44 protein-coding genes, 1 tRNA gene and 3 pseudogenes (1 of these 48 running past the window's edge) are annotated in these 57671 nt (G+C 70.1%); 27 read left to right on the forward strand and 21 right to left on the reverse strand.

The annotated features are described in order from the left end of the window. Positions 1-540: 540 nt before the first annotated feature. The gene (locus tag ACI2LY_RS00005; protein ID WP_404705063.1) at positions 541-708 is read right to left on the reverse strand and encodes a hypothetical protein; all 168 of its coding nucleotides are present in this window, start codon (positions 706-708) and stop codon (positions 541-543) included. A 116-nt stretch (positions 709-824) separates the two neighbouring features. Between ACI2LY_RS00005 and ACI2LY_RS00010 the strand changes: the two genes are divergently transcribed. Beyond that, on the forward strand, positions 825-2015 hold the full coding sequence (locus ACI2LY_RS00010) for a hypothetical protein (protein WP_404705064.1): 1191 nt from the start codon (positions 825-827) through the stop codon (positions 2013-2015). Between the two features lie 1119 nt (positions 2016-3134). Here ACI2LY_RS00010 and ACI2LY_RS00015 read toward each other — a convergent pair. Next, positions 3135-3281, reverse strand: a complete 147-nt coding sequence (locus ACI2LY_RS00015; protein ID WP_182560441.1) for a hypothetical protein — start codon at positions 3279-3281, stop codon at positions 3135-3137. Positions 3282-3755: 474 nt separating this feature from the next. Between ACI2LY_RS00015 and ACI2LY_RS00020 the strand changes: the two genes are divergently transcribed. The 3 genes from ACI2LY_RS00020 (at position 3756) to ACI2LY_RS00030 (ending at position 7145) form a co-directional block, all read left to right on the forward strand. Beyond that, positions 3756-4583 (forward strand): SDR family oxidoreductase, encoded by an 828-nt coding sequence (locus ACI2LY_RS00020; RefSeq protein WP_404705065.1) that lies wholly within the window; start codon positions 3756-3758, stop codon positions 4581-4583. Positions 4584-4953: 370 nt separating this feature from the next. Then, a complete protein-coding gene (locus ACI2LY_RS00025; protein ID WP_404705066.1) occupies positions 4954-6090 on the forward strand; it encodes a hypothetical protein in 1137 nt (378 codons plus the stop codon). A 404-nt stretch (positions 6091-6494) separates the two neighbouring features. Next, complete coding sequence (locus ACI2LY_RS00030) at positions 6495-7145, forward strand: DUF3223 domain-containing protein (RefSeq protein ID WP_404705067.1); 651 nt, start codon at positions 6495-6497, stop codon at positions 7143-7145. Between the two features lie 53 nt (positions 7146-7198). On the opposite strand, the gene ACI2LY_RS00035 is transcribed toward ACI2LY_RS00030, so the two are convergent. Together ACI2LY_RS00035 and ACI2LY_RS00040 are read right to left on the reverse strand one after the other, a co-directional pair. Continuing rightward, entirely contained in the window at positions 7199-8431 is a 1233-nt protein-coding gene (locus ACI2LY_RS00035; protein WP_404705068.1) for a competence CoiA family protein, read from the reverse strand. A gap of 516 nt (positions 8432-8947) precedes the next feature. Beyond that, complete coding sequence (locus ACI2LY_RS00040; protein WP_404705069.1) at positions 8948-11389, reverse strand: Helicase associated domain protein; 2442 nt, start codon at positions 11387-11389, stop codon at positions 8948-8950. A 184-nt stretch (positions 11390-11573) separates the two neighbouring features. On the opposite strand from ACI2LY_RS00040, the gene tap reads away from it, so the two are divergent. Both tap and tpg read left to right on the forward strand, forming a co-directional pair. Then, on the forward strand, positions 11574-13865 hold the full coding sequence (tap, locus tag ACI2LY_RS00045) for a telomere-associated protein Tap (RefSeq protein ID WP_404705070.1): 2292 nt from the start codon (positions 11574-11576) through the stop codon (positions 13863-13865). 13 nt (positions 13866-13878) lie between these two features. Then, complete coding sequence (gene tpg, locus ACI2LY_RS00050; RefSeq protein WP_404705071.1) at positions 13879-14436, forward strand: telomere-protecting terminal protein Tpg; 558 nt, start codon at positions 13879-13881, stop codon at positions 14434-14436. A gap of 299 nt (positions 14437-14735) precedes the next feature. Here the strand turns inward: tpg and ACI2LY_RS00055 are convergent. The 3 genes and pseudogenes from ACI2LY_RS00055 to ACI2LY_RS00065 form a co-directional block, all read right to left on the reverse strand. Further along, positions 14736-15668 (reverse strand): annotated as a pseudogene (locus tag ACI2LY_RS00055) (IS481 family transposase); the annotation flags it as partial. Positions 15669-15788: 120 nt separating this feature from the next. Then, positions 15789-17045, reverse strand: coding sequence for a hypothetical protein (locus ACI2LY_RS00060; RefSeq protein WP_404705072.1), 1257 nt, complete (start codon positions 17043-17045; stop codon positions 15789-15791). A 90-nt stretch (positions 17046-17135) separates the two neighbouring features. Next, positions 17136-19559: a Helicase associated domain protein gene (locus ACI2LY_RS00065; protein WP_404705073.1), complete on the reverse strand. Its 2424-nt coding sequence runs from the start codon at positions 19557-19559 to the stop codon at positions 17136-17138. A gap of 197 nt (positions 19560-19756) precedes the next feature. On the opposite strand from ACI2LY_RS00065, the gene ACI2LY_RS00070 reads away from it, so the two are divergent. From ACI2LY_RS00070 to ACI2LY_RS00095, 6 genes are all read left to right on the forward strand, one after another. After that, on the forward strand, positions 19757-20719 hold the full coding sequence (locus ACI2LY_RS00070) for a TniQ family protein (RefSeq protein WP_404705074.1): 963 nt from the start codon (positions 19757-19759) through the stop codon (positions 20717-20719). Between the two features lie 73 nt (positions 20720-20792). Continuing rightward, positions 20793-21500, forward strand: a complete 708-nt coding sequence (locus ACI2LY_RS00075; protein WP_404705075.1) for a hypothetical protein — start codon at positions 20793-20795, stop codon at positions 21498-21500. After that, complete coding sequence (locus tag ACI2LY_RS00080) at positions 21497-22933, forward strand: hypothetical protein (RefSeq protein ID WP_404705076.1); 1437 nt, start codon at positions 21497-21499, stop codon at positions 22931-22933. The genes ACI2LY_RS00075 and ACI2LY_RS00080 overlap by 4 nt, the downstream gene beginning before the upstream one ends. A 110-nt stretch (positions 22934-23043) precedes the next feature. Beyond that, positions 23044-23913, forward strand: a complete 870-nt coding sequence (locus ACI2LY_RS00085) for a Mu transposase C-terminal domain-containing protein (protein ID WP_404706434.1) — start codon at positions 23044-23046, stop codon at positions 23911-23913. Beyond that, a complete protein-coding gene (locus ACI2LY_RS00090) occupies positions 23910-24986 on the forward strand; it encodes an ATP-binding protein (RefSeq protein WP_404705077.1) in 1077 nt (358 codons plus the stop codon). The genes ACI2LY_RS00085 and ACI2LY_RS00090 overlap by 4 nt, the downstream gene beginning before the upstream one ends. 207 nt (positions 24987-25193) lie before the next feature. Then, positions 25194-26198, forward strand: a complete 1005-nt coding sequence (locus tag ACI2LY_RS00095; RefSeq protein ID WP_404705078.1) for a DUF4238 domain-containing protein — start codon at positions 25194-25196, stop codon at positions 26196-26198. Between the two features lie 178 nt (positions 26199-26376). Here the strand turns inward: ACI2LY_RS00095 and ACI2LY_RS00100 are convergent, their stop codons facing one another. From ACI2LY_RS00100 to ACI2LY_RS00125, 6 genes are all read right to left on the reverse strand, one after another. After that, entirely contained in the window at positions 26377-28326 is a 1950-nt protein-coding gene (locus ACI2LY_RS00100) for a DUF3732 domain-containing protein (RefSeq protein WP_404705079.1), read from the reverse strand. 30 nt (positions 28327-28356) lie between these two features. Then, on the reverse strand, positions 28357-28842 hold the full coding sequence (locus ACI2LY_RS00105) for a three component ABC system middle component (RefSeq protein WP_404705080.1): 486 nt from the start codon (positions 28840-28842) through the stop codon (positions 28357-28359). After that, complete coding sequence (locus ACI2LY_RS00110; protein ID WP_404705081.1) at positions 28839-30086, reverse strand: ABC-three component system protein; 1248 nt, start codon at positions 30084-30086, stop codon at positions 28839-28841. The genes ACI2LY_RS00105 and ACI2LY_RS00110 overlap by 4 nt, the downstream gene beginning before the upstream one ends. Before the next feature lie 372 nt (positions 30087-30458). After that, positions 30459-31055, reverse strand: coding sequence for a hypothetical protein (locus ACI2LY_RS00115; protein WP_404705082.1), 597 nt, complete (start codon positions 31053-31055; stop codon positions 30459-30461). A 403-nt stretch (positions 31056-31458) separates the two neighbouring features. Beyond that, positions 31459-31983 (reverse strand): helix-turn-helix domain-containing protein, encoded by a 525-nt coding sequence (locus ACI2LY_RS00120; protein WP_404706435.1) that lies wholly within the window; start codon positions 31981-31983, stop codon positions 31459-31461. An 81-nt stretch (positions 31984-32064) separates the two neighbouring features. Next, a complete protein-coding gene (locus ACI2LY_RS00125) occupies positions 32065-32361 on the reverse strand; it encodes a helix-turn-helix transcriptional regulator (protein ID WP_404705083.1) in 297 nt (98 codons plus the stop codon). A gap of 650 nt (positions 32362-33011) precedes the next feature. Between ACI2LY_RS00125 and ACI2LY_RS00130 the strand changes: the two genes are divergently transcribed. Beyond that, on the forward strand, positions 33012-34265 hold the full coding sequence (locus tag ACI2LY_RS00130) for an acyl-CoA dehydrogenase family protein (protein WP_404705084.1): 1254 nt from the start codon (positions 33012-33014) through the stop codon (positions 34263-34265). A gap of 376 nt (positions 34266-34641) precedes the next feature. Here the strand turns inward: ACI2LY_RS00130 and ACI2LY_RS00135 are convergent, their stop codons facing one another. Continuing rightward, on the reverse strand, positions 34642-35277 hold the full coding sequence (locus ACI2LY_RS00135; RefSeq protein ID WP_404705085.1) for a TetR/AcrR family transcriptional regulator: 636 nt from the start codon (positions 35275-35277) through the stop codon (positions 34642-34644). Positions 35278-35380: 103 nt separating this feature from the next. Here ACI2LY_RS00135 and ACI2LY_RS00140 point away from each other — a divergent pair. Further along, positions 35381-36876 (forward strand): annotated as a pseudogene (locus tag ACI2LY_RS00140) (amidase family protein). Between the two features lie 34 nt (positions 36877-36910). Here ACI2LY_RS00140 and ACI2LY_RS00145 read toward each other — a convergent pair. Then, positions 36911-37795 carry an NAD(P)H-binding protein gene (locus tag ACI2LY_RS00145; RefSeq protein WP_404705086.1) on the reverse strand — a complete coding sequence of 295 codons (885 nt, stop codon included), beginning with the start codon at positions 37793-37795 and terminating at the stop codon, positions 36911-36913. Positions 37796-37913: 118 nt separating this feature from the next. Between ACI2LY_RS00145 and ACI2LY_RS00150 the strand changes: the two genes are divergently transcribed. The 7 genes and pseudogenes from ACI2LY_RS00150 to ACI2LY_RS00180 all read left to right on the forward strand — a co-directional run. Continuing rightward, complete coding sequence (locus ACI2LY_RS00150) at positions 37914-38900, forward strand: Lrp/AsnC family transcriptional regulator (RefSeq protein WP_404706436.1); 987 nt, start codon at positions 37914-37916, stop codon at positions 38898-38900. A gap of 110 nt (positions 38901-39010) precedes the next feature. Next, the gene (locus ACI2LY_RS00155) at positions 39011-39991 is read left to right on the forward strand and encodes a DUF4129 domain-containing protein (RefSeq protein ID WP_404705087.1); all 981 of its coding nucleotides are present in this window, start codon (positions 39011-39013) and stop codon (positions 39989-39991) included. Further along, positions 39988-40527, forward strand: coding sequence for a hypothetical protein (locus ACI2LY_RS00160; RefSeq protein WP_404705088.1), 540 nt, complete (start codon positions 39988-39990; stop codon positions 40525-40527). Before ACI2LY_RS00155 ends, ACI2LY_RS00160 begins: the two co-directional genes overlap by 4 nt. 64 nt (positions 40528-40591) lie before the next feature. Beyond that, a complete protein-coding gene (locus tag ACI2LY_RS00165; protein ID WP_404705089.1) occupies positions 40592-41599 on the forward strand; it encodes an AAA family ATPase in 1008 nt (335 codons plus the stop codon). Continuing rightward, positions 41596-42942: a DUF58 domain-containing protein gene (locus ACI2LY_RS00170; protein ID WP_404705090.1), complete on the forward strand. Its 1347-nt coding sequence runs from the start codon at positions 41596-41598 to the stop codon at positions 42940-42942. The genes ACI2LY_RS00165 and ACI2LY_RS00170 overlap by 4 nt, the downstream gene beginning before the upstream one ends. Then, positions 42939-43520 (forward strand): hypothetical protein, encoded by a 582-nt coding sequence (locus tag ACI2LY_RS00175; RefSeq protein ID WP_404705091.1) that lies wholly within the window; start codon positions 42939-42941, stop codon positions 43518-43520. Before ACI2LY_RS00170 ends, ACI2LY_RS00175 begins: the two co-directional genes overlap by 4 nt. Positions 43521-43730: 210 nt before the next feature. Continuing rightward, positions 43731-44537: pseudogene (locus ACI2LY_RS00180) on the forward strand (DUF1152 domain-containing protein); the annotation flags it as partial. An 18-nt stretch (positions 44538-44555) separates the two neighbouring features. Here the strand turns inward: ACI2LY_RS00180 and ACI2LY_RS00185 are convergent. The 3 genes from ACI2LY_RS00185 to ACI2LY_RS00195 all read right to left on the reverse strand — a co-directional run bounded on the left by ACI2LY_RS00185 (position 44556) and on the right by ACI2LY_RS00195 (position 47623). Then, positions 44556-46856 (reverse strand): hypothetical protein, encoded by a 2301-nt coding sequence (locus ACI2LY_RS00185; protein WP_404705092.1) that lies wholly within the window; start codon positions 46854-46856, stop codon positions 44556-44558. Between the two features lie 3 nt (positions 46857-46859). Further along, a tRNA-Gln gene (locus ACI2LY_RS00190) sits at positions 46860-46931 on the reverse strand. Positions 46932-47137: 206 nt separating this feature from the next. Further along, the gene (locus tag ACI2LY_RS00195) at positions 47138-47623 is read right to left on the reverse strand and encodes a transglycosylase SLT domain-containing protein (RefSeq protein ID WP_404706437.1); all 486 of its coding nucleotides are present in this window, start codon (positions 47621-47623) and stop codon (positions 47138-47140) included. Between the two features lie 573 nt (positions 47624-48196). Between ACI2LY_RS00195 and ACI2LY_RS00200 the strand changes: the two genes are divergently transcribed. After that, complete coding sequence (locus ACI2LY_RS00200) at positions 48197-49714, forward strand: catalase (RefSeq protein WP_404705093.1); 1518 nt, start codon at positions 48197-48199, stop codon at positions 49712-49714. 88 nt (positions 49715-49802) lie between these two features. After that, on the forward strand, positions 49803-50777 hold the full coding sequence (locus ACI2LY_RS00205) for an SDR family NAD(P)-dependent oxidoreductase (RefSeq protein ID WP_404705094.1): 975 nt from the start codon (positions 49803-49805) through the stop codon (positions 50775-50777). A 96-nt stretch (positions 50778-50873) separates the two neighbouring features. On the opposite strand, the gene ACI2LY_RS00210 is transcribed toward ACI2LY_RS00205, so the two are convergent. Further along, positions 50874-51356: a hypothetical protein gene (locus tag ACI2LY_RS00210; RefSeq protein WP_404705095.1), complete on the reverse strand. Its 483-nt coding sequence runs from the start codon at positions 51354-51356 to the stop codon at positions 50874-50876. Between the two features lie 105 nt (positions 51357-51461). Continuing rightward, a complete protein-coding gene (locus ACI2LY_RS00215; RefSeq protein WP_404705096.1) occupies positions 51462-52388 on the reverse strand; it encodes an oxygenase MpaB family protein in 927 nt (308 codons plus the stop codon). A gap of 218 nt (positions 52389-52606) precedes the next feature. Here ACI2LY_RS00215 and ACI2LY_RS00220 point away from each other — a divergent pair, with 218 nt between their 5' ends. The 4 genes from ACI2LY_RS00220 (at position 52607) to ACI2LY_RS00235 (ending at position 55565) form a co-directional block, all read left to right on the forward strand. Next, complete coding sequence (locus ACI2LY_RS00220; RefSeq protein ID WP_404705097.1) at positions 52607-53167, forward strand: DinB family protein; 561 nt, start codon at positions 52607-52609, stop codon at positions 53165-53167. A gap of 79 nt (positions 53168-53246) precedes the next feature. Beyond that, positions 53247-54020 carry a class I SAM-dependent methyltransferase gene (locus ACI2LY_RS00225; protein ID WP_404705098.1) on the forward strand — a complete coding sequence of 258 codons (774 nt, stop codon included), beginning with the start codon at positions 53247-53249 and terminating at the stop codon, positions 54018-54020. A 203-nt stretch (positions 54021-54223) separates the two neighbouring features. Next, the gene (locus ACI2LY_RS00230) at positions 54224-54598 is read left to right on the forward strand and encodes a VOC family protein (protein WP_404705099.1); all 375 of its coding nucleotides are present in this window, start codon (positions 54224-54226) and stop codon (positions 54596-54598) included. A gap of 133 nt (positions 54599-54731) precedes the next feature. Beyond that, positions 54732-55565: an alpha/beta fold hydrolase gene (locus ACI2LY_RS00235; RefSeq protein ID WP_404705100.1), complete on the forward strand. Its 834-nt coding sequence runs from the start codon at positions 54732-54734 to the stop codon at positions 55563-55565. Positions 55566-55616: 51 nt separating this feature from the next. Here ACI2LY_RS00235 and ACI2LY_RS00240 read toward each other — a convergent pair whose 3' ends face one another. Continuing rightward, positions 55617-57671: the 3' portion of a GH32 C-terminal domain-containing protein gene (locus ACI2LY_RS00240; protein WP_404705101.1), read on the reverse strand. Its footprint extends 495 nt past the window's final position; 2055 of the gene's 2550 nt are visible here — the last part of the coding sequence; the start codon falls outside the window, past its right edge; the stop codon is at positions 55617-55619.

Raw genomic sequence — 57671 nt, forward strand, 5'->3', positions numbered from 1 at the left:
CCCGCGAAGCGGGTAAGAGCCTGCTGCGCAGGCTCCAAGGGAACTCCCGCGCTGCGCTTGGGAGTTCGGAGTGGTGCCCCGCGCTGCGCGCGGGTGATGGAATGGAGTGGGACTCCGCGCGTTGCGCGGAGTTGGCTCTGTGCTGCGCTCCGAGCCATGTTTCCTTCCCCGCGGATTTTTGTTGGATCCGCAGGTTGGGGTGATGGTCTCCCGGCTCTCCGCTTACGCTTTGAGCCGGCGGCTCCTTCGTCGCTGCGCTCCTGGAAGGAGCCTTGAGGGTCCGTCCGCTGCGCTCCCGGACCTGGCCCGCATGCGCGGGCGGCTGGCTACAAGGGTGTGCCTGGGGCGGTCGACTGCTTGTTGCCTTCGCCTCGGAACTTTGGGTGAATCCGTGGTTTGGGTGTGTGCCCCCTTGAGGGGGCGATTGGGGCGGCCGAGTCTGTGGTGTGTCGGAGTGTGAGCACGGTGAGTAACTCAACCTCTGTGCGGCCGCACCCGCCTGACATCACCTCAGGGGGGTGCCAGGCGGGTTGGGGGGTGTCAATCGTGCTGCCACCAGGTCACTGCGTGGCCGACCAGAAGGGCCCCGAGGTGACGGACGGCTCCGGCGAGGAGCGCTGCGGAGACGAGGCGCCGCCACGAGGCGGGGGCGGGCGCACCGTGGTCGTGGGGCGGGGTGGTGGAGGGCCTGCGGTTCTTCTTCGGCATCGCGGGGTGTCCTTCGTTCGGGCCGGCTTCAGCGGCGTCGGCTGTGGTGCTGGGACCAGTGAGCCAGAGTCGCGAGAGGGCAGAAAATTACGCTTCTCGGGGTTGTAATGGTGGGCATGGCACGAGGGGCGCCGAGTCCGGCTGATCTGCAGGTGGTGCGTGAACTTGCCGCGCGGGAGGTGGTGGTGACGCCGAGCCAGCTGGAGAGCTGGCGGCGGGTGGGCTTGTTGCCGCGTCATCGGCGGCGGGGGCTGGGGCGCGGCCGGGGGTCGGTGGTGGACGCGGTCGATCCGCTGGTGGTGGAGAGCGCGGCGGCGCTGGCCCGGCATCTTCGGCAGGGGCGTGACCGGCGGCTGGCCGTGCTGGAGTGGTTCGCCGAGGCCGGCACGCCGCCGGCGACGCCGGGGGCGTGCCGGGTGCCGGAGCCGCCGGTGGCCGCCGTACGCGAGGCCCTGGTGTGGGCGCTGCAACGCTCGGCGTCGCAGCGGCTGGTGGAGTTCGCGCGCAGCGCGGCCGGGGCCGGCGAGGAAGGACAGGACGCGCTGTACGAGGCCGCCGGCCGGCTCATGGGGCCGTACCGCGGGCGGGCAAACCCCGCGCTGGTGCGTGCGGCGCTCGAAGCCGGCGGAGACGTGCCGGTCGAGGCCGGGGGGCCGGATGGCAGGAGCATGGTGCACGTGGCCGCCGCGATCGGCCTGGGCGCGCAGGAGGTCGGGGCGGACGCGCTGGCCGAGGCGTTCGCCGCCTTCGGCATGTTCGGGCTGACGGCCGAGGACTGGGCGCAGATGCTGGGTGCCGCAGAGCGCGGCGAGGGGCCCGAGGTGGACTGGGGACTGCTCCAGCAGAACGCGGACATCGTGGCCCAGGTGCAGCGGGCGAGTGACGAGGAGCTGCTGCGCGCACGAGAGATGCTGGTCGGGATGCGTATGTTCTACGCGCTGTACGTGCTGCACGGGCTGCTCCTGCCGGATACCCCCGCGCAGGCCGCGCTGCGGGAGCGGATCGACGAGTGGGGCATGTTCCCGTTCCTGGACCACGTCATTGCCATCGACCCCTCCCCCATGCGGTTCGCCGAGTCCCTGGCGGTCTTCCTTGAGCGGCTCTTCGACGGGCTGTACCAGATCCTCATGGACCAGTTCGCCGAGAACCCGGACATCTTCAGCATCCCCGGCGACGAGAGGGGAGCCGTCGGCTTCGGGGAGAGGTGGATGCGCTCCATGGAGGAGCTGCCCAACGGTCGCCGGCAGGCGGCGAACGGCGGCGCAGACCACGACCCTGGTGAAGGGGCGTGGGTGCAGGCTGGATGACCTGACCTTGCCGCAGCCTCGGTGATGGCGGCTGCGTGCCTTCTCGTGGATGGGTGCAGCAAGACTGGTGATGCGGGCGGGTGGTTCCTCCCGCTGGGGAGGGTCCGCAGCGCGGCGGCCAGCTTCGGGTGCAGGGCGCCGCGCCGGGCGCCGGGGAGGAGACCACGAGGTGCTGCCGTGATCACCTGCGTGGCCACCGCCGCTTGTACGTGAAGTCAGCTGGCGTCGGCTTCAGAGTGGTGGCGCTGTGCTCGGGTACCGGCGACTGGACGGCCGTTCGAGCGCTGGGCGTTGCCCGGGCGGGCTGCCTCCCCCATCCCTGCCGGTGCGTTCGTCCTCCGTCTGTCACCGTGCCGGTGACGCGCTGCGACTTGTGTACCGCCGCTCCACTCTAGGGCAACAGGTGTTGCGCGTCTGTGCAGGTCAGAGGGGGTGTGACACATTTTCGGGCAGCACGAGATTGTGGGAACCAGTGGCCGTTGCTGCCGCGGAAAACGACTCGGGAGGCGTTTTCGGGTCCGCCGACACATGGTACCGATGGGCGCTCAGGAGCGTGGTTCGTACGACGGGGGGCGCTTCCCCACCAGTCAGACAAGGGCAGTTGACGGTCATCTCATGGAGGTGCTTAGCGCGCCTGCGACAGGCATCCCGTCGAGGCGGGTGTCCCCATGGCTTGCGGTACCCGTCCCGCGACCCGCCTGCGTCTGAGCAGGCGATACGTCGAACACCACCGGCTGCAGCGAAGTGGCCGGCAGCGCGCGCAATGGTTGCGGGACGACGGCTGTCGTAAAGCTGTCTGCCTAATGATGATTGCCCGGCAATGATTTCGCGGCGGCAGGCGCGCGGCAAATCGCCGACTCATGCTGATTTGGATTGCCGAGTCAACATGCAGCCGGATCGGTTTTGCATCATCGGGTAAATCAATGACTGCGGGCCGCAAAGTCAAAGAGTCAGCTTTGGTCGCCAATTCGTTTTGGAGACGTGCTAACGTATCGGTTAGCAGTCCACACATGGGTGTGGGCCTCGCACCCTGGAATCCGTCGAGGCCCACGATGGCACGACGTGGACTGAGGGCCCCTCCCGTTGCCGCGGGATGGGCCCTCCCCACTTCTCCGCAGCTCAGTCCGTCAGTTCGTCCACCACGCGCAGCGCGTAGTAGACGACCCGCAGGACAGTGGCCACGGGCCGCATGCGGGCGATGGCCCGCCGGATGCGGCGAAGCAGCTTGGTCCTCGCCGGCCTGCCCTGGGGAGCAGGCTCGGACATGCGTCATACCTCCCTTCTGGTATCCGGACCGCCAATCGGCGGTGATCCGTCAGGGAAGGATCACATTACCGCAGTCCCGCAGTCGAGTTGTTCACTCGGCGACCTCGCGGGCGGTCTCGCTCCAACAATCCTTGGTAATTTTCCAGGGACCCCGGGCCGTGGGGCGCCTATTAGAGGTCCTCATTTTCTAGAGAGTTATCTATAGAGTTGCTGGTCAGCGGGTCGGGGCAATCGACGGTCCCGGGGTGACCCGGGAGCCGTCCGCGATGGCGGGTGACGTGGGTCACAGTCTTTCCGGTGCTGCTGCGGAGCGGTCCGGTCCGCGCGGACGCGGTGCTCCGAAGGGCGCCAGCGCTCCGACGCGGGTTGCTCCTGATCGCAGGTCCACAGTCGGCATTCTCGCGTCTCGTCTCCCGCTCGCCCCTGTGTGGTGCCGTGTCCGACACCGGCCGGGGCGGTCTACCGTGTCGTGCCATGACGGTCTTGGTCATCGGCGGAAGCGGCTTCCTGGGCGCCGAGTTGATCCGGCAGGCCGTCATGGCCGGGCACGCAACGGCCGCGACCTACGCGACCAGGCCCGGCACCGCTCCCCACGCCGCCTGGTACCCACTCGACCTGCGGGATCCCGGACGCGTGGACGCCGTCATGGCCGAAGTCGGCGCGGGTCTCGTCATCAACGCATCGAGCGGCAACGCCGACTGGGCGGTGACCGCGCAGGGGCCCGTCCGGCTGGCGATGGCGGCGGCGAAGTACGGAAGCCGCCTGGTCCACGTGTCCAGCGACGCGGTGTTCTCCGGCGCCCGAGTCCACTACGACGAGTCGTGCCTGCCTGACCCCGTCACTCCGTACGGGGCGGCGAAGGCGGCAGCGGAGACTGGGGTCCTCCTCGTGCATCCGCAGGCCGTCGTCGCCCGCACGTCGCTGATCATCGGCGACGGCGGTTCCGTCCATGAGCGCCTCGTGCACGAACTGGCCGCCGGCACCCGCGACGGCGTCCTGTTCACCGACGACATCCGCTGCCCCGTCCACGTCGCCGACCTGGCCGCCACCCTTCTGGAACTGGCGTACGGCGACGCGGCTGGCGTCCACCATCTCGCTGGGCCCGACCCCGTGAGCCGTCATGAACTCGGCGTCCTCATCGCCGGGCGTGACGGCCTGGACGCCTCCCGGCTGCCCGCGGGCTTGCGGGCCCACAGCACACTCCCCGGCGCCCTCGACGTACGCCTCGACAGCCGCGCCACTCAGCGGAAACTCCGCACCACACTGCGCGGCGCCCAGCAGTTCTGCACCACAACAACCTGACCGCCCAGCCTGACACCGTTGTGGGCCGTCCGGGGCGCAGGTGGAGGTAGCCGGGCAAGGTGGCCGCGTGGACAGGGGATCCGCCAGGCCTCGGCCTGCGCGCCGGTGAGCTGCGGCCCGAGTTGGGCGTAGGAGGAGCGGTCCGCGGCTGACTCTGCCGGCCGTGGCTGAGATGCCCGTCGAGGGGCGCGACGAGACACCCGCCACGTGCCAGATGTTTTCTCCCGACGCCCGGCGTAGCCGGGTTGAGCACGGCGCAGCGCTGAGCCTGTATCCGCGCTACGCCTGGAGGGACGGCACGTACGCCCTCTGGTGGCCGTGCGGGCTGCGGTCGACGATGTCTGGAAGGAATCACAGACGGGGGTGGAGCGTGGAGCTCGGGGCGTTCTTCAGCAGCGGTGACGGTTGGGCCGAGTCGTGGGTGCTCGACGTCGGGCTGATGGAGTCGCTGCGGTTCGGGCCTCCGGACGGTCACACCGACCTCGACGTGGCGATCGCGCTGACCCGGCTGCTGTACAACGACTTCGTCTCCTACGGGACCGACGGCCGGGACAGGCGCCTGAACAACGACACCGTGCCTGTCGTCATCAAGGCCCACCGCGCCGTGATCGAGCGTCTCGCTCTCAAGCCGCCGGTGTGGCCGTTCCGGGCGTTCGACGGCCCGCGCGGTTTCGGTTCGTACTGGCGCGACCACGATATGAGCGGCAGCTGGAAAGCCCGCCGGGACTGCGTGGAGGAGATCCTCGGCCCAACCAGGGACGCGCTGGAGGAACTGCAGGAGCTGGAGTACGAGAGCCGGTTCCGTAACGGTCCGGCGGGCAGCTTCAAGAACCTGATCTTCGCCGCCGACGGTGAGAAGCCCGAGATGGTGCTGCGGGACGCGGTGAACAACGACGTGGAGATCGTCCGCAACGCGCACACGTGCCTGGTGTTCACCGATCCGCTGCCGCCGCAGGGCCTTACCTGGCGGCAGATGGTCGCCTGGTGGAAGAAGAACCACCAGCCGGACACCGATGAGAAGACCGCCGCGAGCGGTCTGTATCGGCGTCTGTACCGGTCGCTGGACTCCGTGCCCGAGCAGCTGGTGATGCGCACGTACTGCGCCCGCTACGCCGAGGACGGCGGCTTCGACCTGCCCGCGCTGATCCCGCAGGTCTACCTCCACTACGACCCCTACACCCGCCGCAGCGGCAAGCAGTCCGGCGCGCTGCCCCGCCAGCGCATGGACTTCCTGCTCCTGGCCCCGGACCGCGCCCGCATCGTCATCGAGGTCGACGGCGTCCAGCACTACGGCCGCCCCAACCCGCCCGACGACAAGGGGCGGATCACGCACACCGCCGTGCCGCGACTGTACGCGGAGATGGTCGCCGATGACCGCCGACTGCGGCTGGCCGGATACGAGATCTACCGCTTCGGCGGCTGGGAACTCACCCAGCCCCACGCCGAACAGCTGGTGCAGGACTTCTTCTCCGAACTCCTCGCCCGGCACCAGAAACCGGCCCTGTAGATCGGTGTCGTCTCGCTGTGGGTGTCAGGGCACCAGGCGCGGCAGACAATCGAGGGCGTGGCGGACTGCGGTGCGGGCGGCGGCGGTGGGAAGCGAGTGTGCGCGCCCGGTACAACCGACGGACGACACCTGCCGCGCACTGGCACAGGCGGGAGGCGCGCGGCGCTGCTCAGCGGCGCGCCGCGCACATCCCGTGGGGACCGTTTGCGAGGTGTCCGCACCTGTCCCCGGCGGAGGGCAGATCTGCAGGCCGGTACACGGGGGTAGCGGCGCCGCAGCCCGACTTCCAGGGATGTATCCGGCAACTCGGCAGAAACGCTGGATTATCTTAGGGATACTCGTGCACGAGCCCCCGCTCTCAGCGGGCGCCTCGCAACGGCTATCGGTGGCACAGGAGTTGAGACATGCCGGAATTCCGGATCGGTCATCGCCGGTACCCCACGAAGCAGGCGGCCGGGGACGCCGTCCGTTCGGTGCTCTACGGGTACGACGTGGGAAGCACGGTGGACCGGCCGGCAGATCACCTGCTCCTGCTGGACCTTCTCGACCTGCACGAAGAAGCCCCGGACAAGATCGGTTCGGGTGTGGACTCCTTCGTCATCGCCCCGCCCTTGCGTGGCCCCCATCCCGGCTTCGCGGTCGTCCGCACGGACGGCACCCGCATCGACTTCTCCTACCTGGCGTGCCTGAAGCCGCCCACCTACCGCCAACAGGTCTCCAGCGCGATGCGTGCCGAGGTCGAGGACCAGGTGAACGCCTACTTCACCTCCCGAGTGGTGGCGGGCTCTCTCGTGTCGGACCAGTCCGGCGCACCGCTCGACTACGGCGACACCCACGTCAGCTACTTCCGCGGACCGACCTTCGCCGAGATCGCCGCCACCTTCGCCGCGACGGTCGGCGGCTGGGGCGCGATCGAGCTGAACTCCTCCGCAGACCAGGGCATCGGCACGTTCACCGACCGCGCCCTCGCCGAGCGGTGGCGCAGCCACCACGCTGAACACGCCGTGCTCGGCCTGCTGTCGTCGCAGGAGAACTTGCGCCGGCCGCGCGCATGACGGCCGCACCCGTCCCGGCCGTCCGGCTGCGCCGGACCGGGCATCGCACCTGTCTACGCGTCCCTGGAGAGGCAGAGGTTCGTGATCCGGGCTCGTGGCGACATCACTCCGGCCAGCTGACGGGCTTCCTGCTCATCACGCACCACCATGTGCTGGAACTCCAGCTGCGGGGAGAGGCAGACGAGTTCGGGGCAGGGACGCACGATCCCGTACAGGGCGCGCAGCCGCCCCGTCGTGAAGAGGGGGATGCCGTATGCGAAGCTCTCGGACACCTGCGGCCTCTCGGGGATCTCCACCCGTACCTCTTCGTCGTGCCAGGCCCGTTCGGCGACCGCAGCGAACAGCTCGGCAAGCTGCCGTGGTTGCACGTCCTGCCACCACGCCCGCGCCACCTCCACCGCCCGACCGGCCAGTTCCTGTAGCTTCGCGGCCTCCTGCTCGCGCTGCCGGCGCCATGCCTGCTCCACGCGCCGCTGCTCCTGTGCCTGGGCGCGGCGGGTCTCTTCGTCTTCGGGAGCCGGCATGAGCTGACTCTGGCGGCGCCGCTGGAGTTGCTGCCTGCGCTGGTGCTCTTGCTGCTGGCGTGCGGCGCGGCGGTCCGCGGCCTCCTGGCGGGCTCTGCCGGCCCGTTCGGCCTGCACCTGGCGTCTGCGGTCGTGCCCGTGCTGCGCGCGCTCGGACTGGGCGGAGGTCCACCACAGGCGGCGCTGCACGTAGTGGCCGAGGCCGCAGCCGCGTGGTACGGACGTGTAGTGCGGCAGGCTAGCGACGGGGGTGACGCTGCCGGACAGCACCCATCTCACGAACCGCCCCAGCTCCTGCGGCTTGAACTCCCACATCCCGGCGGCGGCGTCGAATCCTCCCAGCCCGTCGACCACTCTCCAACGCTGCCCGTGCTGGTCGGGGGCGCTGACCTGTACGGCCGGGACCACGTCGATCCACGGGGGTGCCTGGGGGCCCGGGGACACCCAGCACACGCCGATGTCCTCGGCTGTGTAGCGGGCGGTGCGGGCCAGGATGTCCCGGTCGGTGATCGGTGAGAGCTGCGCTTCCCAGGCGATGCGCCTGCTGCCGTCGGGGGAGGACGCCATCACGTCCGCGCGCCATGCACCGTCACCTCCAGCCACCTCAAGGGCGGCGTGCCATCCGGCGCTGCGGACCGCCGAGGCCAGCTCGAGCTTGAGCATGTGGTGTCCCCACGATTCGCCGCCCAGTTCGCAGGTGCCGTCGCGGCCGGGGTCGTGGCAGAAGAACCGCACCCCTTGCGGGGAGTGCTTGGCATGCACGGCCCACCCGCACCCGGGGCAGGCCAGGGGAACGCGGGGCCGCACTTTGTAAACCTGGGCCCAGCCCATCGCGCACCCGAGATCAGGCTGGGTGGCATCCAGTCGGCCGGCATCAGGGTGCAGCGCGGTGAACGGCACGGCTCGTGACCCCCAGGAATCTGGCACTCAGCGCGGTGAAACTGACGCAACAGCAGATAGCACGCGCCGCTGACACACCGCCCTGAACTGCAGATGGACCAGTGGGGCATGTTCCCGGTCCTGGAGCACGTCATCTCTCTGAGTCCCTCCCCCAGGACCTTCGCCGAGAGCCTGGCCTTCCGCCCCGGTCCCGGTGCGCAGGACGCAGGGAGGGCCGGCTCCGCGATCTCCTCGCGCTCGGCAAACTCGGCCAAGCCGCCCACGGGGGACCGGGCAACAAAGCACACAGTCGGTTCCAGGGCCCCTCAGCGTGCGGGTGTTGGACCGGCGCGCATACGCGGCCCGGGGGGGCACTCCCCCATACCCTGAGCTGGGCGTTCAGGCCAGGACGGCAGGGACGGCGTCCTCGGTGCTCCAGTCGCCGTCGAAGAGTGCGGCGATCAGGCGGGCGTGGTCGCCGGGGAGCTGGCCGGAGCGGTGCTTGGTGCGGGCTTTGGCGAGCCAGGAGCCGAGGTTGACGGTTTCGCCGTCGACGCGGATGGGTTCGCGGGAGGTGGGGGCGCGGCCTTCGCGGTGGAGGAAGAGTTCCAGGAGCTGGACGGTCTCTTCAAAGGTGCGGCGCGTACGGCGGGCCGGGCTGAGAGGGCTGGTTTTGGGGGTAAGGCCGACGGCGGTCATCAACTGCTGCTGGTCCGGGGCCAGGGACGGCCAGGAGGACAGCTGGCGGTGCAGCCAGGATCCGATCTTCACGCCGGCCAGGAGGGTGTCGCGGGTGAGGGCGGCCGGGTCGGCGCCGGAGGCGAGATGGGCGCGGAGCAGGTGGTATTTGCGGTGCCAGTCCGGGCCGTGAGGAAGGCGCCAGTCGCAGGCGAGGGCGGTGAGGGCGTCGGCGCGGGCGGGGGCGAGGGTGTTCTTGGTGGCGTGGTGGCGTTGTTCGGCGAGCCAGGCGCCGACGGGGGTGGTGGCGGGGGCGGCGAGGTGGCCGTGGGTGTGCAGGTAGTCGGCGGCTGCGGTGAGGCGGGAGCGCCAGGCGGCTTCGTGCTTGTCCCAGATCATGCCCAGCGCGTCGAGTTCGGCGATCCAGTCGGCTTCGAGGCGGCCGGCTTTTGCGGCGTCGCGCATGGTGGTGATGAAGGTGCCGAGCTTGTAGCCGGTGGGGTCCACGTGGTCGGCAGGGACGTCGAGGTGGCCGTACTGGTCGCGGTAGGAGCGGGCGGCCGCGAGCCCGAGGCGGCGGGAGCGGGAGACGGCCGGGTCGCGGGGGTCGAAGGAGACCAGGTCCATCGCCTGGGCGATGCGTTCGGGGTGGACGGTGAAGTCGAAGTGCCAACGGCGGGCGATGACGTCGCTGGTCTCCTTGGGCAGGCGGTTGGCCTTGTCGGGGAGGCGTTCGAGGATGCGGTGGTCGTGGCTGGCCAGCGCGCAGGCGATGGCCCACACCGGCTCGTACGCGGTGCCGAGGATGTTCTCGGCATCGGCGCCGGGCGGGATGTAGACGGGGACGATGAGGCTGGCGGTCTTGCCGGAGACGTCCAGGCGCAGGGCGCGGCCGAGGGCCTGGACGCAGCGGATGACGCTGCGGGTGGGGTCGGCGAAGACGATCGCGTCGACGCTGGGGATGTCGACGCCTTCAGCGATCAGACGCGAGTTGGCGAGGATCGCGACGTCGGCGGCGGCGAAGGCGGCGAAGATGTCGGCGCGTTGGGCGGGGGTGTGCTCACCGTGGGCGAAGAACAGCTGCGGGTCGACGCCGGGCACCAGGTCGGGGGCGGTCTTGGCCAGCAGGCGCAAGGTGTGGGGCAGCTCGCGGGCAAAGCGGCGGGCGTCGGAGACCAGGTTGAAGTAGACCAGCACCTTCTTCAGGCCGTGCTCGGTCATGGCGCGCAGCACGGACAGGTGCAGGGCGGTGGTGCGCAGCGCACCGTCGTCCTTTCCGTCCTGGCCGGTGGTGCCGCCGGGGGCGGTGGTGCCGGGGGCGGGCAGGTTCAGGCGGCGGCGCAGGTCGGTGTCGGTGAGGGTGGGCACCACGATGCGGTAGTCGGCAGCCCGCCCGTCGGCGACCGCGGTCGCGAGGGGGTATTCGACGACCTTCTTGCCGTACACCTGCTCGTTGTCCATGGAGTTGGCGAACGCGTCCGCCTCCTCGCCCTGCGGGCGCCTTCGGCGTGGGCGGGTGAGGTCGGCGGACTCCGCCAGCTCGGGCGCGGCGAAGATGCGGGGCGTGGCGGTCATGTAGAGGCGGCGGTCGGCGTGGATGCGCTGGGCGTCGTTGACGATCGCCCACTTCTTGTCGGCCCGGCCCGCGATCCGGTGCGCCTCGTCCATGATCGCCAACTCGAACGGCGGAACTGCGTACCCCGTCTTCTGGGTTTCCTCAATCTTGTTCAGGGAGTCGTAGGTGCAGATCAGCGTCAGAGCCGGGATCTGATCCTCTGCCTGCCCCACCACCGACATCAGCCCGCCCAGCGCGAGCGGGTCGGTGGTGGACATGACGCGGGCGGCCACCAGATCCTCACGGCCGGCCACATCCATCGATGACACGATCACCATGTGCTCGCCGTGGCCGTCACCGCGCCAGGCCAGGGCGGTCTGCGCCGCCAGGTCAAGGGTGGGCACGACGAACAGCACCAGCCGCGCGCCAAGTTGGTTCGCAACGCGGATGGACACCAGCGTCTTCCCGGTCCCCGTCGCGGACACGAACAGGCCCCGCGTCCCGGGGCGGCGCAGGTGCCGTACGAGCCGGTTCACCGCGTCCGCCTGGTCGGTAAAGAGCCGGGACCGCTCGGGGCGGCCGGGGCGCGGCAGTTCCACCACAGTCATGACAGCTCTTCCTGATCCTGAAGCGGACGGGACCTTGGGCGGGGCCGGGCCCGGGAAGGGCGGCGCGCCCATGGACGAGGGCTTTCCCGGACCTTACCACCCGTACGCACGCCGTACGTGAAAAGTACGTTGTCAGTACGCGATAGATGCGTTTCATGGATAGGATGAGCAACGGAGGTGTCCCATGTCCGAGTTGTTCGACGCCGTGGACGCGCTGGTCGCGTCCCGCTCCCCCCTGCCGCCGCCAACGGAGCGCAGGCGGCTGCGCCAGGCTCACGCGCTCACCCTGGACGAGGTGGCCGCCGCGCTGAAGGTGCGGCGGGCGACCGTCGGCGCGTGGGAGTCGGGCCGGACCGAGCCCAGGCCGCCGGAGCGGGAGGCGTACGCCCGCCTGCTGGAGCAGCTCGCAACGCTCTACCCCGCCTCTGAGAACGCCGGTGCCGAGCAGGAAGACACCGCGGTGCTGCGGCCGTTCACCGCCCGGGCGCCCGCAGCCCCCGCCACGGCGCCGACGCCGCCGACGCCCCTGATGGACCCGCCGGCGGCGTCGGCGGGCGGCGCTCCGGACGCCACGGCCGGGGCCGAGACCGGCGGGGAGTCTGCCTCCGCTCCCCCGGCTGCGGTCCGGGCACCGGCGACCGCGCCGCGCCCGCGCGCCGAGGCCGAGCGGGAATCGCAGACCTCGCGCCGTCCGGGGGCGGCGAAGACCGCCCCGGCAAACGCGCCCGCGCCGAGCGGCGTGTACGCCCACGGGCCGCTGCTCGTCCTCGACGCGGACGCCGACCGGAAGGTGACCGGCTACGGCGTCGGCGGTCTGATCCTGGACGTGCCCGCGAAGTCCCTGCCCGCGCTGGTGGAGTGGACGCTCACCGAGGCGCAGCTCGGGGCGGAGAGGCTGCATGGTTCGGGGAAGGACGCCGACCCGCTGCTGGTGCTCACCGAGGCGGCGTGCGAGCGCTACGGCCTGCCCGCCGCGCTGTCGCACGAGGAGCGGCTTGCCGGACGGCTCCCGGAGGGGCACAAGGCCATCAAGCAGCTTCAGCGCGCCGAGTGGAAGCTGACCAAGCGGGGGCTGGGACCCTGGGCGCGGATCTACCGCCCCGCACAGGGGGGCCGCCGACGGTGCGTACAGCTGTGCATCCCTTCGTGGCGTGCCCTCGACGCCCGCGCGTGGGGCCATGCCGCGCAATTGGAGCCCGCGGAGCTCACCCGGCTGCTGGGCGCGTACGCGCAGCGGGTGATGACCCCGGTCGGCTCCACCGCTGTGACGGGGCTGCAGCTGATGACCGCGCTCAACCCGCCGACCCGTGCGAGCGAGCCGGACGCCGACGGCCGCCGCCACTCCGAACACCGGCCCGGCTCGCTGGGCACCGAGCCGGTCGACCCGGCGCCGTGCGAGGCGACCGACGGGCACCCCGTCCTGGCCGACCTGCCCCGCTTCCACGTGCGCGGCCCCGGGGAGCGGCTGTTCGAGGAGGCCTACGACTGGGCGCGGGATCTTACCGACGCCGAGTGCATGAAGCGCTACCTGGTCGGCATCGACGTCAACCTCGCCTTCGGCGCGGCCGCCAACGGCGCCGTCGTCGGTCTGGCGTCGCCGCCGGTCCACGTCACCCGCCCGGCCTTCGATGCCGCGCTGCCCGGCTCGTGGCTGGTCGATCTCTCCCACGTCGACCTGAAGCGGGTGAAGGTTGGCAAGCAGTGGCGCGACCTCGACGGGAATCTGCTGCCGAGTCCATTCACGCCGAGCGGTCGGCGCCCGACGGGTCCGGCCTGGTATGCCACGCCCACCGTGGCCTATGCCGTGGAGCTCGGTTACGACGTCGTCCCGTTGGAGGCGTGGGTGCGCCGTGAGAGCGGCCGGTTCCTGGACGGCTGGTACAAGCGGCTGCGCGACGCCTACGTCACCACCATGAAGGATCTGGGTGTGGCGGAGAAGCTGTCCCCGCACCAGTTCCTGGAGGCGATGGACGGCTACAAGAGCCGTGATCCGGAGCTGGGCATCGTCGTGGACGCGGTCAAGATGACCGTCAAGGGCGGCATCGGCAAGCTGCAGGAGAAGGCACGTGGCGGCGGCTGGAAGCCGGGACAGCCCTGGCCCGCTCTCGCCCGGCCGACGTGGCGGCCCGACATCCGCGCCGCGGTCATCTCCCGGGCCCGGATCAACATGCACCGCAAGATGCTGCACTTGGCCGCGGCCACCGGCCAGTATCCGGTCGCGGTCCTCTCCGACTGCGCCGTGTACGCCGCCGACGGGCCCAGCCCGCTCGACGTCCTGCCCTACGACTCAGGCGGCAAGACCGTGCCCGGTAGCTTCCGGCTCGGCGTCTCCCCGGGCATGGTCAAGCACGAGGGCACCCAGAGCGTGCTGTGGGGCGCCGACGTCCTTGAGCAGCTCGCCGGTGACGGCCACGTCGCCAACCTCGCCCGCTACATCAAGACCGGCGAGGTCACCGCCAAGGACACCGGAGAATAAGGGGAATCGCGGCATGGTCACGGTCGGGGAAGGACTCGACAAAGCGGTGCAGGGCGCGTTCACCCGTCCCCTGCCCAAGTCCGCCGGAGCACAGATGCGCTACCTGGTCCGCCGACACCAGCGGAGCACGCGGCGGGTGGCCGAGCTGCTCGGCGTCAGCCAGCGCACCGTCGAGCGGTACGTGAACAACCAGATCAAAAACCCCCGCCCGGAGCTCGCCGACCGCCTCGAACGCGAGGTCCGCGCCCGCTGGCAGCCGCAGATCAAGGCCAAGGCCAAGCAGACCGCGGCCACCACCGGCGGCATCATGATCGATGTCCAGGGCCGCTTCGGCTACACCGCCGCACCCGGCAGCACCGACGACGCCCGCATCCGCCACCTCACCGTCGCCCTGCCCCCGCAGCACGCCGCCCACCTCTTCACAGCCCAGGAGGAAGGCGCCACCGAGGAACAGCTTCGCCAGATCGCCGCCGAGGCCCTGGGCGAGGTCTACTTCCGCGACAACGGCCACCGCGCCCACGGCCTCGAAGTCGAACTCACCGACCTGATCGACCTGGAATTCGAGCTGTAGGCCGAACCGGGCCCACTACAGACAGGAAGCAGGGAAGGGCATTGGAGGGGGCTGTGGCAGCAGGGGCGTTACGGACCGTGCCGCTGGCCGGGAGCTGACCGCGTCGCTGATCTACCGGGCCGCGGACCGCTACAGCTTGCCGTGCGCCGTTTGCCGCGGTGCTGGACGCTCCGCAACTCCCCCGCTCGGCTGGAGGGCGGCGGGGTACGGGCCGACGCAGACCTCGTGCTCAACAAGGCCGGAGATCTACGCGGCCGAGATCCACCAGCTGGCCGGGTACCGGCGGCTCGACTACGACAACTGTATTGACCCGCAGCGTTGTTCACGCGGCTGATCGGTGGGTGGCCGCCGAGCGCGGTGTGGCAGCGGTGGTGGTTGTAGGTGTGCAGGAAGTCTGCCAGGGCCGCGGTGCGTTCGGCGTTGCTGGTGTAGGGCCGCAGGGCCCATTCGTCGAGCAGGGTGCGGTTGAAGCGTTCGACCTTGCCGTTGGTCTGCGGCCGGTAGATGCGGGTGAGCTTGCCGGTCGCGCCGAGGTCGGCAAGCGCCTGCCGCCAGGCGAAGCTCTTGCGGTAGGGCCAGGCGTTGTCGGTCAGGACCCGCTCGATGCGGTCGATGCCGCAGGTGGCGAAGAAGGCGGCGCAGGTGACGGCCTTCTCATCGCCGTGGACCTCGCTGTAGGCGAGGCGGGTGTGGTCATCGACCGCGGAATGGACGTAGTCGAAACCTGTCCCGCTGCGGGTGGCCCTGCCTGCCTGGCGGCCCAGGACCTTGTGCCCGCCGCCGTCGGGGATACGGCCGAGCTTCTTCACGTCCACGTGGACCAGTTCGCCGGGCCGGGCTCGTTCGTAGCGTCGGATCACTTCTCCCGTGGACCGGTCCATGAACGCAAGACGGTTCAGTCCGTGACGGGCAAGGATCCGGTGCACGGTCGACGGTGCGAGGCCCAGGATCGGGCCGATGCGGGCCGGGCCCAGCTTGCGCTCCCGACGCAGCCGGCACACACGGGGGCCTCGGTGTCGGCCCGCGGTCCGGTGCGGCATTCTGCGCGGGCGGCTGGACCCGTCGAGCAGTCCCGTCTCTCCCTCGTCCCTCCAGCGGCGCACCCACTTGTGTGCCGTGGTCCGGGATATGCCCATCTCCGCGGCGACATGGGCGACGGGACGGCCAGCTCGGACACGCTCGACCAGGAGCCGCCTGCCGTGAACGGTCAGCCGGGCATTACGGTGGGACACGAAGACCTCCGTGCGGTGCAGTCCTAGACAGCTCCACCACACCGGAGGTCTTCGCCATGATCAAGCCCGGCGTGTGTCAACAACGCTCGTGATCAATACAGCTAGCCGCCTACCTGTCCGTCAGTCCTCCTGACACAGGAACATCACGGAAAGGACGCTCTCGGCGGTCATGAGGAGACACCGCGCCCGTCCCAGATCGCCCGCGGAAGCGTGCTTGATCGCCTGTGCGCGGGATGTCACCTCCTCTTGCGTTGCGATGAGGCTGTCCGCCAGGGAGAGGGTCAGCCTTGCTTCCTTCTTGCGGGACCGCATGATGAAGCGAATGCGGGCGGCTCGCGTGAGCCTGCCGTTGACGGAGCGCCATTCCTTCTCGGGTCGTCCGGACCCGGGAAGCCACTGTTCAACCTCCGTGTCAGGAGCAGCTGCCCGGATGGCCCGGTCGAGGGCCTCTACTGCGCAGGTGGCGACCATTTCAGCGGCGGCAGGCGGCGCTTGTTCCACTACATGCCATCCGCCTTCGAGCAGCTCTACGACTTTGACGTCCACGCTGTGCAGTGCCTGGCGCAGGTCCTCCAGTGCATCAAGCCGCCCTGCCTGCTGCGGTATGAGCAGGTCCGTCTCGATACGGTCAGTGACCTCCAGCTCGAGGTCTGCGTCGGCGTGGACGGCGGGAGAGCTCAGCGCGTCGACTCCGAGCAGTCCGTTCACGCCTCGGCCGCTGTGCAACGTGGTGTCGAGTTCTGGGAGGGTGGGAGGGTTTCCGAGACTGACCATGTAGTCGCGGTACAGCGACAGCGGGCGATTACTGATCCCTGACAACAGGTCGCGCCCGGCGTCGACCTGGGCCAGCCAGTCCGTCATGTAGACCTGGCGGCGGACGGTGGCTCCCAGGCTCCTGCGGATGTGGTCCGCCGCCACCGACGAGAGCGTCGTCGACCCGAGGGGAGAAGTCTTGAGGATCTGACTCATGATCCCCTCGACCTGGAGAGAGGTCCGCCATGCGGATGTCGTCCCGGTCCCTATGAGCGACTCGCTGAGTCTGGCGGTTGCCCCCAGGTACTGCAGGCGTTCCCGTCCAACCAGCTGGTCTATTGACCGCAGACCGGCCACGTAGGCCCCTGTCCCGGCGCTGAACCTGGTCTTCAAGGCGTCGGCGATGAGGTTGTCGGTACCAAGTACGTCCTGGTCCTTCAGGGCCTTCACGATCTGGAGAGCCGGCTGCCTCTGCAGGTCGCCGAGGATGCTCTCGTAGACACGAGTGGTGTCGATGCTCTTTCCGAGGGCCCCCGCGGCGGTGCTCTGGCCCTCGGCCCCCGCGTCTGGGGTCGTGGCGCTACTGCCGGATTCCTCGGCCTGTTCACCGTCGTCGTAGGCCATGCGGCGCTCCTCCCCAGGCTGCCCGGATGTTGATCTATATACGATACGCGTCCCCTCTGTGCGCCCTGCCCTTCGAGGCGGCGGCCGTCGTCAGTCTGCGGGGTGCAGATCGGGCGAGGCCCAGGAGGGGGCTGGCTCGGCCCACCACGCGTCTGCTTTCGCGGGGGCTGCGGCCGGGGGCACCGGTTCTTGGAGGGTTTGCTCCGGTCCGATGCCCAGGGCTGCCAGCGCGGTGGCCTGCTGTGCCGTCAGTTGCGCGGTTCCGCTGCAATGTTTGGCGATCCAGCGCCCGAGGAGGACCTCATCGCCGTGGAGGTTCTCCCGGTGCCCGGCGGGGACCTGGAGGTGGCCTACGCGCCGGTGGAACTGGCGGGCGGCCCTCAGCCCGCGGTGGAAGGCCCGCGTCCTGGGGTGTGAGGCCGGCAGGAGCAGCATGCTGTGGGGGTGAGCGTCGGGGTGCTGGGCTGCGAGGTCGCCCAGGAGCCGGAGCTGCTGGGGGTGCAGGCTGTGCTGGCGGTCGATCTGGCGGTCCAGCCAGGCGGCCGTGGTCTCGCCGGACACGGGCGTCGGCGTGTTGGTGCGGGTTGCGGCCTGGAGGCGGATGTGGGTGTATTCGTGCTGCCATTCGACGCCCCAGGGCGGGTTCCACCAGGGGTCGACGGCTTTGAGGGCTTCGCTGCGCACGGAGTGCATGCGGCCGCTGTCGGCAAGGGCTCGCTGGCGGTGGAGCCAGCGGAACATGGGGCCGTCGCTGGTGCTGGGTGCGCTGGTGACGGTGAGGGTGCCGTGGGTGTCGGCGAAGGCTACGGCCCGTGCGAGGCGGCTTTCGAAGCTGCGTGGCGGGTGGGGCCAGGAGATGTTCAGGGTTTCCAGGGCGAGAGCCCGGTCGGGGGCGAGGTCGCCTCGGGCGTAGAGGGAGCGCTGTTGTCCGATCCACAGGCCGAGGGGGTAGCCGAAGGGGTCTGTGTATTCGCTGGGGACGTCGAGGTGGTGGTGGTGCTCGTAGTAGCCGACTGCCGCATTCCAGCCGGTCGCCCATACGCGGGTGTCGACCTCATGGGCGCGCAGGCCGGTGAGCGGCGCAATCTCGGCGGCCCGCTCGGGGGCCGGGGGGAAGGAGCCCGGGGGCTTGTCGGCATCGGGGTTGGGGTCTCCGAAGCGGCGCCAGACTTTGGAGTCGTGCTCGCGCAGTCCGTTGAGGACCTGCCAGAGGATTCTGTAGGCGGACGATTCGAGGGCTTTCTCGGTGGTCTGTCGGCGCCCGACGTAGATGGGGATGACCAGGAGGGCTACCTTGCCGGCGCCCAGTGGCTGGCGCAGGGCGCGGCCGAGGGCCTGGATGATGTCGGAGGGGCTGCGCTTGGGGTCGGCGAACAGGACGGCGTCGGCGTCGGGTACGTCGACGCCCTCTCCGAGGACGCGGACGTTGGACAGCACGGCGCCGTCGACGGCTCCGGGGGTCCTGGCGCTGTCGGCGAGGAGGGGGATGCTCTCGAACTCGGCCAGGCGGCGGGCGCGGTGGCCTGCGGGCTGGCTGCTGTGGAGGGGGTAGGTCCACAGTTTGCGGATTCCGGTGCTGCGGGTGGTTGAGGCGACGGTGGCGGGAAGGGTCTTGCTGAACTGGTGGGCGTTGGCGATGCGGCTGTGGAAGGTGATGACGCGGCGTGTTCTGTGGGTTGCCATGGCGCGCAGGAGGCTGACCTGGAGGGCGGACAGGCGCAGTCCGTCGATGTGCTGGGTGGGGCCCTGCCTCTGGAGTGTTTTGCGGAGTTCCTCGTCGTTGATGACGGGGACGACGATGCGGTAGTCGGCGAGGATGCCGCGGTCGATGGCGTCGGCCAGCCCCAGACGGTAGACGACGGGTCCGTAGACGGTGGGGTCGTCCATGGAGACAAGAGTCTGGTGCGTCTTGCGCAGGCCGGTCTTGCCCTTGCGGCCCTTTGTGGAGTTGGGGAGCGACCAGGTGCGGGGAGTGGCGGTCATGTAGAGGCGGCGCCGGGCGGGAATGGCGGCGTCGTCGTGGACGGCAGCCCACCGCTTGTCGCCGCTGCCGCTGCTGCGGTGGGCCTCGTCGGCGACCACGATGGACCAGCGCGGCAGGCGGTGCTTCTTGTGGGCGAGCGCGAGCGCGGGCAGCAAGGCATAGGTAGCGAAGACGACGGCAGGTCCGCCGTATTGGGCGATGAGTTCAGCGATGCGGCGGGGAGCAGTCGTCAGAGGGAGGCGGACGGGTCCGGCCTGCGCGGGGGCGAGGGAGCACACGCCGAGCATGTTCTCGATCTTGCTGTGCCGGGCCCAGTGGGCGGCGGTCTGGCTGATCAGGTTCAGCGAGGGAACGATGACGAGAATATTGCCGTCGTTCGTGAAGTACTCGCCCACGCGCATGGCGGTGAGCGTCTTGCCGCTGCCGGTGGCGGAGACGATGGTGACGCGCGGCATGTGGGTGAGCCCGCGGACGGCAGCCTGGAACGCCTCACGCTGATGATCCCGCAGTTGGATGGCGGCGTGTGTCATGGAGCTGCGGGCCTTCGGTCGGGACGGGTCTGCCAGGCAGGGCACTGGGTTGTCGTGCAGGGCAGTGCCCGGGGCCACCCCCATCAACTTTGCGTCAGCTAAGTACTCTGTTCCAAGTTGTTGCGCTTCGTCGTTGCCGAGATCACATTCGGGTGCACAGGTGCGAAGGGTCGAAAGCGTGGGCTTGGAGGGGTTCGGTGCGAGAGCAGGTACGGGCTCTGCCTCTGCGGCCGCGCTTCCTGGCCGGGGAGTCGACGGGTTCCTACGTGACGCGGCTCGCCTCGCGCAACGGGCTGGCAGTGGGCCGGCTGCTGGACAGCGTCGGCAAGGGGCGGTCGGCTGCAGAGGTCGACCCGCGGTTCACGGAGCTGTATGTGAGCCGGGGGGCCCGGGCACGTCTGGCGGCGCTGACCGGCCGCCCCGTGGAGGAACTGGTCCGGGCGCTCCCCAGCCTCGGTGAAGTGCACCTGCTGCCCGACGGGAAGTCAGGGCAGCCGTCGTGGAGGTGGCGGTGGGAGACACACGGCGGGTACCTGGTGCGGGGGTGCGCGCTGTGCGCTGCCGCGCGGGATGCCAGCGGGCCCGTGTGGCTGATCAGTCCGGACACGTGGCACATATGCGTTCAGCACGGCCGCTTCATGGACGGCTCGCGCGACGACAGGGAGCCGTTCATCGACCTGTCCCGCGGGCCGCACGTGCTGGAGGCGGAGCGCCGGCGCGTGGAGATCGTCCGGTCCCTCGGGCCGGCCGGCCGGGCTCTGGTGGCGGACGCGTTCGGCGTCCTCGCGCACAGGACCGTCGGAGCGCCCCGGCTGGGCGCATCCCGCACGACACCGCTGGAACTGCTGCCGTCCGTAGTGAGGATCGCCGACGTGATGATCATCGCCGAGCGCCAGCGCCTGGCGGGGCGGCTGTCGCCCGAGGGGTCAGAGCAGTGGCTGCGGCAGGCGGCGTCCGAACTCGGGTACCGCGTCGGCCGGAGCCTGGCGGCCTGGAGCGCCCGGCACCCCCTCCTTGGAGCCCCGGTCCCCCGGCCTCGGCGCGGCACCCACCTTCCTCTGGCCGCCCCGCACGAGTGGGTCGGCACCATGCAGTCGGTCGACAAGCTGACCTGCGTGCCCTGGCACGTACTGGCTGACGTGGAGCGCCCCTATGGATGACCGTGAAGTGGTCGCGTCGGCCCGCTGCTCGGGGAGCGCGCGGGCGGCTTCTGGTGGAAGGCGGTAGCCGTAGATGAAGGTACAGGTGCGCTACCGCGATGCGCGGGGTGCCGAGAGGACGCAGCCCGCCGACGTGCTGCGCGGGGTGCCGGTCGAGGAACATCCCGCGCTGTCGGTGCCGCGTGCCTTCCGGGGACGGCGCTCGATTCTGACCCACTGGTGGTCCGCCACCACCGGACAGAGGGTGGTGTGCAGTACCGAGGCCCACATGCACGCCGCCATGCTGCTCGACTTCGACCCCTCCGTAGTGTTCTTCGGCGCCCCTTGCCTGGAGGTGTGCTGGGAGCGTGGTCCGCAGAGCGGCGCCGTACGCCCGGCATTCCTCGCCCGCACCGCTCACGGCGCGCGCCTGGCTCTGCTGCATCCCCGGGCTGCGGGGGCCCGGGGCGGGCATGAGGAGGAAGCCATGGCTGCGGCGGCCTCGGGAGCCGGCTGGACTCTGCGCCCCCTGCCGAGCACGACCGGGGTGCTGAAGGCGTCCCTGCTGCGGGCGGCGAGCTATCGCAACCCGGGATTCGCCGATCCCGACGTCCGGCCTCGGCTGCTGGATGCCTTCACTCGCCCACGGCCCCTGGCCTCGGGTGCGGCAGCCGTCGGCGGCCTGGCTGCGCTGTCCTGTGCCTGGCATCTGCTGTGGACGGGGGAGCTCACCTGGGACCACCGTCTGCCTCTGACCCCTGCCTCGCCCGTATGGACTCCTTCTAAGGACCACCTCGCATGACCGCCACTGCCGCTTCCCCTTCCCCGCACACCGGGCATGCTCTGCGGCCCGGCCGCCGGCTGCGCTGGAAGGGGTCCGACTACACCGTCGCCGCGGTCCAGGGGACCGTCGCACACCTGGTCTGTGAGCGCGAGGACGGCGAGGATGCCTGTGCGCTCGTATCCGCCGTCGTCCAAGCCGATGACTTTGCCCTGCTCGACGAGGCCGGCACACCGCTGCCAGGTCCAGCCGTCCCTGATGTGAGCGGGCTGGACCTGCTGGGGGAAGCCGACCGCCAGCGGCTCCGGGACTGGGAGCGCCACCTCGTCGAGGTCCGCGACGGTGTGCCGCCAGACGCCGCGCCCGGTACAGAGCCGCGGCCGGGCTACGACCCCGCCAAGTCCACGTTGAAGCAGCGGTTCGCGGCCAAGTCGGCCGAGCTGAAGGTCCTCGGTTGGAAGAGCTCCTCGGCCGGGACCGTCGCGCGCCGCTACAGCGCCTACAGGTCCGAGGGCGTCGCCGGGCTGATGCGCGAGGTCCTGCCGGGCTCCCCGTGGGGGCGCACCGACGAGCGTGTAGTGCGGCTGCTCCTAGCCGAAGTCCAGGCCAGCACCGAGGAGTCGGACGGCTACGGCAGCCGCCTGCTGGAACGCTTGCGGGCCGCGATCCTGCTGCGCTATCCGGACGAGTACGACCGGCTGGACATATCCGATGCCACGTTCTACCGGCTTCTGGAACGGCTAGGGATCTCTACGCGCTCGTTGCGCAGGCCGACACAGAAGCGGATCGACGAGGCGAGCTTGCCAGGAGCGCCCTATACGCCCACAGCGGCGGGCATGCTGGGCGAGCAGGTGCAGATCGACTCCACGGGACTGGACATCATCGCCATAGGTGACGACGGCAGACCGGTGCAGCTCGAGTTGACCGCCGCGATCGACGTCGCCAGCCGCACGATCATCGGTGCGCTGATCGTGCCCAAGAGCGCGGGCCGCGGCCCGCGGGGCAGGAGGCTCGGCGGGCGGGCCACGAAGTCCTTCGACGCGGTGCTCATGCTTGCTCAGGCTTTGGCCCCGATGCCGGCCAGGCCCGGCTGGTCGCCGCTGGCCCTCGCCGAGAACTCCGAGATGCCCTATGCCGACCTGGTGGCCTGCGACCCGCGCATGGTGGGCGCAGCCGCCCGGCCCGTAATCCGGCCCAGGATGGTGGTCGTTGACCACGGGAAGATCTTCAAGAGCGAGCACTTCAACGACGTGTGCACCACGCTGGGCATCGGGTGCGTAGCGCCCGTGAACGCACGCCGACGGACAAGGCCATCGTGGAAAGCCTGTTCAGCGCCATCAAGAAGCTGTTCTGCCAGTATGTGGCCGGCTATACCGGGTCTGACCTCGCCCGGCGGGGCAAGAACATTCACGAGGGCCCGCTGTGGAGCATCAACGAGCTGCAAGACCTCCTAGACGAATGGATTGCCCTGCACTGGCAGCAGCGCCCCCACGACGGGTTGCGCAACCCGTTCCTGCCCGGCATGAAAATCAGCCCGAACCGCATGTACGCCACGCTGGTCGCCATGGAAGGCCACGTGCCGCTCCCTCTGGGCGTGCACGAGAACCGCAAGTTGCTTCCGTACACGCGGTTGAAGGTCACCCGCAAGGGCGTGAAGATCAACAATCGCACCTATAACAGCCGGGAGCTGCAGCAGTACCACAACCGGCACTCCGGGATTCGCGGGCAGGGCATGAAGTGGCTGGTCCGCTACAACCCCTACGCCCCCAGGTTCGTGTGGCTCTACGACCACACCAAGGGCGCCTGGGTGGAGGCCGAGTTCGTTCACCAGCGGCTGATCGGCGACGCATGGACCCAGTACCTGTGGGAGCGGGCCGAAGCCGCGCACGTCGAGCTGGGCGGCAGCAAGAACGACGAGCGCGCCATCACCCGTGCTGTGGCAGCGCTGCGTGAACACGCGCGCCGCGGCCCCCAGCCATCCGCGCCTCGTGCACCGGACTTGTTCACCGGGCCGAAGCTCTCTCTGCACGAGCCCCGGACGGACCGCTACGCAGGCATACGCGCCCCTGTCCCAGGCATGGTCCGGCGGGCGCCGTCCCTAAATGTCCCCGCAGGGGACCTCTTCCCCCGCCCGTCCTCCCCCGCCACCGAGGCACCGACAGCCGTGCCGCCGCAGGGCATGCAGCAGGCCATGCCAGCCGACACTCCCTCCGCGGCGCGGGACGGGTCTGAGGAGAGGCCCCTTGCTGCGGCAGCGCCCCCGCAACGTGCGGCGCCCGCCGTGGGGGCAGCGCGTCAGACGCCTCCCCGCAGCATCACCGGCCCGGCTTCCGGACTGTTCGCGCAGTTCACGGGCGCCGCCCCAAGACCCGCCGTGCCCGATACCGAAGCAGCCCCCTCCCCCGCCGCTCGTCCCAGCAAGGAAACGCGATGATCCGCGACGCCCTGATCAACCCGGTGCCGGACGTCCTCGCCGATGCCCGCACCAGTCCTCTCACCGCCGACCTGCTGAACACCAGGGAGGGGTGGAACGACTTCGTCCACCGCATCGTCCTCCCGCCTGACCTGCAGGACTGCGCGCCAGCTGGGATCGCCGTCACGGACAACGACCCTCGCATGCGATACCACGGCGAGATGCTGCCCGTTCTGACGCCCGCCCTGCGCCGCGGTCTGCTGGACGCGCGCAGGATCCTGCGCACCAACCGCTTTCGCAGCGTCGGCCGCAGCATGGACATAGTCATTGACGGCGAACGCGGCGCCGGCAAGACACTCCTGCTGTGTCAGATCGGCCGCGGCTACCAGGGCATGATCGAGAGCGACTCCGGCACCAGCCCCAACCGCGTCCCGGTCGTTTACATCAACGTGCCCCCGGACCGGGACAGCAACATGCACTGGTCGCTGCCCTTCGCCGAGTTCCTCGGCCTGCAGTACATGCGCAACCCCGCCAAGGGCGACTACCGCACCCTGGACATGACCCTGCCCGTCACCCACGTCATGAAGCACGCAGGCACCCAGCTCGTCCTCGTCGACGGCATCGACCGGCTCAGCGACAGCGAGGCCCGCACCGCGCTGTCCTACTTCGAAAGCCTGCAGGACCACACCCGGGTCACCTTCATCTACTGCGGCACCGGAGCACGCGACGCCATCCACGCCGCCCGCTACACCGGACGCCGCTCCAAACTCCCCCACCAGGGAAGAAAGTTCGACAGCGACATGCCCGTCCTGTGGGTCAGCACCATCGACTACTCCCCCGACGCGCCCGAGGAATGGGAGAACGTCGTCCAAGCCTTCGAAGACGACCTTCGGCTGCACAAGCACGCCAAGGGAACCCTCTTGGGGTTGGCCCCGTACCTCCACAGGCGCACCGGCGGCTACATCGAGACCCTTAACCACCTGGTCTGCCAGGCAGCCCAGGAAGCCATCGAACGGGGCACCGAAGCCATCACCCAGGACCTCCTCGACGACATCCACACCGGTCGCGGCGACCTCGGCGAAGCCACCGCGTAGGCGCCACCCCGGCAACGGCCGTCGAGACCCGCGGAGCCCGGCTGCGCGGGCCGCTTAGTAAGCAACTCCCTGGACAAGGCTTTCTCGGCTGGCACAACATCACGAGTACGACGAAGGCAGCCAGTCGGGCCCGTCAGGTACAACGACGACCCGGCAGCGCCCTGGAAAGTGCGGGCGGCTCCTCGTCCGTGACGAGGGAGGATCAGGTTGGGCAAAGCGTCGGCCGGGAAACGGGCAGCTGGGCGTACACGGGACCACACCGTCCCACAGATGTATCTGCGGCGCTTCGCCGAGCATCAGGGGCGCCGTCGGTACCAGCTTGCGCTCCGGCGCATCGGCGACATCGACCGTCCCATTCCTGCCATGACGAACAACGTCCTAGCCGAGCGCGGCTTCTACTGGGGCACGACTCTCGACGGCGTGCCGCACCACGACATGGAGGATCTGTTCACCGAGCTTGAGAGCGAGGCCGCGGACGCTTTCAAAGCGGTGCTCGACGCTCCGGAAGGAGCGCTGCCCCGGCAGTGGCCCCTCCCTCCGGGTAAAAGGCTCCACATTGCTTGGTGGATGGCCGCGCAGATCCTGCGCACGACTCGCCAGCGCAAACGCCTTGAGCACGCCTCCCCGGGCCTGGAACGCCTTGACGTGCCACCGGAGATCGCGGCGATCGCGGACAACAACCCGCACCTGCAGTACATCGTCGAGCACTTGGCAGCTCTCGCCTTCGTTCTCTTCACCCGGCCTTGGGGGCTGGGCTTCACCGACATGTGTCTGCTCACCAGCGACGTACCCGTCGTCATGTTCAACCATCACGACGCGGTCGACCAGCTTGCCGCCGCAGTCGTCAGCGACATCATGCTGCCTTTGGACCCCCACCGGCTGCTGTTCCTGCCCAATCCCAGCATGCAGGCAGCCGACCCCCGCAAGCGCACAGACCACCGCATGAAGATTCCCGGCTCCCTGGGCATGCTCTTCGTGGGAATCGCATACGACGCGGCCGACGCTTTCGTCATCCACCACCCCGCGCACGACCCCTGGCGGCACTGGAAGCCCGACGGACCACGTCTTCCTGCGCCATGGGATGGACAGAACCACGCCGCCCCGGCGTACATCCTGGAGTACGGGACCATCCCTGCCCACCTGACCGTCGAACGGCGGTGGCTCGCCGAGCATCCGCCGCCGCGCGTGGCCCCGCCCCGACGTCCTCGGTGACGGCCCGCGGGCCGTCCGACCGGGCGGCCCGCAGCGCACCGCCGAGGCGGGAGCCGGGGGGATGCGACACCGCCACGGGCAGCCTGTGGTGCGGTTTGGGCATTTGTGCCGACCCCACGCGCGTGGTCCGCCTGTTGCCCGTTCTTCCGGCACAGCCGTCTGCGAATCCCGGGCTCTGTCAGGGGGCCCAGTCGGTGGGGATGAGTGCGCCGCGGTTGCTTTGGCTGTTCGGTCGCCAGTTGGCGATCACAGCTTCCTGGAACCAAGGCTCGGGCAGGTTGGCGTGGTCGCTGACAATGATCTGCAGGTTGCCTTCGTTGAGTCGTGCCACTTCGTCGAGGAGCGAGAAGTAGGCGGTGACGGTGGCCCAGTCGGCGTCCTGGACCTTGGAGGCGTCCCGGGGCTTCTCGGGGAAGAACGCCTGGGTGGGCTGGTCGAGCATGAGAAAGCCGGGGACCGGCCGGCTGTTGCTTCGCAGGTAGGTGTGCAGGGCCAGGTGGGCGACGAGGTGGTAGCCGATGTGATTCTTGGCGCTGCCGATGCGTCGCAGGGGCCGTCGCCCGTCCGGGCTTCTGACGACCACGTTGAGGAGGTTGAGACTGATGCTGACCTCGGTTGCATCCGCAGCTCGTCCGAGCTTGAGGCGTTTGGCCCAGGCGGTCATGTTGACCGCGATGTCGGCCAGGCAGCGTTCGGTCTCGGCGGCGACGTCGTCTTCGTCGACGAGGACTTGAAGCGAGGCGACCCGGTCCTTGGCAAGATCGAGTTCGTGGCGCAGTTTGCTGATGTCGCTGTCCGACCCGGTGCGGCTGAGCGCCTCAGCAATACGGCCTTGGATGTGGGCGATTCGCATCTGCTGCTCCTGCAGGTTGCGCATGCGCTCGTCGCTGGCGAGCAGTTCTCTCAGCTGGGCGCCGTTGAACCTGAGGCGCTCGGCGACGGCGGCGCGCTCTGCCTGCAAGGCGAGGCGGTGCTCATCCCGGACGGGCTGGAGCGTCTGGGCGTGTGTGAGTTCATCGGCAAGTCGCGCGGTGAGGTCCAAGACGTCCTGTGCTGAGGGGTCGGGCTCCTGAAGCGGCTGGGTGCACAGGGGGCACAGAGTGGTGTCGGGAAGGTGTTCAGGGCCCAGGAGCGCGAGGGTTTTGAGGCGTCCGAGTTGGAGGTGCAGTTCTCCGGTGAAGGCGCGGCCTTGTTCCTGCCAGCGGCCGACCGCAGCGAGAATGTCGTCGTACTCCTGGAGTTTGTCACGCAGCGCACGCCGCTCTTCGTTGAGTTCGTTGCGCCGGTCCGGCAGGGCCAGTGGCGCGGCAGTGCGCGGGGAGGCGGCAAGGGCCCGTTGGAGCAGTGCGACAACCTGTCCGGTGTCGGGCTCTGCCGGGACGCTGGTAAGCAGTCCTTCGTTCTCGGCCAGACGCACAAGGGCCACTCCGCCCGCGTCGGTTGCGGCCTGCTGGCGTAGTGCGTCGTCGTACTTGCGCTGGGCCTGGCGTTGGGCGCGGACGGCCTCGCCGAGGTGGTGGCGGCGCAGGGCTTGCTCGGGGCCGGCGGCACCGAGGAAGTAGGGGAGGGTGTCTTTGAGGGTCTGCGCCATGCCCGTTTCGGTCTGACGGTGGAACAGCGCCGTCTTGTCGGCGATCTCGTTCTGGTTCTGGAAGCAGAGCAGGGCGGCATGGGCGACGGAGACGTCGAAGGCTTTTCGTGCGGATCCGGTAGGCGGCTGGAAGCGGAAGTCTTCGATGCCGAGACGGGCGCTGACTTCACTGCGCAGTGCTGCGACGTTGGAGTTGGCGGTGAGTTCGTCGGTTTCCGGGAGCTCAAGGGTGGAGTCTCCGGTTCGCACCATCGCGTGGACGGTGGAGGCGCCGGTAGGCCGCGGCCGGGCGAGTACCATGCGGCCGCCGTCGTTGAAGGTGACCAGGAGGGCGTACCAGCCGACGGCCTGGTCGATCGGTTCGTCCGGCAGATTGGCCGTGCGGCGTCCCAGGCAGTAGTCGATGATGTCCTGGACCTCGGATTTCCCGGTCTCGGACTCGCCGGTGATGATGTTCAACGCCCCGGGGCGGAAACGCAGGACTCTGTGGTCTTTCCTGCCGTCTCGGTGGTAGAGGGCCAGGGCGAGCAATTGCATGGCGGTTCTGGGACTCCTTGTGAGAGACGGTCAGGGACGGACGCCGAGGACGGTGAAGGCGCGAGCGGGTTCCGTGGCGGCAAGCCACCGGCCGACTAGGGTTGCCGCGCGGGCGCAGTCGGCGACTTCGGCGCCGGGGGCGGCCGAGGGCGGTTTGGGCGCGCGGGGGCAGCTCAGGGTGCCGGCGTTGACGTCTATGGCGCGGTGGCGGATGGCGGTGCGCAAGCTGGCCCGGGTGTATTCAGTCAGTGCCGCGGCTCGTTCACAGAAGGCGGCTTGCTGGCGTGGGTTGGTGGCGGCCCAGGCGCTGAGGGTCAGGGTGGACCTGGCCGGCAGGGAGGCGCGCGTGTCGGCGGGCAGGACAAGCGGGAGGACCAGGAAGACGCTGGGCCAAGGCATGGGGGTATGCGCCTTCTTCGCCGCGGCATGAATGCTGCTGGCAAGAAGGTACGCGCCGAAGGCCGGATTGAACAGGGCTCTGGCTTCGGGTGTGCCGCGATGAGGGGCGGTCGTCACTGGTCCTGTTCTCCCCGCTGCTTGCACAGGTCGGTGTAGTCGGGATGCCACCCGAGGGCGCGGTCCGGGTGCACCGTGTCCGCCTGGTCAGCAAGGCCGTGAAGGGTGCCGTGACCGATCCATGCCGCGGTGGTGCTGCCATGGCGAGCCGGTTTAACTGCGACCTTGTCCATGGTGTCGTCCAGCACCTCCTGGCCGACCTCTTGGCGTTCGGTGTCAGGGGTGGCAGCGCGAAGGCGCCGGGTGTGGCGGCGGAAGGTGCGCTCCCACTCGTAATGGAGTTCCCGCTCGTACTCCTCCAGCCGCTCCGGGGTGATCTTGAAGGTGCGCAGCCACTCGGACCGTTGGGCGCGCGCGTGGTGGTAGCTGCGCAGGTGCATGGCGATCTCGTCGTCAGGCAGGTCGATCCACCTCATCTGGGAGACCACCAACTGGTCCCCGTAGCCGGCGATCTCGGCTTCTGTGAGGTTGCGCAGGGCCTCGGTGATCGGCAGGTCCTTCTCCATGTAGCGCTGGAGGACTTCGTCCCTCAGACACGCCAGTTCCTGGGCTCCGATCGAGGCGCGCATGCGCTGGGGATCCCTGCGTTCCAGCAGTTCCACGGACATCCGGTACCACCACCCCTTGATCGCGTCGAGGGCGGCCTCGGCATGGTCGCTCGGCGTAATCCCCAGTTCTTTGGCCAGACTAGGGTTCAGGTCTGACATCACCGGTGCACCGTCATGAATGACCATGGCGTTTACCAGCTCATAGCGCCGTTCCGGGGGCAGGGCCATGAACAGGCCACGGTCCTTGGCCGTGGTCACGGGACCGTCAGCGTCGCTGGCGATCCGCTCCATCCGAGCCAGAGCCCCCCGTACATCTCTGTCCGGTCCGTTGCGCAGCAGAAGGAAGAAGGTTTCCTCGGGCGCAACCTGGGTCGAGACCAGCCTCAGCAGAGGCAGCGCTGCAGCCGAGGGCTCGGCCAGTGCCTTCAAGGCGTCGATCCACGACGCGACTGATCGCCAGAAGTCCTTGCCCGTCTCGCTCAGGGGACCGGCCGCCTCGCGATGTTTGGACTGCAGCAGCTCCCGCGGCGTGTGCGTGTCGGGGTCCAGGAACTCGATGTCGTCGAGGAGTTCCATCCGCACCTCGACCGTGGGGTCACTCCAGACCCGTTCTGCGAGTTCCAGCAGAGCCAGTTCGCACTGATAGAGGTATCCGGTCATCTGCCCTGCGGCCGAGTGCGCCCCTGCTTGTGCCACGTTCCCCACTACTGATCGAGCCTGCTTGCGCGCCGCACGCATATCCCCACCACTGCGGCCGGCCACCGGGGAGACAGATCTGTCTCCGGCGTCAGGATCGGCTCAGCTCCGCATGGCGACAAAGTAGCACCCATGGCACGTTCCGCAGCAAGATCCGTCATGCCGGTGATCAGAGCACCTCTACGGGCAGGCTAGCCAGCCTCCATACAGACGATGAGGCCTTGAGATGGGTCCCGGCCTTCCAGGACGGGAGGCCGGGACCGTGGTGTGGCGTACCTGGTTCAGCGGGTCTCGGTGCCGCTCTGTGGCCCTTGTGCCGCATTAGCCGTAGGACCGGTATCGCTCTTCTTCTCGGTGTCGATCATCGCCTGGTTAGTGAAGGCCGCGACGAAGTCCTGCTGCGGCGCCGGAGCAGGGGGCGGCGGGGGCGGCGCTGCAGGAGGCTGGCTGGCGGGCTGGTTCTGTTCGTTGCTCATGGTCTTGATTCTGCAAGAGCAGTGCGACAGTCGACAGGCCCAGTCCCACGACCAGCGACCAGCGACCAGCGACCAGCGACCAGCGACTGACGGTCCAGTACCGCGCCTTGCGGTCGTGACGTTTTCTGTTGTCCTCAAAGATCGTCACCCTGGTCGCCACCATCGCGGCAAGTACCCGGCTCTCCGGCGAATTGACGTTGTCCTGGACCATCCGCTTGGGTTCCAGGTCTTCGTACCCGGACACCCGGATCGACAACACTCCGGCGAGCAGGGTCACGGCATAGAAGACGAAAGCAAGGTAGGCGAGGCCCTGGTGGTGCTGATGCGTCGCCAGGAACTGGGCAGCGGTAGCTGCGAACCCGACCAGGAACACTGTCTTGGTGTCGATCTTCGCCAACGACTCCGATTGTCTCGTGAGCCGCGAAGCCATCTCGCCGTTGAGGAGCTCCAGGGTGCCCTTCCGCTGCTCAAGATCATCCGGTGTCATTGTCATGCCGAGAGCCTAGAAGGCAGATCCGACAGCACTACCGGGCGTCCAGGCATGCAACACCCTTACGCATCAGGCAGACAACCGCCGCAAGCTTCAGCGCGCCGAGCGGAACCTACCAACTACACGCATCTCCAACAGCCCTCGGCAGCCCACTACGATCGTCATCGACCCAGTAGTTACTGCCATCTATAGGTTGCATCAACAGAACTGCAATCACTCTCATTTTTTGCATCCCCGCAGGTCAAGCGGTCAACTTCTCTACCCGGGGCCACGACGGGCCACAAGGCTCGTTCTCTCAAAATCTGCATCTCTGCAGCTCAGCAGTCCTGCACTGCCCTAGCTGAACGCAGCTTCGCAGAGGCGACACAGGGGATGGCGCGGCGTTGGAGTTCGGCGGTGGCTGCGGTCAGGTCGCCGGCGTGGGTGTCGAGGGCGTTCTGGACGGCTCGGGTGATGAGGTTGGGGGTGCGGGGGTGGGGGTGCGGGGCGCGGCGGCGGGGGGCGGGTTTCTGGTGGGGTTCAGGGGTGCGCGGGGGGGGTGGGGCTGGGGCGTGGGGGTGGCTTCGTGTTGGGGCGTGAGGGCTTCGGGCTGGGGTGGGGTGGGGTGGGTGCAGTCTTCGGGGTGGAGGTGTTGGGGGTAGCCCTCGACTTCGTCGGTGGCGGGGGCTCCGCACAGGACGCAGGGTTGGGTGGTGGGGTGGAGTTTGTCTTCGTGTGTTGCGGTGTGCTCGCTGGTGGGGCTGGTTTCGGGGTGGGTTGGTGTTTCGTTCTGGGTGCGGAGTTTTTGCTGGGCGGCGTTGAGGAAGTAGGCGTATTTTTCGCGGGTTTCGCCGCTGGGGTCGCGTCCTGTTTCCCAGCCGCCGACGGTGGAGGGGCTTACGCCCAGGGCTTGGGCGACTTGGGTGCGGGTGAGGTTGAGGGCTTGGCGCAGGGTGCGGCGTTGTTCGGCGGGGGGGGAGGTCTGGGGGGGTGCGGGCGTCGGCGAGGAGGGCGTCGATGGCGTTGTAGTCGGTCATCGTGGTGTTTCCTGGGCGGGCGCGGGGGTGCGGGTGGCGGTGCGGCGGCGGTGGGGGGCCAGGGTGTCGCAGGCTCGGGTGGGGCCGGCGAGGAGGTCGAGGGCGTCGATGCCGTAGTGGGTGGCGAGGGCTTCGCAGTCGGTCAGGCTCCAGGCGGCGTTGCCGGACTGGCGGCGGCTGATCTGGGTCTGGCTGATGCCGAGGGCGGTGGCGAGGTCTGCTTGGGATTCGCCGGTGATTTGCATGAGGGCGGCTGTGGCTGCTCGTACGCGTTCGCCGAGCGTCATCTTCATGGGGTCATCGTAGAAGGTCTGGTTATGCGTTTTGGGCATGGTGGTTGGTGAAAGCGCGTGTGTCGGTGTGAGGGGTTGTGCGTCCTGTGTGGGCGGCGTAGTGCTGGCTGGTGGCTGACCGGTGTTGCCGTCGTGGTCAGGTGGGGAGGCCGGGTTCGGTGAGCCGGTCTCGGGCTGCGGCGTTGGTGCGGTGGATGGTCTGTTTGTCGGTGCCGGCTGTCGCGGGTATCCCGGTTTTGTGGTTGAGGCGTGCGTTCGCCGTGGTTGTCATGACCGGCTGGAGCAATGGCACGGCATGGGCGGCCGGGGGGGGGCGGCCATCGTGTGTGCGGCTGCCTGGTCCGGGGCGCTGTGGGCTCTGTCACTCGGGATCTTCGGCATGGCCTATGCGGACGGCATTGCGGGCACTGGTGACCAGCACGCCTGCTTCGATCCGATCCGCTTGTCTTGCCGCGGGCACTTCGTTCGGCCGGTGCCGGGGCGTGACCGGCTGGTTCGGGTTGTCCGGTGTCGCGGGTGTCCAGTGCCCGGAGTCGGTGTTCGGGGCGCCCTGTGGGGGCTGCCCGGCTCGGTGGCGGGGCGGGAGTGGCAGGTGTCTGGAGTCGTACCGCCGATGGTACGTGGGCCAGTTGAGGAGGAGAGGGGTCGTCATGAGCGGACAGCAGGAGCGTGAGCATGCCGGGCAGGGTCGGGAGCGGGAGTGGCCGGCCGTGACGGTTCATGAGGCGGATCCGGCGGCCGTGGAGGCCGATTTCTACCATGTGCGTGAGACGGTCGGGCCCGAGGACCAGAAGCTGCTGGCGTCGGTGCGGGAGTGGGCGGGCAAGAATCTCGCCCCGATCGCGGACGACTACTGGGAGCGGGGCGCGTTTCCGCACGAGCTGATCCCGCAGTTGCCCGGGCTCGGGATCGCGGGGCTGCAGTTCACGGGGTACGGCGCGCCCGGGCGGGGCGCGCTGGTGGCCGGGCTGGTGAGCATGGAGCTCTCCCGTGTCGACCCCTCGTTCGCCACGTTCCACGGGGTGCACTCCGGTCTCGGTATCGCCTCGGTCATGGAGTGCGGCTCCGAGGAGCAGAAGGAGCGGTGGATACCGGAGATGCTGCGCTGGGAGCGGCTGGCCGCGTTCGCCCTGACCGAGCCCGGTGTCGGCTCCGGGACCTCCCGCGGGCTGACCACCACCGCCCGGCGCGAGGGGGACACCTGGGTGCTGAACGGGCGCAAGAAGTGGATCGGCAACGCCACCTTCGCCGACCTAGTGATCGTCTGGGCGAAGGACGAGGCCGACGGCGAGGTCAAGGGCTTCGTCGTGCAGCAGGGCGCGGACGGTTTCACCCCGCACCGGATCGAGGGCAAGGTCTCGCTGCGCGCCGTGCAGAACGCCGAGATCGAGCTGCGTGATGTACGGGTGCCGGAGGCGGACCGGCTGCAGGAGGCGAACTCCTTCAAGGACACCGCGAAGGTGCTGCGCGCGACCCGGCTCGGGGTCTCCTGGAACGCGGTGGGCTGCGCCATGGGCGCCTACGAGGCCGCCCGCGCCTACACCCTGGAGCGTGAGCAGTTCGGCAAGCCGATCGCCGCGTTCCAGCTGGTGCAGGACCAGCTGGCCCGGATGCTGGCCGACATCACCGCCTGCCAGACCATGAACGTACGCGCCGCGCAGCTCCAGGACACCGGAACGCTCACCGACCAGCAGGCGTCCATGGCGAAGATGTTCAGCACCACCCGGACCCGGGAAGTCGTCGCCCACGCCCGCGAGCTGCTGGGCGGCAACGGCATCCTGCTGGACCACGAGGTGGCCCGCTTCTGGGCCGATGCCGAAGCCCTCTACTCCTACGAGGGCACCCGTGACATGAACTCCCTCATCGTCGGGCGGGCCGCGACCGGGATCAGCGCCTTCGTCTGACCAGCGCCCTCGTCTGACCAGCGCCTTCGTCCGAGGCGCCTCCCCCTGCCCGACAGCAGCCCCGACAGGCCCGGCAGGCCCGGCAGTCCCGGCCGGGCATGGGGCAAGCCGGGAGGCGGCGCCCCGGCCCCCAGGAGGCAGGAGGTAGGCGGTCAGGTAGGTGGGCGGCCGACGGACGGCCCCGGGAGGGGCGCGGCCGGGTCCGGGGAGTGGGCGGCTGGCGGGCGGGAGGGGGGCCGACGGTCGGGACCGCCGTGCTGGGCGTCGGATCCGGGGCGATGCCGAAGGGGCTCTCGTCGTACGCGCGGGATGGTTGCGCACGGCACCGGCCGCGCCCCGCACCCCGGTGTCCGCGCGGTACGCAGGATCCCGGGTGTTAGGCGGGTTTTCGGGGGCGGGTGGGGCCGAGGCGTTCCCAGAGGGCGGACAGGTGCGCGTGGAGGGCCTCCTCGGCTTGCTGTGTGGTCAGGTGGCCGATGAGCACGTGGGTGGTGAGGCCGTCGGTGAGGGCGAGCAGGGTGCGGGCCTCGTGCTGCGGGGAAGGCGGCGTTGCGTCTTCGTCGGGCGGGGCGCTGGCGGTGACCTCGGTGATGAGGTCGGCGAGGATCGTCTGCAGGGCCGCGTAGCTGGTTCTGAGCGGACCGGCCAGGGGTTCGCTGACCGCGGCCTGGGCGACGAACGCGAGCCAGATCCGGGCTTCGGCGCGGTGTTCTTCGCGGAGCAGGGCGATCTCGTCGGCCGTGTGGCCCACAGCGGTGGCGGGCGACTGGGCCGGGCTCGCGGCCAGGCGGGCTCGGACCCGTTCGGTGATGCGGTCGCCGATGTGGCCGACGGCGAAGAGGAGCATCTCCCCCTTGCTGCGGAAGCAGCGCTGGACGGCGCCCAGGGAGACCTCCGCGCGGGCGGCGACGTCGCGCATGCTCACGCCCTGGGGCCCGTGTTCGTCGGCGAGGAGGCAGACGGCCTCGGCGATCCGGCGGCGTCGGCTGTCGTAGTCCACCTGCTGGGGCATGCGGGCCCACCCTCCCTGTCCCGGTTCCGGTTCCGATACGATCGTATCGGAATGGGGTCGGGGCTCCGGCTCCAGCACGTCGGCATGCCGAGGGGGATATGCGATGAGCAGGCAGGGCGCCCTGTGGGCGATGACGGCTGCCGCGCAGGCGGCGGCGGTGCGGGGCGGAGAGGTGTCGGCGCTCGAACTGGTCGACAGCCACCTGGAACGCATCGCCGGAATCAACCCGCGCGTCAACGCCATCACGCAGCTGATGGCTGAGCGGGCCCGCGAGGCCGCGGCGTACCTGGACCGGCGGCGGGCAGCGGGCAGCGGGCAGCGGGCGACGATCCCGGGCCGCTGGCCGGTGTGCCGTTCACGGTGAAGGAGACCACCGCGGTCGCAGGGGTGCCGACCACGCTCGGGCTGGCACGCTTTGGTGACCTGGTGGCTCCGGCCGACGCTCCCCCCGGTGGCCCGGCTGCGCGCGGCCGGAGCCGTCCCGGTCGGCCACAGCAACATGCCCACCCTGGTCCTGGCCGGGATGCACACTCGCAGCGAACTGTTCGGCGACACCGCCAACCCGTGGGACCCCAGCCGGACCCCGGGCGGCAGCAGCGGCGGTGACGCGGTGGCCGTCGCCACCGGCATGGCCGCCCTCGGACTGGGCAACGACTCCGGCGGATCGTACGGATCCCGGCCGCGTTCTGCGGCGTGACCGGGCTGAAACCGACCACCGGAAGGTTCCCCGCCGACCACCGCGTCCTGGGCCCGGACGACCCGGGACCGGCCTCGCAGATGCTGGTCACCGACGGGCCCCTGGCCCGTACGGTCGCCGACCTGCGGCTGGCCTACGAGGCACTGGCCGGGACCGACCCGAGGGACCTGCGGGCCGTACCCGTCCCCTTGTACGGGGAACCGCTGCCCGGGCCGGTCAGGGTCGCGGTGGTCGCCGACCCCGGCGGCCGCGGGGTGCATCCCACGGTCCGCGGGGCCGTCGCGGCGGCGGCGGACGCGCTGCGCGAGGCGGGGTACGACGTGCAGGAGGTGGCGGACGTCCCGTGGCTGGACGAGGCACTCCAGGCGTACGGCCGCATCACCATGACCGAGTTCGCCCCGACTTGGCCGGCGGTACGGACCCTGCTCGGCGACGGCGCAAGCCGCTACATACAGATGGCGATGGAGAAAACTCCGCCCGCCAGCGCCGCAGAACTCACCCGGCTGATGGGGACCTGGCTCGGCATCCGCCGCTCCTGGGCCCAGTTCCTCGGCAACTACCCGCTGCTGCTCGGGCCGGTGTTCACCGAGCCGCCCCTCGAACCGGGACTGGAATCACGCAACGAAGCGGGACGGGAACGGGTCACCGACGGCACGCGCCCGTGCACGGCGACCAGCTTCGTCGGCGTCCCCGCCGTCACCGTCCCCACCGGAACCAGCGACGCACCGCCCTGCGGCATCCAGATCATCACACACGCATTCCGGGAAAACCTGCGCCTAACCGCAGCCCAGAAGATCGAGAACCACCTCGGCGTACTCACACCGCTTGTTGGGGGACAACCCCTCACGATTTCGGATCTCGCATGCTCCGCTGCCTCCCACCAGGAAAGACGAGGGCTGTGACCGTCTCATGGTTCGGGCCTTCGGCGTCATGTGCTCAGGGGTGTCGGCGGAAGTCGGCGGCGTGGTCGACGGCCCACTGGCGCAGGGTCCGGGCCGGGATGCCTGTGACCTCCTCGACCGTGGTGGTCGTCACCGGGCGTGGTGCGTCGAGCATCTCCGCGAACGTGTCCAGGAGGACTTTCACGAAGGAGTCAGGGAAGGCGTCGTCGGCGAGCAGCCGCCGCCGGGCGGCTTCCCGTGACAGTTCCTCCCATCGGAGGGGTCGGCCGAGTGCCTCGCCGATGATGTGCACCTGTTCGGCCTGGGTCAGGACGTCGGGTCCGGTCAATGTGTACGCGGCTTTGTCGTGGCCCTCCTCGGTCAGGGCACGTACGGCGACGGCTGCGATGTCGGCCTCGTGGAGGGGAGCCATGGGCACCGCACCGTAGGCGCCGCGTACTGCATCGCCGGAGCGGATCTGGTCGGCCCACCACAGGGTGTTGGCCGCGAACGTGCTGGGCCGCAGGTGGGTCCAGCGCAGACCGGAGTATTCGATCAGCTGCTCGACCGCCCGGTGACACCGGCCCACCGGGTGCGGCTGCTGGCCGTGAGTGAGCCCGTCCCGGACAGCTCCGGAGGAGAGAAGGACGACCCGCTTCGTGTGCGGCGCGAGTGCGTCGACAACGGCGGGAGCGCGATCAGCGGTGTGGAAGGGCCACATCAGGAAGACCGCATCGGTCCCCCTCACGGCTTCTTCCAGGTCACGCGGGACAAACAGGTCACCCTGCCGGACTTCGACGCGGTCCGGCAGGTCGGCTGCAGCCGGGCTCCGGGTCAGGGCCCGGACACGGACGTCGGTCGTCAGCAGCTGGCAGGTGACTTGGCGGCCGACGTTGCCCGTCGCGCCGGTGACGAGGATGGTGCGCTGCGCCGTGTCCATCGCAGGAGTCCTTTTCGCTCTGGGGTGGCCGGTGGGCTGTGACGCAGATTGAGCGATGGAGCACCGCAGCCACCAACTTCCGCTCCAAAGATGCCGGATTCCGGCATGCTCATCCCTCATGGAGACGGATGCTGTCACGCTTGATGAGGTCGACCGGGGGCTGGTGCACGCCCTGCAGATCGATGGCCGGGCCTCGTTCCGCACGATCGGCCAGGCCCTCGGCGTCTCCGAGAACACCGCCGCCCGCCGCTACCGGCGGCTGCGCACCACGGGCGTCCTGCGCGTGATCGGCACGTTCAACGGAGCCCGGCTCGGTTACAGCGCCTGGACCATTCGGCTGCGCTGCACGCCGGACGCGGCCGGCGCCATTGCCACGGCTCTGGCCAAGCGCACCGACACGTCGTTCGTGCACCTGCTTTCCGGCGGTACAGAGATCTCGTTCAGTACGCAGACCCGCTCCAACGACGAGAACGATGCGTCGCTGCTGCACCAACTGCCGCGTACCGCCCGCGTCACCGCGGTCTCGGCTCATCTACTGCTCGACCACTACGTCCTGCCCCATCATTGGACCGGCCCCGCAAGCCTCACCCCCGAGCAGGCCGCCCTCCTCACCCCGCCACCGAGCGACGACTCACCGGGGGAACTGGGTGACGGCGACCACAACCTCCTCACTGCTCTGGCCCGGGACGGGCGGGCGAGCCACGCCGAGCTCGCTGCCGCCACCGGCTGGTCGGACTCCACCGTCCGGCGCCGTATCGCAGCCCTGCGCCGCACCGGCGTCCTGAGCTTCCTCGTGGACATCCCCTCGGCCGCCCTGGGCTTCCACACCGAGGCCCGGCTCTGGATGACCGTCCAGCCTTCCCAGCTCACCACCGTCGGGGCCGCGATGGCGAAGCACCCCGAAGCCTCACTGGTCGCCATGACCACCGGGCCGACCAACCTCCTCGCCACCGTCAACTGCCGTGACACACAAGACCTTTCCCGCTACCTCACCGAACGGATTGCCTCCCTCGACGCGATCCGCACCATGGAAACCGCCCCGGTCATCCGCACATTCAAACGGGCCGGCACCCTCCTCCTGCCCCTTCGGCCCCAATCCGGGTGAGCACCCGGCACAGGCACGCCCGGCGGCATGCACCAGCGCTGGATTCGCTCCTCCTTGCTGACACGCCGTTGACCAGTATGCAAAGCTGCCGATCACAGGGGGGTGTGGCGGTGGGGCGGGAGTGTACGGCGGGCGGGCGGCGGCGTACGGTCGTCGGCGCACAGGCCGCGTTGACGGTGTTGGTGGTGGGCGGAGCGGCCCTGGGCGCACTGCTGCTGCACCCCGACACGGGCCTGTTGGCCAAGGGCCGCAGGCCGCTTGGCGGCAATCCCGTCCTCGTGGTCGGCCTCGCCCTGTTGTCACTGCTTGGCGGCGTGGCGCTGCGCGAAAAGTACAAGGAGCAGGTAGGCGTCGCTCGGGAACTCAACCCGGTGGAGCAGCGGTTGGCTGACGGCGTAAGCCGTGTCCTGCTGGCCGCGACGCTGGGCGTGCCCCTGCTGGTCATGGTCCTGCACCAGTTCGGTTCGTCCGGCAGCAGCGACGAGGGCGGCCATGAGTCGTCACCACTGCCCAGCCCGCGACAGGAACCGCTGCCCACCACGACACCCGCACAGCATGCCGGGCACGCCGGGCACGCTGACCACAGCACGGACTTCGGGCTGCCGCGTATCCTGCTCGGTCTCGGCATCGCCCTGCTAGTCGTGGTCGTCATGATCGCCGGGCTGCGTCTGTGGCGGTATCTGACCCGGCCGTCGGCGTCCGGGGCCCCGGCGACGTACGCGACGCTCGACGACGAGCAGGAACGCCTGGCCCAGGCCGTGGACTCCGGGCGCCGTGCCCTCCTGGACGGAACCGACGCGCGCGCGGCCGTCATCGCTTGCTATGCCGCCATGGAGGAGTCGCTCGCCGAATCCGGCGTGACCCGGCGTGCCTCGGACAGCGCGCAGGACCTGCTGGAGCGGGCCGTCGCCGGGGGCCTGCCCACGGGGGCGGCCGCCGCCGCGCTCACCGCTCTGTTCCGCGAGGCCCGCTACTCCACGCATCCGATGGACGGCGGTCACCGCGACCGGGCCGCGGCCGCGCTCGCCGAGATCGCCGACGGCCTGCGCTCGCGGACGGCTGAATCCGACGCCGTGACGGGTACCTCATGAAGGCGCCGCCCGCCCGGATACGGGCCATCGTCAACTCCGTTCTAGAGAAGCCTGGTTCGGTACGCCATTCGCTGGCCGTACTGGGCACCGCCGCGGTCGCGACCGAAGTGCTGCTCGCCCTGGCCGACGGTGCCGCCGCGGCCGCCACCGGCCTCGCCATCATCACCGTTGTCGCACTGGTCCTGGGGCGCTATGCCGCGGGCGGCGGCGCCCGAGACAGCGGCGATCGCAAACCGGTGCGCCTGCTGGACAGCCGGGCCCCGGCCCTCGGCGGATGGCGGCGCATCGTGCCCGACACCCTCGCGGATGACGGCGAGGCGCAGTTCGACGCCGTCATGCGGCCGCAGTTGCAGCGGCTGTTCGCCGCCCGGTTGGCCGAACGGCACGGCGTGGCGATGTACCGGAACCCGCTGCGGGCCCGGGCACTGGTCGGCGCCGAGCTGTGGCCGTGGATCGATCCCGAGGCGACCGCTCCGCAGCCCGCTCTCCCCCAGCCCGTCCTGCGCTCCCTGCTCGACCGCCTGGAAGCCCTGTGACCGGTGGCGCTGCGGCCGACCCCGCAGCCCGTGCGTCCCGACCCCGCCCCGTGAGGAACCGACCGTGACCAGCCCAACACCCACCCCTGATCACGACACCCTGACTCCCCGCCAGGCGGGCGAAAGGGCCGCGGCCGTGCTCGATGAGATCCGCACTGCCGTCGTCGGCAAGACGGAACCGCTGGCGCTGGTGATGCTCGGCATCCTCGCCGGTGGCCACGTCCTCATCGAGGATCTGCCGGGACTCGGGAAGACGCTGCTGGCACGCTCCTTCGCCACCGTTCTCGGCCTGGACTTCCGCCGCATCCAGTTCACCCCCGACCTGCTGCCCTCCGACGTCACCGGAGCCCCGTTCTACGACCAACGGACCGCCGACATGGTCTTCCGGCCAGGACCGGTCTTCACCCACCTGCTGCTCGCCGATGAGATCAACCGCACCCCGCCCAAGACGCAGGCCGCGCTGCTGGAGGCGATGGCCGAGTCCCAGGTGTCCATCGATGGAAGTACCCGGCCGCTGCCCAAGCCCTTCGTGGTCGTCGCCACCGCCAACCCCATCGAGTACGAGGGCACGTACAGCCTGCCCGAGGCCCAGCTCGACCGGTTCTTGCTGCGGGTCCGCATGGGGTATCTGGCGGCGTCCGAGGAGGCGGGCATGCTGCGCGCGCGTATCGATCGGGCGGCGCCCGAGGCTGTGCTGCGCACGCTCAGCGGACCGGACGAGCTGCTGGCCATGCGGGCCGCCGTCGAACGCGTCGAGGTGGACGACGATCTGCTGGAGTACGTCGTCGCGCTGGTCCGCGCCACCCGGGCCCACCCTCATATCCAGGTCGGCGCCTCTCCGCGCGGCGGCCTGGCCCTGGTGCAGCTCGCCCGCGCCCGTGCCGTCCTGGACCTGCGGGACTACGTGACCCCGGAGGACGTCAAGTCCGTGGCGGTACCTGCCCTCGCGCACCGCGTCACCCTCAAGCCGGAGCTGTGGGTCCGGCAGATCGACGGCGACGACGTGATGCGCGAGATCGTGCAGTCCGTGCACGCCCCGCAGACCTTGCCGCGCACGCCGATCGCGTCATGACGGAGCCCGTGCCGGATCGCAGAGCGGCGGCCGCCGTTCAACGGGCCCTGGACGGCCGCAGCGACATGAGCGCCCAACCCCCGCCGCCGCCTCCGCCCGGCTGGCGCGCTGGTGAACGTGGCTTGCGGCTGGGCACGTTGGCTGTCGTCGCGCTGGCCGCCGCACTGGTCACCGGGCGCCCCTGGGTACTCGCTCTCGCCGCCGCGCCCCTGGTGCTGCTCGCCCTCGCCCTGCCGAGGGGGCCGCGCCCGGAAGGGGTGACGGCCGAGGCCGAGGTAGAGCCGCGGCGGTGCTTCGAAGGCGAGCAGGTGACGGTGCGGATCACGGTGTGCTACGACGGTGAGACCGGCCGCCTGGACCCCGGCGTCACCCTCGGCCACGGGGTCCGGCTCGACCACCTCGCCGTCGGCCCGCACCGCGTCGATCTCGTCCTGACCGCGCAGCGCTGGGGCCGCTGGACGCTCGGCACGGTCGACGTCGACGTCTACGACCGCGGCGGGCTGAACCGGCGCACCGTCCGGGCCGAACTCGGTGAGATCGCCGTCTTTCCGCTGCCCGGGCACGCCGGCCTCACGCCCATCCCGGTCCGGCTGCCGCAACGGCTCGGCGAGCACACCGCCGTGCAGCGCGGCGAGGGCATCGAGGTCACCGGCGTGCACCCGTATGTGCGCGGCGAACGGCAGCGGCGGATCCACTGGCCGGCCACCACCCGCCGCGGCACCCTGCAGGTCCACCAATTCGTCGCGGAGCGCACCGCCGACACCGTGGTGCTGCTGGATGTGCTCGCCGATGTGGTCGACCCGGTCACCGGTGCGTCCTCGCTCGACGAGACCTTCCGGGCCGCTGCCGGACTGGTCCGGGCCTACCTGCGCACCCACGACCGGGTCGGCGTCGTGTCGGTGGGTGGAGCGACCCGCTGGCTGCAACCGGGCGGCGGCCAGGGGTACTTCTACCGCATCGTCGAGAGTGTGCTGGAGGTCCGCAAGGACCGCGCGTACCGCACGGAGGGACTCAGCCTGCTCCCACCGCCCGCGTTGCCCGAAGGAGCCCTGGTGTACGTCATCACGCCGCTGACCGACCAGCGGATCTTCGACATCCTGCACCAGGTGCGCGGACGGGCCAACCCGATGGTCGTGGTCGAGATCCCCACCGGCGAGCCGATCCTGGAACCCGGCGACACCGAAGGTGAACTCGCGCTGCGGCTGTGGCGGGCTGACCGCGACGCCATGCGCTTCGCCTTGGTGGAACGCGGCATCGCGGTCGTCGGCCACCGGCCCGGCGAGACCCTCGACGTCGCCCTCGCACCGCTGCTGCGCACCCGCGTCCACGGGGGGACCCGATGACCACCGCCCCCGCCCGGTCAGGCTCGCGCCCGGCCGACAGCCGAGCCGCCCTGCTCATCGGACGTCTCACCTCCCGCCTCACCGACCGCATGCTCGGAACGGCCCTGGCCGTCGCCGCCTGCGACCCGCCTGCCGCCCTGCACGCACCGCTGCCGGTCAGGGTGCTGGTGGTCGGAGGGGCGGCGGCCGCGTGGTGGGCCTCTCCCATGGTCGACGCTCGCCCCGTCTCGACCTCCATGCACTGGCGGACCGTCGCGGCCCGCCGCAGGACGACCGTGCTGCCAGCCGCGGCGATCGCGGTCGCCGCGGTCACCGGCCCTCCGCTCTGGCTGATCGTCTGCATCGCCGCCTTGCTGCTTGCCTACCTGCTCGTCACCGATGCGTGGACAGCCGGTGTCACCGCCCCGCCCGGCCGCCCGCAGGCGACACCCGCACTGGCGGCCGCCGCCGCGACCACCGTGGTACTGCTCGCCGCCCAGGCGCCGGTCGCGGGCACCTCATGGGCTCGTCTGCCCGCCTCACTCGTCATCGCCGCGACCATGGTTTGCCTGGTATTGGCGCTGCGCATCCGCCGCTGATCGCCATCGATCGAGACTCCTGAGACCCCCCGAGAGCCGAACGATCGTGCTCTGAACTGGGCGGGATCACGGCGGACCGCCGAGTAGAGCACGAAACGGGCACGGTGCCGCTGCTCACCTGCACCCTCATCCACCGGACAGTACTTGGAAGTTGGGGACTTGGCGCGGCGCCTCCTGTCAGCAGAACGGTCCACGTAGGATCACCATCGATACGCCGATTTGTACGGCCTGAGCCCCGATGTGTGGGTGGACGAGGATGTCGCGGCCGTCAGGCCCGACACGCCCGTCCGCGGCGACTACTTCCCCGAGCGGACCCTCGCCCAGTGGCTCCTGACGCAGGACATGGCGCAGGGCGTGTACGCGTTCCCGAGCATCGGGGTGGGTCCGCTGCGGGCGGCCTACCGGGCGCTGATCACGTATCTCGGCGGTGTCGACGCGGTGGTGCTGGTGGATGGTGGGACCGACATCCTGATGCGCGGTGACGAGCACGGTCTCGGCACACCGGAGGAGGACACGGCGAGCCTGGCCGCAGTGAGCGGGCTCGAGGAAGTTCCTCACCGACTGGTCGCCTGCCTCGGCTTCGGGGTGGACGCGTACCACGGTGTGAACCACTCGCTCGTGCTGGAGAACCTGGCCGCCCTGGACCGGGACGGCTCCTATCTCGGCGCGTTCTCGCTGCTCGGGGCAGCGCGGGAGGGGGCGCTGTATCTCGATGCGGTGGCGCATGCCCAGCGCCACACCCCGAGCCACCCGAGCATCGTGAACGGGTCCGTGGCCGCAGCCGTGCGGGGTGACTTCGGCGACGTCCGGTTCACCGAGCGAACCAAGGGCGGCGAGTTGTTCGTCAACCCGCTGATGTCGATGTATTTCTGTGTGGACCTGCCCGGGCTGGCCCGCCGCAATCTGTACCTGGAGCTGCTGGAACGGACATCGCTGATGCGGCAGGTGAGTTCCGTGATCGAGGAGTTCCGCACCACGCTGCCCCGTCAGCGTCCGCCACGGGTATTCCCGCACTGAGCCGACGGACACCCGGCACTACATCCAGTGCCCGCCGGTGCTCCAGCCTAGGAAGCGTCGGGCGCGACCGTCGTCCGCCGTGCCGTCATCGCCGAAGGCGCCGCCCTCGGCGATCAGGGTCAGGCCGTTCAGGGCGGGCGTCAGCCGGGTCGCGACGTGTGCGGGATGGCGGGCCATCTCCTCGTCCAGACCCGCGATGACCCGGCGCTGCTCCTCCGGCGGGCACAGGGCCAGGTGGAACACCAGCTGGCGCCACGCGTACGCGGCGTCCTTGATGGTGCCCAGGGGCCGCGGGTTGTGGTGCACCCGTGCGGTCAGGCGGCATACGGTCACGAAGCATCGGCTCGCGAGGTCGGCCCAGCCGGGCCGCGGGGTGATGCCCACCCGGTGGACCAGGGTCGCCAGGTTGTGCGCGGTCAGGATCTGGGCCTGCTCGATCACCGTGCCGTTCGCCGCGACCGACCGGGACCGCGACGCCGTTCCGGCGCGCTCGGCGCACAGCCGTGCGAAGCCGGGAGAGGTGTGGGCACCGTGGGAGCGGGCCGGGGCCGCAGCGCTCTCGATGACGGCCAGGTCACGGATCGCCGCGTAGTCGATGCCGTAGTAGCGCTCGTACAGCGTGCCGCCGAGCAGTTCGCCCGCTGTCCGCGCCGCCTTGAGGAACTTCGGGCTGAACGTTCCCATGAAGATGTCGGCGGCCAGTTCCTCCACGAACGGAGTGCCCAGATCACCCTGACGTCCGAGTACGCCGAACTCGCGGATCAGCGGGTTGGGCAGGATCGTGCCTGGGAATGCCTGCACGGTCAGTTCGCCCAGCTGCCGCAGCACGCCGAGCGCCCCTTCGTCGTCCGGTGTGCCCGCCTCGGCGGACCGCTGCCCCGACACGGCCCGTACCCAGGGCAGTTCATCGACGCGCACCTGGCGCTCGAGGTTGAGCAGGAGCAGCGAGCGGCGGTTCCGGAACGCCCGGTAGTTCGCGGTCATCAGCACCCGCAGAGTCTCGTCGCCGTACGCCTGCGCCGTGGTGGCGGCGACCAACTGCGGTACCAGCTCGGCCAGAACCTCGGCGGACGGGACGACGCCGCGCTCCACGAGCATGCCGAGCGGGGCGCTCAGCGCGGATTCGACCGCGTGGCAGATCGCGGCCGGTATGTCCGAACCGGCGGGCAGGCCGGACTCGCGCCCCTCTTCCTCGGTCACCGCGCGCAGCAGCGGCGCGACATCGCTGATGCCCGTCTCCTGTGGCAGCAACGCGAGTCGGCGCAGTACCAGTTGGGCCAGGGCATGGTGCGAGGGAAGTGCCGCCTGCTCGCTCTGCCGCCGACGCAGGGCCGTGTGCGCGGTGGAGCCCGGTATGCCGCGCCGCCGCACCATGGAGACAACCGCATGCCGTAGCAGTCCGAGCCGCCGCGTGTCCAACTCCCGCCCTGCGACGACCTCTTCGAGCGCGCCTCGCAGAATTCCCAGGTTCTCCTTGGGGTTTCGGTGCTTGGTGCAGCGGGTGTGCTCTGCGGCAAGCAGCCGGTACCGGTTGAGGAGAGCCTCACCGTGCGCCAACCAGTGGGCCTCCGGGGCGCGTTCGAGGACTCGGCCGTCCCGTGCCGTCCGCAACCAGTGTGTGAGAAGCTCGTCGCTGAAGGGCTGCCACACCGCGAGCGCCTCGCGCTGGGCCTCTACGGCCGGGTTGGGCCGCCGCCGCTCCAGGGTGCCGACGGCGTCGGAGACGGTGCGCCGGTGGACGGCGGCGGTGGCGTCCGGGGTGGGCCCGGTCGCCGGGCGAGGGAGGAACCTCAACCGGTCGGCGAGCGGCTCCAGTTCCGCCACCAGATTGAGTGCCGCTCCCGTCTCCCCGTGCCGCACCAGCCAGGCCATGGTGAGCAGCGCGGCCTCCTCGGGCACGCCGATCTCGTAGTCGCCGTTGTCCAACCGGGCCCACAGCCAGGCGAGTCCGGGCTCGGTGAGGCAGTGCGTGAAGAGCGCGCGCCGTTCGGCGGTCACCCCGAGGTTCCGGGCCGCCTCGGTCTCGTGGACCTGGAGTGGTCCGCCCGCGCTCGCGGTGCCGGTGGCGAAGCCGCCCCGTACCACCTCCGGCGTCACCCAGGGGGGAAGGCCGTTCACGGGTGTACGCGTACCGATGGACAGTCGGCCTGTGGTCATACCCGCGAGAACCTGTCGCCAGCGCTGCCCGCGCACGTCGGCGCGGCGCCGTGTGTCAGCGTCCTCGTGGGTTAGCGCGGTCGTGAAGGCCCTGGCCAGCTGAGCCTCCGGGTAGGCCGAGGACACGGCGAGGGGTGGCTGCTGCTCAGCGTTGTCGTTCATAAGCCGACGTGGCAGGTTCCGCCCCTGCGCCCTCCGGGTCCAGAGCCCGGTGCTCTCCTGCTGAGCTACACGCCGATGACGGCTGACGATAGACGTCGGGATGATCACCGTACAAACGGTTTTTCCCCGCGCGGCTCGCCTTTCGCGGGCCTGGCGGAGCGTCGGCGGCGGGTGCGTAGGTGCAGCGTCGTAGCTAAGTCGTGGCTACGAGGAGAACGCCGTGATCCCCCGACCGGGCATGGTCGGGGGATCACGTGGCGGAATGCGCGGGGTGCGTCGGCTCAGTACGCGGAGTTGACGTTGTCGATCGAGCCGTAGCGGTGCGCGGCGTAGTTGGCGGCCGCGGTGATGTTGGCCACCGGGTCCTTCACGCTGTGCGCGGTGCCGGCCACGTGGTAGGCGTTGAACGTCGGGTCGATCACCTGCAGCAGGCCCTTGGAGGGGATGCCCTTCTGCGCGTTGACGTCCCAGTTGTTCTGGGCGTTGGGGTTGCCGCCGGACTCGCGCATGATGTTGCGCTTCAGGCCGTCGTAGCTGCCCGGGATGCCCTTGGCCTTCATGATGGCCAGCGACTGCTTGATCCAGCCGTCCAGGTTCCCCGAAGCGGCCGAGGCGGCCTTGGGGGCGGTGTGCGCGCTGTGGGAGACCGCGGCGACGGTGTGGGTGGTCTGCGGCGCGCCGGCGGCGAACGCCGACGACGGCATCAGCGTCACGGCGGCAGCCGCGGCACCGGTGGTGGCAAGGCCGGCCAGGGTCAGGTTGCGCAGGCGGGCACGGCGGGAAACAGAAATCGCGGTCAAGAGGGTCTCTCCATCAGACGTCGTTGAGGCACAGGCCAGGTTCGGTCGTGAGCCTGTAGGGCGCCGGGGCGAGGCCCCGCGGCCGCCGGGGGGACGAGGAACGGGGTAGACCCGGGAATCAACACCCGGTCCGGCCCGCCGCTCTGGCAGCGATAAACATGATTAAAGGCGGGCAAACGCCCGCGCAACCATGTGACCTACTACCCCAATACGAAGAAATGCCCGAAATGCCCGGATTGCATGCTTGCGGTGCTGCTCAGAGCGGGGCCCCTCCTACGATCCACGGTAGGACGTGACGTAGCCCCTATGACCACCGTCACCGGCACCAGACGCTGTCGACGGCCAGAATCAAGATTTATGGGGAGGAGGCGGCGCCGACCCGCCCCTTCTACTCCCCCACTCAGGTCATCCCGCCCCCGCGCATGTTTGCCGACCGCGCCCCCGGTCACCCGGTAGCTCTGAGCCCGTGTGTCCGCGGGTCGCGCGAGGGCGGGCGGTGAGCGCCGTGCCCGGCGGAGTGGAGAGGATCAGCGAGCAGGTATGACCGAGACCCCGCACACCACGACAGACTCCGGCGCGCCGGTCGAGAGCGACGAGCATTCGCTCACCGTCGGCCCCGCCGGACCCATCCTGCTCCAGGACGCCTACCTGATCGAGCAGATGGCCCAGTTCAACCGGGAGCGCATTCCCGAGCGGCAGCCGCATGCCAAGGGCAGCGGGGCGTTCGGGCACTTCGAGGTGACGGGGGATGTCACCCCGTACACGAAGGCGGCCGTCTTCCAGCCGGGTACGCGTACCGATCTGGTCGCCCGGTTCTCCACCGTCGCCGGGGAGCGCGGGAGCCCGGACACCTGGCGTGACCCGCGCGGCTTCGCGGTGAAGTTCTACACCAGCGAAGGCAACTACGACATGGTCGGCAACAACACGCCGGTGTTCTTCGTCAAGGACCCGATGAAGTTCCAGCACTTCATCCGCTCCCAGAAGCGCCGCGCCGACAACAACCTGCGTGACCATGACATGCAGTGGGACTTCTGGACCCTCTCCCCCGAGTCGGCCCACCAGGTGACCTGGCTGATGGGCGACCGGGGCGTGCCGCGTACCTGGCGGCACATGAACGGCTACACCTCGCACACGTACATGTGGATCAACGAGGCCGGTGAGGAGTTCTGGGTCAAGTACCACTTCAAGACCGACCAGGGCATCGAGTTCTTCACCCAGGACGAGGCCGACCAGATGGCGGCCGTGGACACCGATTACCACACCCGTGATCTGTTCGAGCACATCCGGGACGGGGAGCACCCGAGCTGGACCCTGTATGTGCAGGTCATGCCGTACGAGGACGCCGCCGGGTACCGCTTCAACCCCTTCGATCTCACCAAGGTGTGGCCGCACAGCGACTACCCGTTGATCGAGGTCGGCAAGATGACGCTGGACCGGAATCCGACGGACAACCACGCCGAGATCGAGCAGCTCGCGTTCCAGCCGAACAACTTCGTGCCCGGCATCGGGCCGAGCCCCGACCGGATGCTGCTGGCGCGGCTCTTCTCGTACGCCGACGCGCACCGCCACCGCATCGGCACGAACTACGCCCAGCTCCCGGTCAACGCGCCCATCACCGACGTCCACACGTACTCCAAGGACGGCGCGATGGCCTACCGCAAGACCAGCGACCCGGTGTACGCCCCGAATTCCAAGGGCGGCCCCGCCGCCGACACCGCCGAGTACGGCACCCCGCCGACCTGGCACACCGACGGTGACATCACCCGGACCGCCTACGTCTCCCATGCGGAGGACGACGACTGGGGGCAGGCCGGCACCCTCGTCCGCGAGGTCCTGGACGACGACGCCCGCGACCGGCTCGTGGACAACGTGGTCGGCCACCTCCTCAACGGTGTGACCGAGCCCGTTCTGGAGCGCGCCTTCCAGTACTGGTCCAACATCGACCCCAAGATCGGCGCGCGGATCGCCGAGGGCGTGCGCGCCAAGGCCGATGAGATGGACCCCAAGGCCGAGGACCAGGGCAACCCCGCCCGCCGCAGCATGCAGCACAAAGCCTGACCCGGCCCCGCTCGGCGCCCCTCCCCCGTTCGCGGGGTGAGGGGCGCCTGGCTGTGTGGGTCCGGCCGGTGTGGGTACTGCGGACTCCATGAGTGTCACCTCTCTGATCGACACCGCTCTGGACCGCACCGTCGTCCTCGGCTACGGCTGGCCCGGACTGCTCCTGCGGCGGGTACTGCCCGGCTGGCCCGACGGCCCCGAGCGGATGGACGGCAAGGTCGTCCTGGTCACCGGCGCGGGGTCGGGCGTCGGCCTGGCGGCCGCTGTCGGCTTCGCCAGGCTGGGCGCGTCGGTACGGGTACTGGGCCGTGACGAGAAACGCGCCGAGGAGGCCGCCGCGCTCGCCCGGGAGCAGGCCGGTGGTGATGTGGACGTGCGGCCGGTGGTGTGCGACGTCAGCAGCCGGGCCGCGCTGCGGGACTTCACCACGCGCTTCCTGGAGCAGGAGGACCGGCTGGACGTGCTGGTGAACAACGCCGGGGTGATGCCGGACGAGCGGCAGTACAGCGTGGACGGGGTGGAGCTGACGTTCGCCACGCATGTGCTGGCGCCGTGGGTGCTGATCGAGGAACTGACGCCGCTGCTCGCGCGTTCGGCGCCCTCGGTCGTGATCAACGTGACCTCGGGCGGGCAGTACAGCCAGCAGCTCCCTGTCGGTGATCCGGAGTCCGAGGAGACGCCGTACAGCCCGAAGAAGTTCTACGCCCGGACCAAGCGGGCGCAGCTCGTGGTCACCGAGCAGTGGGCGGAGCGGCTGCGGGAGCAGGGGGTGCATGTGCATGCCATGCATCCGGGGTGGGCCGACACCAAGGGCGTACGGCAGTGGATGCCCGTCTTCCGTACGGTGACGTGGCCGATCATCCGCACCCCCGAGCAGGGCGCCGACACGATCGTCTGGCTCGGCACGGCCCCCGAGGCCACCGACAGCGACGGCCTCTTCTGGCACGACCGCCGCCCGCGCCCCACCACGTACCCGATCGGCGCCGACCCCGACCCCGAGGAGGTCCGGGAGGAGCTGTGGGAGTACGTCACGTCACTCGCCCACGGGGAGCGGTCCGCCTAGCCTGCGGGTTCGCCCGGCCGAGCCGGGGAGGCCCGTGCTCCATGGGGATCTGGGGAATCCGTGCCGAGAACCGCGTACCTAGACCGGCCGGGTCGCTCAGCGGTGCAGTTCGAGTCGGCGGTCCTCCACTCGGGCGGCTCGTTCGGCGATCGCGGCCTCCGCTTCGGCCAGTGGGGGTGCGGTTATCTCGGGCAGTTCTCGGGCCACGGTGGTGCGCAGGGTGGCGGGGTCGGTGCGGGCGGTCGTCAGGAGGGTGTCGGCGGTCTCTCGTCGTAGCGTGCGCAGGGCGCGGGAGCCGGAGGGGTCGCGGGTGCGCAGGAGGTACCAGAAGGCGGGCGGCAGGGCTGTGCCGCCGGAGGGCGTGACGCGTCGGGGGCGCTCCGTCCTCGGGTGGCGGGGAGAGTGATGGCCGTCCTGCTCCCACAGGAGGCTGCCGTCGGCGGCGTACGCGCGGACTCCCGTGGGAGTGTCCGCGTCGGTGAGGACCACGTCCTGGGCCGGGCCCTCCGGGGGTGCCCACAGGGCCCACGGTCGTCGGCCCTGGCGGTCGGCGTCGAAGCGGGCCGTGCGGCCGTCCACGCTCTCCACCAGGAAGTGGTCGGGGGCGTGATGGCGGTGCCGGGTCCGGAACTGTATGCGGGTGCCGACCAGACTGACAACGCCGCCGTGGTCAGGAGCGGCTGCTCAGGCCCGGAGGGACGGTGGTGATGGCATGAGCCATCTGATCAGGGCCGTCACCGCTGCTCCGGCCGGGACCGCGCACCAGCGTTCGACGCGGGGCAGCACCGGGAGGCCCAGCTGTGCGCGGGACCAGTCGGGGAGCAGGGACACGGCGGCCGCGCCGAGGACGAGGTACGGCGGGAGGACCGGCGGGGGCAGGGGCGGGCGCAGCAGGACGTAGCGCACCGCCTCCCGGGTCTGGGGGGTGATGCGCAGCTCGGGGCGGTAGGAGTCGAGGCGTTCATGGAGCTGCGCGAGTGTCGTCGGGGGGTTCTCGATGCCGAGCGCGGTGGCGACCGTGGCCATGTCGGACACGTAGGCGTCGCGGCCCGCCGCGGTCAACGGCCGTTTGCCGTAACGCTGGTGGGCGGTGAGGAAGCAGTACGCCTCCGCGCTGTGCACCCAGGCCAGCAGGTGCGGGTCGGCCGCGTGGTACGGCTCGCCGTCCGCCGTGCGGCCCCGGATGTTCTCGTGCACCGCTCGTACGCGGTCGACGGCTCGCTGGGCGTCGTCCGCCGCGCCGTAGGTGGTGTACGCGAGGAACGTGCTCGTGCGGGCGAGGCGGCCCCAGGGGTCGTTGCGGTAGTCGGAGTGGTCGGCCACCGCCGTCATCGCCAGGGGGTGCAGGGACTGGAGGAGCAGCGCGGCGAGGCCGCCGGGGAACATGGACGCGTCACCGTGGACGACACGGATCGGGCGGTCCGGTGCGAACCAGCGGGGGCCGGGGGTGCCGTGGACGCGGCGTCGGCTCTCGGGACCGTCGGGGCCCGCTACTCCGCGGAAGAGGGCGTCACCAAGTCGGCCACGCAGGCCCGGGCGTGGGGCTGCCGCGACCGTGGTCGTTCGCTCCGGGCGCGGTCGCGTACGCGTGGGTGGGGGTCGGTCGGCCATCACCCTGCCCCAATCCCTCGACTGTCACCGAGTGAACACGGTCGGGTCGGGCGACGCCAGCCGCATCGTTGTTGCGTCGCTTCACCGCGTCGCTTCCTCGCGTCGAAGGCTCCCTTGATCGCGTACCGACGATTGCCGGCGATATGTCCGGGGCCATGTGGTCTGCCTCCCGAAAACTCAGTGGCGGCATCGGGCGGTGTCCGGCGAGCATGCACCGCATGACCGAGCAGCGCGCGCGATGGACCGAGGCAACCGTCTACCCCGACATGTGGGCCGACCCGGACGACGACCCGCGCCACACCGAAGGTCCCAGCCCGGACGGCGAGTTGGCGACACTCCAGGACTATCTGACGCACTACCGGCTGACCCTGCGGATGAAGTGCGAGGGTCTCGACCCGGCGCAACTGGCCCTCCGGTCGGTTCCGCCGTCGACGATGTCGCTGCTCGGGCTGGTCCGGCACCTCGCCCGGGCGGAACGGGACTGGCGGAACTGGATCAACGAGGGCGACCCGCTGCCGAAGCTGTACGGCGCGCGGGACGCGGACTTCGACGGCGCCGTCGGCGAACAGCCCGTGGTCGACGCCGCGTTCCGCGACCTGGAGCGTGAGCAGGCCGCGACCGACGCCGCCTTGGCCGAGTACGCCGACCTGGGGCTGCGTGTGGGCAAGGAGAAAATCGCGGTCCGGGAGCTGTTGGTGCACCGGATCGAGGAGTACGCCCGTCACTGCGGGCACGCCGATCTGCTGCGTGAGCGGGTCGACGGGCGAGTAGGGCAGTGAGCGCGAGCTGCTGAGTGAGGCGGGTCGACTGACGGAATTCGGTGGCTGTTTGAAGCCGCCCCCGCCTACGTTCGGGCATTTGGCTGACGAATGCTCCGAGGACGCACGACTCGCCGCACTCTACGATCCGCTCGACCCCGACCGCAGCGATCTCGATGCCTACCTGCACCTGGCGGATGAGTTCCATGCGCGTCGAGTGCTGGACATCGGCTGCGGCACCGGGGTGTTCGCACTGCTCCTGGCCGAGCGCGGGATCGAGGTCGTCGGGGTCGATCCCTCGCTGGCGTCCGTCGACGTCGCTCGGACCAAACCGGGCGGTGAGCGAGTGCGCTGGATTCACGGTGATGCGACGGACCTCCCACCGTTGCGGGTGGACCTCGTGACGATGACGGCGAACGTCGCCCAGGCCATCGTCGATCCGTCGATGTGGCGGCAGACGCTGCGGGGCGCCTACGCGGCGTTGCGGCCCGGCGGGCGGCTGGTCTTCGAGACCCGCGATCCGGCCCGGCGCGCCTGGGAGGAGTGGACCCGCGAGCATTCCCACCATGTGGTGGACGTCCCGGGCGTCGGCCCTGTCGAGAGCTGGCTCGAACTGGTCGACGTGAGCCTGCCTCTGGTGACCTTCCGCGGGACCTACGCGTTCGCGGCGGACGGACAAGTGCTCACATCGGATTCCACCTTGCGTTTCCGGGAGCGCGAGGAGGTCGAGCGGGACCTGGCCGCGCACGGCTACACGGTGGACCGCGTCCTCGACGCACCCGACCGACCAGGAAGAGAGTTCGTCTTCGTCGCGCGACGCCCGTACCGGTCGGACTCCGCCGAGCAAGTCGGCCGTGAGCGTGGCGACTTCTGAGCCGACCGGGGCGGATGGGTCTGGCCGAGTGCCGACCGGGCCGGTAACGTTCCCCGCGTGAACACCGGATCGGCGTCGAGCCACGCACAGGACGGTCAGCCGGTGGACGGCTGAGGGCGCCGCGGAGTCGGGCCCGTGGGCCTCCGGCACTCGTGCGTCACCACGCGTCCGAGTCCGAGTCCACCGTGAGGTCAGTCAGCCCTATGCCCGCTACGTTCAACCACACCATCATCGCCGCCAAGGACCGTGAGCAATCGGCCCGTTTCTTCCGGGAGTTGCTGGAGGTGCCCGAGGCGCCGTCCTGGGGGCCGTTCGTCAACATCCAGCTCAGCGACGGCGTGCTGCTCCAGTTCGCCGAGCCGCCGGTCGAGATCCAGATGCAGCACTACGCGTTCCTCCTCGACGACGACCTGTTCGACCGGGCCTGTCAGCGGCTCCGGGACGGCGGGGTCGTGCACTGGGCCGACCCGCAGATGCGGCGGCCCGGCGAGATCAACCACGAGCACGGCGGCCGGGGTGTGTACTTCAAGGACCCCGCCGGACACGCCATCGAGCTGATCACCCGGCCCTATCTCTAGTGCCGTGACGGAATAGATTCACCGGGTCGGTGGTCGTATCGGCGAAGTGGCCGGTGCCCTGGCGACGCCCTGCGGCCCCACCCGGTGCGATCCCCCGGCCCGACCGTGCACGCGACTGAGAGGAACAGCGCCCGTGAGTGAATGGCATCTGTCCGAGACGTTCCGCAGTACCTCGGGCGACGTCCGCTGGGACAGCCTCGGCGACCCCGGCCAGGACCCGGTCGTGCTCCTGCACGGCACGCCCTTCTCGTCGTACGTGTGGCGCGCGGTCGCCCGGGCGCTCGCCCGCCACCACCAGGTGTTCGTATGGGACATGCCCGGCTACGGCACCTCGGAGATGGCGGACGGCCAGGACGTCTCCCTGGCCGCGCAGGGCAAGGTCTTCACCGAGCTGCTGGCGCACTGGGGTCTCGACGAACCGACCGTGGTCGCCCACGACTTCGGCGGTGCCGTCGCCCTGCGGGCCCATCTGCTGCACGAGGCTCGCTACCGCGCCCTCGCGCTGGTCGACCCGGTCGCGCTGGCCCCTTGGGGTTCCCCGTTCTTCCGGCTCGTCGGCCAGCACTCCAAGGTCTTCGAGCAGCTGCCGCCCGCCCTGCACCACGCGTTGGTGCGCGAGTACGTCAGCTCGGCCAGCGGCCCCGGCCTCCACCCGGCGGTACTCGACCGGCTCGTGCAGCCCTGGCTCGGCGAGCTGGGCCAGCCTGCCTTCTACCGGCAGATCGCCCAGGCCGACCAGTGCTACACCGACGAAATCCAGGATCGGTACGGCGAGTTGGACCTCCCGACGCTGATCTGCTGGGGCCAGGACGACACCTGGATTCCCGCCGCCAAGGGCAACGAACTCGCCGCCCGCATCCCGGGCGCACGGCTGGAGCCGATCAGCGGCGCGGGCCACCTCGTCCAGGAGGACGCGGCCGCCGAACTGACCGCCGCTCTGGTCGAGTTCGTACAGCGACCGCACTGAGCGACCACCCGGGCACCCCTTCTCACGGGGTGCCCGGCGCTCGTGGTGGGGTCACTCCCGATACGAACCCACCTGACGCACAGTGACCCGGTCCAGCCTCGCCGAGCCGTGCTCGGCGAACACCTGGACGCCCTCGGAGGTAGGGGCCGGGAACACCAGATCGGTGATGGTGGCCTCGCCGTCGCCGCCGTAGACCTCTACGGAGGACCAGTCGACCAGGATGCGGAGTTTGACCTTGCCGTCGCGGGGCTTGAGGGGGGCGCGCTGGACTCCGGGGAAGGAGGGGCTGAAGTCCGTGACGCCGGAGTGGGTGCGGTCGACGTACAGCTCGCCGGTGGTGCGGTCATAGCCGACGGTGGTCTCCTCGCCGCCGCTGCCGGTGCGGACCTTGAGGCCGAAGCGGTCGGCGTCGCGGAGGGTGAAGGTCGCCTCGATGTCGAGGGCCTTGCCCTTGGCGGGGAGGGGGCGGGAGGTGTTGGTGACGGTGAGGCCCGTCGTTGTGGTGGGCTGCCGCCACAGGGTGGAGAGCGTCGACACCGGTTCGCTGATCAGACGGGCGCGGCCGTCGATGGTGCGGAGGGTCAGGCGGCGGGGGACGGTCTGGGCGCTGCGCCAGGGGGTGGTGGGGGTGGCTCCGGCGTAGTCGAGGCCGGCCATCCAGGCGATCATGTACCGCTGGCCATCGGGGGCGTCGTTCCAGGTCACGGCCGCGTAGTGGTCCTTGCCGTAGTCGACCCAGGAGGCGCGGTCGACGGTGGAGCGGGCCGGGGTCTGGGCGGCCGTGAAGCTGTCGGCCATGATGTGGCCCCAGCCGCCGGTGTTGCGGTCGACCAGCTGGATGCGGGCGGTGCGGCCCTGGTAGGGGCGCAGGTCGAAAGAGGCCCAGTCCATCGCCTCACTGTCGGAGCCGGTGACGCTGCGAACCACCTGGCCGTCGACCAGTAGGTTCACGGCCGTCTCGTCGGTGAGGGGCTCGGCGCGGGTGTCGGAGAGGACGAGGTGGTCGACGTTGAGGTGGCCCCAGCGGCCGGTGTCGTCGTCCACGATCCGGATGCGGGCGCGCTTGCCTCTGAGGTCCCGTACGTCCCAGGAGGCCCAGTCGAGCGCTTCGGAGTCACGGCCGGTGGTGGTGCGTACCGTGCGGCCGTCGACGACGAGTTCGACGGCGGTGCGGTTGGCGGCGGTGGCGGGGTGGTTGCCGCCGCCCACGAGGAAGTCCAGGTAGTTCTTGTCCAGCGTGAACTCGGGTGAGGTCAGCGTGCCGGTGGCGGTGTCGCCGCCGCGGTAGGTGTTGACCAGGCCGTCGCCGAGCCAGCCGGAAACCTGCTGTTGGTCGGGGAGGGTGCCGTTGGCCGGTGCGGGGCCGAAGGCGTCCCCGGTCGCGGTCCAGTCGCCGTACGTGCCGCCCTCGAAGTCGGCGAGGACGGTCCCCTCGGGGGTGGGGCCGCGGTCCACGGCGGTGCCGGGTTGGTGCGGGTGGCGGCCGCCGCCGGTCTTGAAGTTCAAGTACGGGGTGGTCACCGTGAAGCCGGGTGAGGTGAGGGTGCCGGTGCTCGGGTCGCCGCCGTGGAAGCTGTTGGCCAGGCCCTTGCCGTCGAAGCCGGTGACGGTCTGCTGGCCGTCCACCGCGCCGGTCGCCGGTCCGGCGCCGAAGGCGGTACCGGTGGCGGTCCAGTCACCGAAGTCCGCGGCCTCGAAGTCCTGTACGGCGGTGCCGGGCGGCGGGGTGTAGCCGCCGCCGTCGTCCGGGGTGAACCGGGTGCCGTCGAAGTCGCCGGTGAAGTACTGGGTGCCCGAACCCCCGGCCACCGCACCGGGGTTGACGTTGGTGACCAGGACCCACTTGACCTTGCCGGGGTTGCCGTCGACGGGGAGGGGGAAGAGGTCGGGGCACTCCCAGACGCCGCCGGTGGCGCCCGCCGGGCCGAAGTCGCTCAGCAGCCTCCAGTCCTTGAGGTTCTGGGAGGTGTAGAAGCGGACCTTGCGCTCGGCGGGCAGCGCGACCGTCATCAGCCAGCTCTTGGTGGGCGCGTACCACTGGACCTTGGGGTCGCGGAACTCGGTGGAGCCGATGTCCAGCACGGGATTGCCCTGGTACTTGGTCCA

Origin of the sequence: Streptomyces sp. NPDC002176 (assembly GCF_044903645.1) — a bacterium.
In the GTDB taxonomy this organism is placed as follows: domain Bacteria; phylum Actinomycetota; class Actinomycetes; order Streptomycetales; family Streptomycetaceae; genus Streptomyces.

Coding starts and splice junctions, on each gene's coding strand:
- ACI2LY_RS00005 (WP_404705063.1), bottom strand. CDS start 708: ATGCCGAAGAAGAACCGCAGGCCCTCCACCACCCCGCCCCACGACCAC.
- ACI2LY_RS00010 (WP_404705064.1), top strand. CDS start 825: ATGGCACGAGGGGCGCCGAGTCCGGCTGATCTGCAGGTGGTGCGTGAA.
- ACI2LY_RS00015 (WP_182560441.1), bottom strand. CDS start 3,281: ATGTCCGAGCCTGCTCCCCAGGGCAGGCCGGCGAGGACCAAGCTGCTT.
- ACI2LY_RS00020 (WP_404705065.1), top strand. CDS start 3,756: ATGACGGTCTTGGTCATCGGCGGAAGCGGCTTCCTGGGCGCCGAGTTG.
- ACI2LY_RS00030 (WP_404705067.1), top strand. CDS start 6,495: ATGCCGGAATTCCGGATCGGTCATCGCCGGTACCCCACGAAGCAGGCG.
- ACI2LY_RS00040 (WP_404705069.1), bottom strand. CDS start 11,389: ATGACTGTGGTGGAACTGCCGCGCCCCGGCCGCCCCGAGCGGTCCCGG.
- tap (WP_404705070.1), top strand. CDS start 11,574: ATGTCCGAGTTGTTCGACGCCGTGGACGCGCTGGTCGCGTCCCGCTCC.
- tpg (WP_404705071.1), top strand. CDS start 13,879: ATGGTCACGGTCGGGGAAGGACTCGACAAAGCGGTGCAGGGCGCGTTC.
- ACI2LY_RS00060 (WP_404705072.1), bottom strand. CDS start 17,045: ATGGCCTACGACGACGGTGAACAGGCCGAGGAATCCGGCAGTAGCGCC.
- ACI2LY_RS00065 (WP_404705073.1), bottom strand. CDS start 19,559: ATGACACACGCCGCCATCCAACTGCGGGATCATCAGCGTGAGGCGTTC.
- ACI2LY_RS00075 (WP_404705075.1), top strand. CDS start 20,793: ATGAAGGTACAGGTGCGCTACCGCGATGCGCGGGGTGCCGAGAGGACG.
- ACI2LY_RS00080 (WP_404705076.1), top strand. CDS start 21,497: ATGACCGCCACTGCCGCTTCCCCTTCCCCGCACACCGGGCATGCTCTG.
- ACI2LY_RS00085 (WP_404706434.1), top strand. CDS start 23,044: ATGGAAGGCCACGTGCCGCTCCCTCTGGGCGTGCACGAGAACCGCAAG.
- ACI2LY_RS00090 (WP_404705077.1), top strand. CDS start 23,910: ATGATCCGCGACGCCCTGATCAACCCGGTGCCGGACGTCCTCGCCGAT.
- ACI2LY_RS00100 (WP_404705079.1), bottom strand. CDS start 28,326: ATGCAATTGCTCGCCCTGGCCCTCTACCACCGAGACGGCAGGAAAGAC.
- ACI2LY_RS00115 (WP_404705082.1), bottom strand. CDS start 31,055: ATGACAATGACACCGGATGATCTTGAGCAGCGGAAGGGCACCCTGGAG.
- ACI2LY_RS00125 (WP_404705083.1), bottom strand. CDS start 32,361: ATGAAGATGACGCTCGGCGAACGCGTACGAGCAGCCACAGCCGCCCTC.
- ACI2LY_RS00130 (WP_404705084.1), top strand. CDS start 33,012: ATGAGCGGACAGCAGGAGCGTGAGCATGCCGGGCAGGGTCGGGAGCGG.
- ACI2LY_RS00135 (WP_404705085.1), bottom strand. CDS start 35,277: ATGCCCCAGCAGGTGGACTACGACAGCCGACGCCGCCGGATCGCCGAG.
- ACI2LY_RS00145 (WP_404705086.1), bottom strand. CDS start 37,795: ATGGACACGGCGCAGCGCACCATCCTCGTCACCGGCGCGACGGGCAAC.
- ACI2LY_RS00150 (WP_404706436.1), top strand. CDS start 37,914: ATGGAGACGGATGCTGTCACGCTTGATGAGGTCGACCGGGGGCTGGTG.
- ACI2LY_RS00160 (WP_404705088.1), top strand. CDS start 39,988: ATGAAGGCGCCGCCCGCCCGGATACGGGCCATCGTCAACTCCGTTCTA.
- ACI2LY_RS00170 (WP_404705090.1), top strand. CDS start 41,596: ATGACGGAGCCCGTGCCGGATCGCAGAGCGGCGGCCGCCGTTCAACGG.
- ACI2LY_RS00175 (WP_404705091.1), top strand. CDS start 42,939: ATGACCACCGCCCCCGCCCGGTCAGGCTCGCGCCCGGCCGACAGCCGA.
- ACI2LY_RS00185 (WP_404705092.1), bottom strand. CDS start 46,856: ATGAACGACAACGCTGAGCAGCAGCCACCCCTCGCCGTGTCCTCGGCC.
- ACI2LY_RS00200 (WP_404705093.1), top strand. CDS start 48,197: ATGACCGAGACCCCGCACACCACGACAGACTCCGGCGCGCCGGTCGAG.
- ACI2LY_RS00205 (WP_404705094.1), top strand. CDS start 49,803: ATGAGTGTCACCTCTCTGATCGACACCGCTCTGGACCGCACCGTCGTC.
- ACI2LY_RS00215 (WP_404705096.1), bottom strand. CDS start 52,388: ATGGCCGACCGACCCCCACCCACGCGTACGCGACCGCGCCCGGAGCGA.
- ACI2LY_RS00220 (WP_404705097.1), top strand. CDS start 52,607: ATGACCGAGCAGCGCGCGCGATGGACCGAGGCAACCGTCTACCCCGAC.
- ACI2LY_RS00230 (WP_404705099.1), top strand. CDS start 54,224: ATGCCCGCTACGTTCAACCACACCATCATCGCCGCCAAGGACCGTGAG.